Origin of the sequence: Microbacterium azadirachtae, from assembly GCF_000956505.1 — a bacterium.
In the GTDB taxonomy this organism is placed as follows: domain Bacteria; phylum Actinomycetota; class Actinomycetes; order Actinomycetales; family Microbacteriaceae; genus Microbacterium; species Microbacterium azadirachtae_A.
In genome coordinates, this window is sequence record NZ_JYIX01000033.1 from 1 (window position 1) to 57,671 (window position 57,671).

46 protein-coding genes and 1 pseudogene (1 of these 47 running past the window's edge) are annotated in these 57,671 nt (G+C 69.8%); 24 read left to right on the forward strand and 23 right to left on the reverse strand.

Going from position 1 to position 57,671, the window contains the following annotated elements; all coding sequences use genetic code 11:
* Nucleotides 1–252, forward strand: a pseudogene (locus RS86_RS08030) (hypothetical protein); the annotation flags it as partial.
* A 68-nt stretch (nucleotides 253–320) separates the two neighbouring features.
* Here the strand turns inward: RS86_RS08030 and RS86_RS08035 are convergent.
* The 5 genes from RS86_RS08035 to RS86_RS08055 form a co-directional block, all read right to left on the reverse strand.
* On the reverse strand, nucleotides 321–677 hold the full coding sequence (locus tag RS86_RS08035) for a protealysin inhibitor emfourin (protein ID WP_045271725.1): 357 nt from the start codon (nucleotides 675–677) through the stop codon (nucleotides 321–323).
* Nucleotides 658–1,701 (reverse strand): M4 family metallopeptidase, encoded by a 1,044-nt coding sequence (locus RS86_RS08040; RefSeq protein WP_045271865.1) that lies wholly within the window; start codon nucleotides 1,699–1,701, stop codon nucleotides 658–660. The genes RS86_RS08035 and RS86_RS08040 overlap by 20 nt, the downstream gene beginning before the upstream one ends.
* A 170-nt stretch (nucleotides 1,702–1,871) precedes the next feature.
* Entirely contained in the window at nucleotides 1,872–4,400 is a 2,529-nt protein-coding gene (locus RS86_RS08045) for a DEAD/DEAH box helicase (RefSeq protein WP_045271726.1), read from the reverse strand.
* Nucleotides 4,401–4,536: 136 nt separating this feature from the next.
* A complete protein-coding gene (gene deoD, locus RS86_RS08050) occupies nucleotides 4,537–5,250 on the reverse strand; it encodes a purine-nucleoside phosphorylase (protein ID WP_045271727.1) in 714 nt (237 codons plus the stop codon).
* A gap of 122 nt (nucleotides 5,251–5,372) precedes the next feature.
* Entirely contained in the window at nucleotides 5,373–6,035 is a 663-nt protein-coding gene (locus tag RS86_RS08055) for a DNA alkylation repair protein (protein ID WP_045271728.1), read from the reverse strand.
* A gap of 85 nt (nucleotides 6,036–6,120) precedes the next feature.
* Here RS86_RS08055 and RS86_RS08060 point away from each other — a divergent pair, with 85 nt between their 5' ends.
* Nucleotides 6,121–7,887 carry a glycoside hydrolase family 35 protein gene (locus RS86_RS08060; RefSeq protein WP_045271729.1) on the forward strand — a complete coding sequence of 589 codons (1,767 nt, stop codon included), beginning with the start codon at nucleotides 6,121–6,123 and terminating at the stop codon, nucleotides 7,885–7,887.
* Nucleotides 7,888–8,045: 158 nt separating this feature from the next.
* Here RS86_RS08060 and RS86_RS08065 read toward each other — a convergent pair whose 3' ends face one another.
* Complete coding sequence (locus tag RS86_RS08065) at nucleotides 8,046–9,083, reverse strand: FUSC family protein (RefSeq protein ID WP_045271730.1); 1,038 nt, start codon at nucleotides 9,081–9,083, stop codon at nucleotides 8,046–8,048.
* Nucleotides 9,084–9,324: 241 nt separating this feature from the next.
* On the opposite strand from RS86_RS08065, the gene RS86_RS08070 reads away from it, so the two are divergent.
* From RS86_RS08070 to RS86_RS08085, 4 genes are all read left to right on the forward strand, one after another.
* A complete protein-coding gene (locus RS86_RS08070) occupies nucleotides 9,325–9,687 on the forward strand; it encodes a hypothetical protein (RefSeq protein WP_045271731.1) in 363 nt (120 codons plus the stop codon).
* 221 nt (nucleotides 9,688–9,908) lie between these two features.
* Nucleotides 9,909–10,775, forward strand: coding sequence for an ATP-binding protein (locus RS86_RS08075; RefSeq protein WP_045271732.1), 867 nt, complete (start codon nucleotides 9,909–9,911; stop codon nucleotides 10,773–10,775).
* A gap of 1,663 nt (nucleotides 10,776–12,438) precedes the next feature.
* Nucleotides 12,439–12,750, forward strand: coding sequence for a response regulator transcription factor (locus RS86_RS21145; RefSeq protein WP_327037096.1), 312 nt, complete (start codon nucleotides 12,439–12,441; stop codon nucleotides 12,748–12,750).
* 32 nt (nucleotides 12,751–12,782) lie between these two features.
* A complete protein-coding gene (locus tag RS86_RS08085; RefSeq protein WP_045271734.1) occupies nucleotides 12,783–13,619 on the forward strand; it encodes an oxidoreductase in 837 nt (278 codons plus the stop codon).
* Nucleotides 13,620–13,652: 33 nt separating this feature from the next.
* On the opposite strand, the gene RS86_RS08090 is transcribed toward RS86_RS08085, so the two are convergent.
* Both RS86_RS08090 and RS86_RS08095 read right to left on the reverse strand, forming a co-directional pair.
* Nucleotides 13,653–14,612 carry a DMT family transporter gene (locus RS86_RS08090; protein ID WP_045271735.1) on the reverse strand — a complete coding sequence of 320 codons (960 nt, stop codon included), beginning with the start codon at nucleotides 14,610–14,612 and terminating at the stop codon, nucleotides 13,653–13,655.
* A 316-nt stretch (nucleotides 14,613–14,928) separates the two neighbouring features.
* Nucleotides 14,929–15,852 (reverse strand): siderophore-interacting protein, encoded by a 924-nt coding sequence (locus tag RS86_RS08095; protein WP_045271736.1) that lies wholly within the window; start codon nucleotides 15,850–15,852, stop codon nucleotides 14,929–14,931.
* 24 nt (nucleotides 15,853–15,876) lie between these two features.
* On the opposite strand from RS86_RS08095, the gene RS86_RS08100 reads away from it, so the two are divergent.
* From RS86_RS08100 to RS86_RS08110, 3 genes are all read left to right on the forward strand, one after another.
* Nucleotides 15,877–16,734 carry an ABC transporter ATP-binding protein gene (locus RS86_RS08100; protein ID WP_045271737.1) on the forward strand — a complete coding sequence of 286 codons (858 nt, stop codon included), beginning with the start codon at nucleotides 15,877–15,879 and terminating at the stop codon, nucleotides 16,732–16,734.
* Between the two features lie 126 nt (nucleotides 16,735–16,860).
* Nucleotides 16,861–17,886 carry an iron-siderophore ABC transporter substrate-binding protein gene (locus RS86_RS20955; protein ID WP_045271738.1) on the forward strand — a complete coding sequence of 342 codons (1,026 nt, stop codon included), beginning with the start codon at nucleotides 16,861–16,863 and terminating at the stop codon, nucleotides 17,884–17,886.
* Complete coding sequence (locus RS86_RS08110) at nucleotides 17,883–19,907, forward strand: iron ABC transporter permease (protein WP_045271739.1); 2,025 nt, start codon at nucleotides 17,883–17,885, stop codon at nucleotides 19,905–19,907. The genes RS86_RS20955 and RS86_RS08110 overlap by 4 nt, the downstream gene beginning before the upstream one ends.
* Nucleotides 19,908–19,987: 80 nt before the next feature.
* Here the strand turns inward: RS86_RS08110 and RS86_RS08115 are convergent, their stop codons facing one another.
* From RS86_RS08115 to RS86_RS08140, 7 genes are all read right to left on the reverse strand, one after another.
* Nucleotides 19,988–20,668: a response regulator gene (locus RS86_RS08115; protein WP_045271740.1), complete on the reverse strand. Its 681-nt coding sequence runs from the start codon at nucleotides 20,666–20,668 to the stop codon at nucleotides 19,988–19,990.
* Nucleotides 20,665–23,292, reverse strand: a complete 2,628-nt coding sequence (locus RS86_RS08120; RefSeq protein WP_045271741.1) for an ATP-binding protein — start codon at nucleotides 23,290–23,292, stop codon at nucleotides 20,665–20,667. The genes RS86_RS08115 and RS86_RS08120 overlap by 4 nt, the downstream gene beginning before the upstream one ends.
* 41 nt (nucleotides 23,293–23,333) lie before the next feature.
* Nucleotides 23,334–23,975 carry a potassium-transporting ATPase subunit KdpC gene (gene kdpC, locus RS86_RS08125; protein WP_045271742.1) on the reverse strand — a complete coding sequence of 214 codons (642 nt, stop codon included), beginning with the start codon at nucleotides 23,973–23,975 and terminating at the stop codon, nucleotides 23,334–23,336.
* Nucleotides 23,976–24,002: 27 nt separating this feature from the next.
* Nucleotides 24,003–26,183 (reverse strand): potassium-transporting ATPase subunit KdpB, encoded by a 2,181-nt coding sequence (gene kdpB / locus RS86_RS08130; protein WP_082076672.1) that lies wholly within the window; start codon nucleotides 26,181–26,183, stop codon nucleotides 24,003–24,005.
* A complete protein-coding gene (gene kdpA, locus RS86_RS08135) occupies nucleotides 26,180–27,865 on the reverse strand; it encodes a potassium-transporting ATPase subunit KdpA (protein WP_045271743.1) in 1,686 nt (561 codons plus the stop codon). The genes kdpB and kdpA overlap by 4 nt, the downstream gene beginning before the upstream one ends.
* Nucleotides 27,865–27,954 carry a potassium-transporting ATPase subunit F gene (locus RS86_RS20145; protein WP_082076673.1) on the reverse strand — a complete coding sequence of 30 codons (90 nt, stop codon included), beginning with the start codon at nucleotides 27,952–27,954 and terminating at the stop codon, nucleotides 27,865–27,867. Before RS86_RS20145 ends, kdpA begins: the two co-directional genes overlap by 1 nt.
* Before the next feature lie 198 nt (nucleotides 27,955–28,152).
* The gene (locus tag RS86_RS08140; protein WP_045271744.1) at nucleotides 28,153–28,788 is read right to left on the reverse strand and encodes a hypothetical protein; all 636 of its coding nucleotides are present in this window, start codon (nucleotides 28,786–28,788) and stop codon (nucleotides 28,153–28,155) included.
* A gap of 244 nt (nucleotides 28,789–29,032) precedes the next feature.
* Between RS86_RS08140 and RS86_RS08145 the strand changes: the two genes are divergently transcribed.
* From RS86_RS08145 to RS86_RS08155, 3 genes are read left to right on the forward strand one after another with little or no spacing between them, the layout of a single operon-like run.
* A complete protein-coding gene (locus RS86_RS08145; protein ID WP_045271745.1) occupies nucleotides 29,033–30,565 on the forward strand; it encodes an HNH endonuclease signature motif containing protein in 1,533 nt (510 codons plus the stop codon).
* A 50-nt stretch (nucleotides 30,566–30,615) separates the two neighbouring features.
* The gene (locus RS86_RS08150) at nucleotides 30,616–31,602 is read left to right on the forward strand and encodes a sensor histidine kinase (RefSeq protein ID WP_045271746.1); all 987 of its coding nucleotides are present in this window, start codon (nucleotides 30,616–30,618) and stop codon (nucleotides 31,600–31,602) included.
* The gene (locus RS86_RS08155; RefSeq protein ID WP_045271747.1) at nucleotides 31,599–32,258 is read left to right on the forward strand and encodes a response regulator transcription factor; all 660 of its coding nucleotides are present in this window, start codon (nucleotides 31,599–31,601) and stop codon (nucleotides 32,256–32,258) included. Before RS86_RS08150 ends, RS86_RS08155 begins: the two co-directional genes overlap by 4 nt.
* Here RS86_RS08155 and RS86_RS08160 read toward each other — a convergent pair.
* The 3 genes from RS86_RS08160 to RS86_RS08170 all read right to left on the reverse strand — a co-directional run bounded on the left by RS86_RS08160 (nucleotide 32,234) and on the right by RS86_RS08170 (nucleotide 36,420).
* Nucleotides 32,234–32,896 (reverse strand): DedA family protein, encoded by a 663-nt coding sequence (locus tag RS86_RS08160; RefSeq protein WP_045271867.1) that lies wholly within the window; start codon nucleotides 32,894–32,896, stop codon nucleotides 32,234–32,236. The genes RS86_RS08155 and RS86_RS08160 overlap by 25 nt on opposite strands.
* A gap of 73 nt (nucleotides 32,897–32,969) precedes the next feature.
* Nucleotides 32,970–34,268, reverse strand: a complete 1,299-nt coding sequence (locus RS86_RS08165) for a hypothetical protein (RefSeq protein ID WP_045271748.1) — start codon at nucleotides 34,266–34,268, stop codon at nucleotides 32,970–32,972.
* 70 nt (nucleotides 34,269–34,338) lie between these two features.
* Complete coding sequence (locus RS86_RS08170; RefSeq protein ID WP_052680157.1) at nucleotides 34,339–36,420, reverse strand: APC family permease; 2,082 nt, start codon at nucleotides 36,418–36,420, stop codon at nucleotides 34,339–34,341.
* Between the two features lie 211 nt (nucleotides 36,421–36,631).
* Between RS86_RS08170 and RS86_RS08175 the strand changes: the two genes are divergently transcribed.
* Nucleotides 36,632–37,324, forward strand: a complete 693-nt coding sequence (locus RS86_RS08175) for a GTP pyrophosphokinase (RefSeq protein ID WP_045271749.1) — start codon at nucleotides 36,632–36,634, stop codon at nucleotides 37,322–37,324.
* 25 nt (nucleotides 37,325–37,349) lie between these two features.
* Here RS86_RS08175 and RS86_RS20375 read toward each other — a convergent pair whose 3' ends face one another.
* The 4 genes from RS86_RS20375 to RS86_RS08190 all read right to left on the reverse strand — a co-directional run bounded on the left by RS86_RS20375 (nucleotide 37,350) and on the right by RS86_RS08190 (nucleotide 41,268).
* Nucleotides 37,350–37,946: a hypothetical protein gene (locus RS86_RS20375; RefSeq protein ID WP_152642120.1), complete on the reverse strand. Its 597-nt coding sequence runs from the start codon at nucleotides 37,944–37,946 to the stop codon at nucleotides 37,350–37,352.
* A complete protein-coding gene (locus RS86_RS08180) occupies nucleotides 37,943–39,094 on the reverse strand; it encodes an AAA family ATPase (RefSeq protein ID WP_235281697.1) in 1,152 nt (383 codons plus the stop codon). Before RS86_RS08180 ends, RS86_RS20375 begins: the two co-directional genes overlap by 4 nt.
* A 225-nt stretch (nucleotides 39,095–39,319) precedes the next feature.
* On the reverse strand, nucleotides 39,320–40,534 hold the full coding sequence (locus RS86_RS08185; RefSeq protein WP_045271751.1) for an amidohydrolase: 1,215 nt from the start codon (nucleotides 40,532–40,534) through the stop codon (nucleotides 39,320–39,322).
* 74 nt (nucleotides 40,535–40,608) lie between these two features.
* The gene (locus RS86_RS08190; RefSeq protein WP_045271752.1) at nucleotides 40,609–41,268 is read right to left on the reverse strand and encodes a TetR/AcrR family transcriptional regulator; all 660 of its coding nucleotides are present in this window, start codon (nucleotides 41,266–41,268) and stop codon (nucleotides 40,609–40,611) included.
* Nucleotides 41,269–41,417: 149 nt separating this feature from the next.
* On the opposite strand from RS86_RS08190, the gene RS86_RS08195 reads away from it, so the two are divergent.
* From RS86_RS08195 to RS86_RS08235, 9 genes are all read left to right on the forward strand, one after another.
* Nucleotides 41,418–43,094 (forward strand): ABC transporter substrate-binding protein, encoded by a 1,677-nt coding sequence (locus RS86_RS08195; protein WP_045271753.1) that lies wholly within the window; start codon nucleotides 41,418–41,420, stop codon nucleotides 43,092–43,094.
* Between the two features lie 81 nt (nucleotides 43,095–43,175).
* Complete coding sequence (locus RS86_RS08200; protein WP_045271754.1) at nucleotides 43,176–44,000, forward strand: ABC transporter ATP-binding protein; 825 nt, start codon at nucleotides 43,176–43,178, stop codon at nucleotides 43,998–44,000.
* Nucleotides 43,997–44,809, forward strand: a complete 813-nt coding sequence (locus RS86_RS08205; protein WP_045271755.1) for an ABC transporter ATP-binding protein — start codon at nucleotides 43,997–43,999, stop codon at nucleotides 44,807–44,809. The genes RS86_RS08200 and RS86_RS08205 overlap by 4 nt, the downstream gene beginning before the upstream one ends.
* The gene (locus tag RS86_RS08210; protein ID WP_082076675.1) at nucleotides 44,806–45,882 is read left to right on the forward strand and encodes an ABC transporter permease; all 1,077 of its coding nucleotides are present in this window, start codon (nucleotides 44,806–44,808) and stop codon (nucleotides 45,880–45,882) included. Before RS86_RS08205 ends, RS86_RS08210 begins: the two co-directional genes overlap by 4 nt.
* Before the next feature lie 2 nt (nucleotides 45,883–45,884).
* On the forward strand, nucleotides 45,885–46,979 hold the full coding sequence (locus RS86_RS08215; protein ID WP_082076676.1) for an ABC transporter permease: 1,095 nt from the start codon (nucleotides 45,885–45,887) through the stop codon (nucleotides 46,977–46,979).
* The gene (locus tag RS86_RS08220) at nucleotides 46,976–49,228 is read left to right on the forward strand and encodes a glycoside hydrolase family 3 N-terminal domain-containing protein (protein ID WP_045271756.1); all 2,253 of its coding nucleotides are present in this window, start codon (nucleotides 46,976–46,978) and stop codon (nucleotides 49,226–49,228) included. Before RS86_RS08215 ends, RS86_RS08220 begins: the two co-directional genes overlap by 4 nt.
* 120 nt (nucleotides 49,229–49,348) lie before the next feature.
* The gene (locus RS86_RS21170; protein WP_160299682.1) at nucleotides 49,349–49,879 is read left to right on the forward strand and encodes an SOS response-associated peptidase family protein; all 531 of its coding nucleotides are present in this window, start codon (nucleotides 49,349–49,351) and stop codon (nucleotides 49,877–49,879) included.
* 257 nt (nucleotides 49,880–50,136) lie between these two features.
* Complete coding sequence (locus RS86_RS08230) at nucleotides 50,137–51,057, forward strand: hypothetical protein (RefSeq protein ID WP_045271757.1); 921 nt, start codon at nucleotides 50,137–50,139, stop codon at nucleotides 51,055–51,057.
* Between the two features lie 638 nt (nucleotides 51,058–51,695).
* Entirely contained in the window at nucleotides 51,696–52,949 is a 1,254-nt protein-coding gene (locus RS86_RS08235; RefSeq protein ID WP_235281698.1) for an MFS transporter, read from the forward strand.
* A 102-nt stretch (nucleotides 52,950–53,051) separates the two neighbouring features.
* On the opposite strand, the gene RS86_RS08240 is transcribed toward RS86_RS08235, so the two are convergent.
* Nucleotides 53,052–54,065: a LacI family DNA-binding transcriptional regulator gene (locus RS86_RS08240; RefSeq protein ID WP_045271759.1), complete on the reverse strand. Its 1,014-nt coding sequence runs from the start codon at nucleotides 54,063–54,065 to the stop codon at nucleotides 53,052–53,054.
* Nucleotides 54,066–54,228: 163 nt separating this feature from the next.
* Between RS86_RS08240 and RS86_RS08245 the strand changes: the two genes are divergently transcribed.
* On the forward strand, nucleotides 54,229–56,721 hold the full coding sequence (locus RS86_RS08245) for an alpha-L-rhamnosidase (RefSeq protein ID WP_045271760.1): 2,493 nt from the start codon (nucleotides 54,229–54,231) through the stop codon (nucleotides 56,719–56,721).
* 56 nt (nucleotides 56,722–56,777) lie between these two features.
* A protein-coding gene (locus RS86_RS08250) for a glycoside hydrolase family 3 N-terminal domain-containing protein (protein WP_045271761.1) crosses the window boundary here: on the forward strand, nucleotides 56,778–57,671 show its beginning. The gene runs 1,380 nt beyond the window's last position; 894 of the gene's 2,274 nt are visible here — the first part of the coding sequence; the start codon lies at nucleotides 56,778–56,780; the stop codon falls past the right edge of the window.

Consider the following 57,671-nt stretch of genomic DNA (forward strand, 5'->3'; position numbering starts at 1 on the left):
GCCCCGCCCACGCCCGCCGCCCCTGCAGCCCCGCGGCCGCCGAGTCAGCACACGCTCGCCCTGATGATCTGGATCGCCGTGACCCCGACCCTCCTGGCGATCAACCTGCTGCTGGGTCCGCTGATGGCGGGAATCCCTGTGGCCCCCCGCACGGTCATCACGGTGACGATCGCCGTGCCCATCGTGATCTACGGGATCATGCCGTTGCTGCACAAGCTCCGCCGCCGCTGGGCGATGTCCCACCGATCCTAGGCTGCGACCGCCCGGGCGGTGCGCTCGATGCGCGCGCGCCCTCCTCGGGCGGGCTCACGGGCAGACGATCAGATGCGGGTCGTGCCCGCGTCCGCCTCCTGCACGGCGTCCACGAGGGCGCGCCAGGGCCCGAGCAGGTGCTCCTCCGGGATCACCTGCTCGTGGCGCTCCCGGCGGATCCGCACCTCGATCCGCCACGAGTAGCGATCCGCCCCGGTGTCGCGGGGGACCTTCTCGTCCCAGGGGCACTGCTCGACGAGGACGATCCAGTGCGCGGCCTCGCCCCCGGACGGCTGCACGCTCCATCGCCGGGTCATCCCGGCGATGCCGCCGCTGCGCGCGACGCGGATCGCGACGCCGTCGTCCCCGCCGGCGCCGGAGTCGACGGGGATCCCGACGGGCGGATCAGCCGACGGCTCGCTCATCGCCCGTCGCCTTGATCACGCCGACCGACGCCCACGCGGTGCGCGCGGCGTCGCCCGTGGACGGGCTCACCGCATCCGCCTCGGCGATCGTCGCCTTCGCGAACTGCGCGAACGTCGCCGACGCCGTCAGCCCGCCGGTCAGCGCGCGGTACCAGACGGATCCGGCCGTCTCCCACGCGTAGCCGCCGAGCTCGACCGCGAACAGCGCGAACGCGCGGTTCGGGATGCCCGAGTTGAGGTGCACGCCGCCATTGTCGTCGGTGGTCTGCACGTAGCCGCTCATGTCGGCCGGCTGTGGATCCTTGCCTAGTTCGGGGTCGTCGTAGGCGGTGCCGGGATGCAGCATCGACCGCAGCGCCTTGCCGTGGACGGCGGGGGTGAAGATACCCGCGCCGATGAGCCACGTCGCCTGGTCGGCGGTCTGGCCGAGCAGGTGCTGCTCGGTGAGGGCGCCGAAGACGTCGGCGAGGGACTCGTTCAGCGCGCCGGGCTGCCCCTCGTACTCCAGACCCGCGGTGTGCTGGATGACGCCGTGCCCCAGCTCGTGGCCGATCACCGTGGTCGAACCGGTGAAGCCCTGGAAGACCTGGCCGTCGCCATCCCCGAACACCATGCGCTCGCCGTTCCAGAACGCGTTGTCGTATCCGGATCCGTAGTGCACCGTCGCGTCCAGCGACAGGCCCTTCCCGTCGATCGAGTTGCGCTGGAAGGCGTCGAGCAGCATCTGGAACGTCGCGCCGAGCCCGTCGAACGCCTGGTTCACGGCGACGTCGGCGACGGTCGGCTCGTCCTCGGTGCGCACCACCGTGCCGGGGAGCGTCTCGGTGCCGTGCGCGTCGCTGATCGTGCGGTTCGGCGCCGCCTCGACCGTGGCCACGAGCGAGCCGTTCTCGTCGATCGACAGTCGCAGCTGCGCGCGGTGCTCCGCCGGCGCCGGAGCGATCAGGGTCTGCCGGGCCGCCTCGGCGGCCTGGGTGTAGCGCTCGGACTCGGCCAGCTTCGCCAGCAGATACGAGGGCACGATGCCCTGATGGATCTGTGCCCGCCGCGCCGGCGTCCGCGGCCCCCCACGGCCTTCGTGAATCGTCAAGATGCCCCTCCGTTCCGCTCGCGTGTCTTCGACGATACGCCGGGTGCCGGACATCGTCACGGGAGCGGCGAAGCGGCGGGAGGGTGATGCGGGGCGCCGTCCGGCTACAGCCGAGCCACCCCGGTCACGGCGATGACGGCTTCTCCTGCGTCGTCTGAGGCATCCAGGTCGACCATCGCGGAGATCCGCCAGTCGTGGTCTCCTGCCGGGTCGTCGAGGATCTGCTGCACGGCCCATGCGCGAGCGGGACGCTCGTGATCCGGGCCGCCGGTCTCATCGAGGATGAGCAGCGCCGCGCTGCGCGCGTCGGGTCCGATGCGGATCTCGTCGTGCTCGGCGAAGTAGGCGTCGAGAGCCGCATCCCAGCCGTCGGCGCCGAACTCCGGATCCAGCTGGGCAAGGGCGTCCAGATCCTCCCGCGCGGCGAGCTGCACGCGGCGGAACAGCTCGTTGCGCACCAGGATCCGGAAAGCGCGGACATTCGTCGTGAGCCGCTTCGGCGCGGGCGGCACCACCGGCTCGTCGGTGTGCGAGACGGGATGGCCCGAGATGAGCTCCTCCCACTCGTCCAGCAGCGAGGAGTCGACCTGACGGACGAGCTCGCCCAGCCATTCGATGAGGTCCCGCAGCTCTTCGCTCTTCAGGTGCTCCGGGATCGTCTGGGAGGCCGCCCGGTAGGCGTCCGAGAGGTAGCGCAGCACGACGCCCTCGGAGCGCGCGACCTTGTAGAGCGCGACATATTCCCCGAACGACATGGCCCGTTCGTACATGTCGCGCACGACCGATTTGGGGTGCAGTTCGAAGTCGCGGATCCATGGCTGCGCGGCGCTGAACGTCTCGAACGCGGCGGAGAGCAGCTCCTCGAGCGGCTTCGGGTACGTGATCTCCTCGAGCGCTTCCATGCGCTCCTCGTACTCCATGCCCTCGCGCTTCATCACCGCGACGGCCTCACCGCGGGTGACGAACTCCTGCTGGCTGAGGATGGCCCTTGGGTCGTCGAGGGTGGCCTCGACGATCGAGAGCATGTCGAGCGCGAACGTCGGATCCGCAGGGTCCAGAAGCTCGAACGCCGCAAGGGCGAAGGGGGAGAGCGGCTGGTTCAGCGCGAAGTTCGGCTGCAGATCGACCGTCAGGCGGACCGTGCCGTCGGGGCCGCGCTCGACGATCCCCGACTCCCGCAGCGTCCGGTAGATCCCGAGCGCCCGGATGGCGAGGATCCGCTGCGTGGCGCGGGACTCATGATTGTCGTATACCAGGGAGCGCATATTCGCGAAGACGTCGCCGCCGCGCCCGATCACGTTGAGCATCATCGCGCTCGTGATCTGCATGTGCGAGGTCAGGGTCTCGGGCTCCGCGGCGATGAGCTTCTGGAACGACGGCTCCCCCCACGACACGAAGCCGTCCGGCGCCTTCTTGCGGATGATCTTGCGCTTCTTCTTCGGGTCGTCGCCCGCCTTGCGGATCGCGGCGATGTTCTCGCTCTCGTGCTCCGGCGCCTGCGCCACGACCGTGCCGGCCGTGTCGAAGCCGGCCCGGCCCGCGCGCCCGGCGATCTGGTGGAACTCGCGGGCGTTGAGCTGGCGCATCCTGGTGCCGTCGAACTTCGTGAGCGCCGCGAGCAGCACCGTCCTGATGGGCACGTTGATGCCGACGCCGAGGGTGTCGGTGCCGCAGATCACCCGCAGGAGCCCTCGCTGCGCGAGTTGCTCGACGAGGCGGCGGTACTTCGGCAGCATGCCGGCGTGGTGCACGCCGATGCCGAGCCGCAGCAGGCGGGCGAGGGTCTTGCCGAACGAGGTGGTGAAGCGGAAGCCGCCGATGAGCTCGGCGATCTCGTCGCGCTGTTCGCGGGTGGCGACCTTCGCGCTCGCCAGGGCCTGGGCGCGCTCCATGGCGGCGGCCTGGGAGAAGTGCACGATGTAGACCGGCGCCTGGCCGGTGTGCAGCAGGTCCTCGATCGTCTCGTGGATCGGGGTGGTCTCGTAGAAGAAGTGCAGCGGCACGGGCCGCTCAACGCCGGTGACGACGGCGGTCTCGCGGCCGGTGCGGCGGGTGAGGTCCGCGGCGAGCTCGGTCACGTCGCCGAGTGTGGCCGACATGAGGATGAACTGCGCCTGCGGCAGGGTGAGCAGCGGCACCTGCCAGGCCCAGCCGCGATCCGGGTCGCCGTAGAAGTGGAACTCGTCCATGACGACCTGGCCGACCTCGGCATCCGGGCCCTCGCGCAGGGCCAGGTTCGCGAGGATCTCGGCCGTGCAGCACACGATCGGGGCGTCGGCGTTGACGGCGGAGTCGCCGGTGACCATGCCGACGTTCTCGGCGCCGAAGACCTCGACCAGGCTGAAGAACTTCTCGCTGACGAGGGCTTTGATCGGGGCGGTGTAGTACGTGCGGCGCCCGTCCGCGAGGGCCGCGAAGTGGGCGGCGACCGCGACGAGCGACTTGCCGGTGCCGGTCGGGGTGCTGAGGATCAGATTCTGCCCCGAAACGATCTCGATGACGGCCTCGTCCTGCGCCGGGTAGAGCGAGATCCCCGTCGATTCGGCCCATTCCACGAAGGCCAGGTAGACGGCATCCGGATCCGGATCCCCCTCGGCGGGGCGGACGACGGACGGATCGAGGCGCAGAGACATGATGCATCGATCATCCCACCCCGTGCACCCCCGCACCGGGCGTCCCTCTTCACCCGCGAGACTGCAACTCCGCGACGAGACTGCGCTCTATAGGCGCAGTCTCGTCGCCCAAATGGAGTCTCGCGGTCAGAAGGGGTCAGGCCGTCGTCGCGGCCTCGAGAGCGATGCGGACCATGTCGCCGAAGCTCTGCTCGCGCTCGAGGGCCGTGGTCTCCTCGTGCGTGACCAGGTGGTCGGACACGGTGCAGATGCTCAGGGCGCGGCGGTCGTAGTACGCGGCGAGCGTGTAGAGACCGCTGGTCTCCATCTCGACGGCGAGCGCGCCGTGCCGCACCAGCGGTTCGGTCAGCTCGGGGCGGGTGCTGTAGAACTGGTCGCTCGAGAAGAGCAGGCCGACGTGCACGGCATGGTCGAGATCCATCCGCTCGCTCGCCTCGACGGCGCGGCGGAGGAGTCCGAAGTCTGCCACGGGCGCGTAGTCCTGGCCGTGGAAGCGGACCCGGTTGATCCCGGAGTCGGTGCATGCGCCGTTCGCGATGATGATGTCGCGCATGCCGACCTTCTCCGTGAGCGCGCCGCAGGAGCCGACCCGCACGATCGTCTGCACGTCGTACTCCTGGAACAGCTCGTTCGCATAGATCGACATCGAGGGCTGTCCCATTCCTGATCCCTGCACCGAGACCCGGTGGCCCTGCCAGGTGCCGGTGAAGCCGAGCATGCCACGCACCTCGGAATAGCACTCGGCGTCGTCGAGGAAGGTCTCCGCGATCCACCTCGCACGCAGCGGATCCCCGGGGAACAGGACGACGGGGGCGATCTGACCGGGCGCGGCGGCGATGTGCGTGCTCATGCGATCAGGGTATTCGGGCGGATCCCTCGGGGGCGAGGCGCGCGCAGATGCGCGCGGTCGGAAGCACGGAGCGCGAGGATGCTGTCGCGAAGGACGCCGTCCCTCCGCACGCGACGGGGCACTCAGCCCTGGCGGCTCACCATCTCCGCGATCCACAGCGGCGCGAAGGGCGAGGTGCAGTTCGGCGGCGTGGGGTAGTCGGCGAGCACCTGCAGCCGCTCGCCGATCGCGATCGCGCGGTCGCGCTCCGCGGGATGGTGGATGCCGATCGTGGCGAGCGTCTCGTTCATCGCCCACTGCTCGCGCGCCGGGGCGCCGGCGAGCTCGCGTTCGATCCGGTCCAGGAGCGCATCGAGGTCGAGCCCCTCCGGACTCTTCGCGACCCGGGCGGAGGTGAGCGACCAGGCCGCGGCGCGCGCGTCGGCGCCGGCATCGTCCAGCCAGCGCACGCGGAGCTCTTCCGCGAGTGGCGACTTCTTCACGATGTACGCGACGAGCCAGTCGTGCGCCTTGGCGCTCAGGGTCTCCCGCACCATGCGGTCGAGGGCGCTCGCGTCGAGGGCGCGAGGCTTCATCACCAGGATCCCGAGGAGCTGTCCCGCCACGTCGCCGGATGCCCACAGTTCTCCGGCGAGCTCCGGATCCGTGCCGATCCGCTTCGCGAGCGCACGCATCCGGGACAGGTTCACCCCGTGGGCATCGCCGTGCCGCTCGTTGACGGCGCGCGCCTTCGGATCCTCCAGGGCGGCCAGATCGGCGAGGGCTTCGGCGAGGGGCGTGGACATGGGGACAGCCTAGATCGCGGGTGCGCGGGGCGCCCGGGATGCGACAATGGTGACGCAAACATCGTGCCGCGCCCCGAGGAGAGCCATGACCGAGTCCCCGCGCGCCGCGCTCACCTACGAGGACGGGGCGCTGCGGCGCCACGGCCGTCCGTTCCGGATGCTCTCCGGCGCGGTGCACTACTTCCGCATCCACCCCGATCAGTGGGAGGACCGGCTGCGCCGCCTTGCCGCGATGGGGGCGAACACGGTTGACACCTACATCCCGTGGAACTTCCACGAGCGGGTCGAGGGCGAGAGCGACTTCGACGGCTGGCGCGACGCCGAGCGGTTCATCCGGCTCGCGGGCGAGATCGGGCTCGACGTGTTCGTGCGTCCCAGCCCCTACATCTGCGCGGAGTGGTCGAACGGCGGCATCCCGTTCTGGCTGAGTGGCCGCACCCGTTCCCTCCGCACGAGCGACCCCGCCTTCCTCGCCGCGGTCGACGCCTGGTACGACGAGCTGATCCCCCGGCTCGCCGCGCTGCAGGCGGCCCACGGCGGCCCGATCACGGCACTGCAGATCGAGAACGAATACGGATCCTTCGGCAGCGACCAGGACTACCTCGTGCACTTGCGCGACGGGTTGCGCGCGCGGGGGATCGTGGAGCTGCTCACGACGGCCGACGGGACCACCGCCGACATGGTGCGCAATGGCAGCGTCGAGGGCGCGATGGGGTCGTTCACGTTCGGCACCGGCGTCGCCGAGGCGCAGCGCCTGCACGTACCGGACCAGGCGTTGCTGTGCGCGGAGCTGTGGGGCGGCTGGTTCGACCACTGGGGCGAGCACCACCACGTGCGCTCGGCCGCGAGCATGATCGGCACGGTCGAGGAGCTGCTGGACGCGGGCGGATCCGTGAGCCTCTACATGGCGCACGGCGGCACGAACTTCGGGCTCTGGGCGGGGGCGAACCACGACGGCGTGCTGCAGCCGACCGTCACGAGCTACGACTCGGATGCGCCGATCGGGGAGGACGGATCCCTGAACGACAAGTTCCACGCGCTGCGCGCGGCCTTCGCCCCATTCCACGACGGCGACCTCCCGCCGGTGCCGGACGCCCCGCGTCGGCAGGCGGCCGCGTCCGCACCACTGGTGCCCGTGGCGTCGCTGTTCGACGTCGCGCGCGCGGAGCCCGCGGGCGCCACGGCCCCGATGCCGCTCACGTTCGAGGAGCTCGGCGCCGAGGACGGGCTGGTCGCGTACGAGTCCGAGATCACCTACGAACCCGGGGCGGCGCTGACGGTCGACGTGCTGCACGACCGCGCGATCGCCTATCTCGACGGCGTGCGCCTCGGCGTGCTCGAGCGCGACGGGGTGCGGTCGCTCGACCTTCCCGCCACGGGTGGATCCGGACTGCTCACGCTCGTCGTGGAGAGCCAGGGGCGCGTCAACTACGGGCCGCACACCGGCGAGGGCAAGGGCATCATGGCGGGCGTGCGGATCGGGCGTCGGTTCGCGCACGGCTGGACCCACCGGGTCCTCCCGCAGGACGTTCCGGCTCCGGCTGCGGCTGCGGCTGATCCGGCCGGCGCTGGGCCGGTCGACGGCCTCGCCCTGGCGGTGTTCGACGTCGCGGATCCCGCCGATGCCTGGCTCGCGTTCCCCGGCGGCGCGAACGGCATGGTGTGGCTGAACGGATTCCTGCTCGGCCGCTATCGCGCGGTCGGCCCGCAGGTCACGCTGTACGCCCCGGCGCCGCTCTGGCGCAACGGTCGCAACGAGATCCGCGTGCTCGAGACGGACGTGCTCGGATCCGTCGTCGAGATCCGCGGGGAACCCGACTTCGGCCCTGTGGAGGAGTTCATCGGGGCCTGAGGCGCGCTCATCGCACTCGTGGTCGTTGAGCGAGCCGCCGGCGAGACGCCCTTCGTCTCGTCGCTGCGCTCCTCGCTCAGGGACCGGTCTGTGGTCGGCCCCTGAGCGAGCGCAGCGAGACGAAGGGCGCTCAACGACCCCGGTGCGGGACTCTCGCTTCAGTCCTCGTCGCGCAGCCCGGCGCGGATGCGACGCAGATCCTCCGTGAGGGATCCGATCAGCACCCAATGGCGTGACGAGGGCGGGCGGATGTCCAGCGGCGACGTCAGCGCCGGGATCGCGGAGGTCAGCGCCTCGGGCTCCGGATCCACCTCGGCCAGCTGGACGGCGAGGCGGACGTCGTGGCCCGCGCGGTGCAGCTGCTCGGCGATCGGCGCGACGGACGGCTCGGCGGGGAGCGCGTCGTCGTACTGATCGACGTAGGCGCGGGTCATGCCGATCACCTGCGTCACGATCGGTCCGAGGCGCTCCAGCAGCGCACGCGACGCGGCGAGCTCGGAACGGTGACGCGAGCCGCGCGGGTTCAGCGTGAGCGACTCTTCCCCGGCGGTCACCGAGGCGTCGGCGGCGTCCTTCATCGGGCGCAGCAGCCGTGCTTCGAGCATGAGCTCCTGCAGGCGTGCGGGGCTCTGCTCCACCGCGATCGCGTCGCCCAGGCGGTCGAGGGTCGCGGCGAGCTCCCCGCCGAGGAGCGTCAGGTCGCGCCGTGCCGGGGCGACCAGCACGGGCGGCACGACGGCGACGTTCACCACGAAGCCGATCGCCGCGCCGATCAGGGTCTCCAGGATCCGGTCCACCGCGTAGTCGGGGCTCGCGGAGCCGAGTGCGAGCACGAGCATCGCCGAGATCGCGACCTGGTTCGCGGTGCCAGGAGTGGCCTTGAACGACCAGGCGACGACCATCGCCACCACGACCGCGAGCAGCACGACCCAGCTGAGCCCGCCGAGCGCGAGGCTCAGGAGTACGGCGATCACGACGCCGGCGATCACTCCGAAGCTGCGCTCCACGGCCTTCGCGAACGACTGGTTCACGCTCGGCTGCACCACGAGCAGCGCGGCGATCGCCGCGAACACGGGCAGGTGCCCCGGGACGAGCCAGCCCGCGACCAGCCAGGCCGCGATCGTGGCCGCCGCCGACTTCGCGACCTGCAGCAGCGGTGCGCGTCGGGCGGCACGGAGGGCGGCGAGCGGGCGCATGCTCCCACGGTAGTCCGGCCGCCTGTGCGCAGCGGAGCCGCGGCAAGTCCGGGCTCCCGCCCCTCCTTGACCGCGAGACTCCATCTCCGCGACGAGACTGCGCTTCTGCGGCGCTGTCTCGTCGCCCAGTTGCAGTCTCGCTGATCGGATCTGAGGTGCCTGGGGCGGAAGTTAAGGCATCTGACGGATGGGGGGAGGGGGCCTTAGCGACGAGCGTATGAGTACCGGAGAAGGAGACATCATGGAACTGAACTACGCGATGAGCTACCGCATCACCACGCTGGAGATCGAGCAGGCCGCGATCCGTGCCGAGCGCGCCAGGATGGCCGCAGAGCACGCCGACATGATCGTGCGCCGCGACGGATTCCTGCGTCGGATGCTGGGTCGACTGCAGGCCCGCCGCGCCGAGGTCGTGCCGGCCCCCGCGCCTGCGCAGGCCGCAACGGCGCTCGCCGCGCCCGCCCCGGCGAGCCGTGCGACCGCGGTGCCCGCGGCAGCCACGACCCCCGCGCCGATCGCCGGGCTCGTGTCCGCCGCATCCGTGCAGACCGAGGACGACGCCCGCGCGAGCGAGCTGGTCGGCTGCGGCTCGCACGCCGCATGAGCGCCCCGGCGTCCGCCTCGGCGCCCGACACCGCGACGTCCGCGCCCCCTGCGACACAGGACGCGCCCGACCCCGAGAGCCTCCCGACGACGGATCCGACCCAGGATCCGCTGCCGTCGGGAGGTTCTTCCGCGTCTCGCGGGGCAACCTCCGGTTCTGCCGAGAGCGGCGCCTCGCCCGTGGCGGCGCCCGATGTCCGTGGCTGGTGGCACGATGAAGACATGTCCCTCGCCACCACGTCGGCCGCCATGGTCGGGCGCGATGCCGAACTCGCGCTCCTCGACGACGCCCTGCGCCGTTCCGGTGCCGGCGAGTCCGCCTCCGTGCTCGTGGGCGGCGAGGCAGGTATCGGCAAGTCCCGGCTGACGGCGGAGTTCCGTCGCCGCGTGGCGGACGAGGCCACCGTGCTGACGGGCTGGTGCCTCGACTACGGATCCACACCGGCTCCGTTCGGCCCGCTCCCGGCGATCCTGCGCGGACTGCTCGACGAGCTCGGCGACCGCGCAGACGAGGCCGCGGGCCCGGGCCGCGACGCCCTGCAGCTGCTGCTGCCCGAGCGTGCGACCGCTCCGGTCGACCGGTCCGCGATCCGTCCGGAGGGGCTGCGCGAGACGATCGCGAACCTCCTCGAGGCGGCCTCCGCGACCCGGCCCGTGGTGGTCGTGATAGAAGACCTGCACTGGGCCGACGCCGCGACGCTGTCGATGCTCTCCTTCCTGCTCCGCGCCCTTGCGGGCCGCCCCGTGCTGTTCCTGCTGACCTGCCGCATCGACGAGGTGCGCCGCGGGGGAGAGGTGCGCACCTTCTTCGCCGAGGCGGAGCGCCCGGCTGCTCGACCGGGTCACCCTGAAGCGGCTCGACGCGATCGAGGTGCGCGACCTGGTGCAGCGCCTGCGCGGCACGGTCGACGATGCGGGTCTCGCGCGTCTCATGGATCGCAGCGAGGGCGTGCCGTTCTTCATCGAGGAACTGCTCTGCAACGTGCAGGGGCCCATGCCCGACACCCTGCGCGACGTGCTGCTCGCGCGCTTCGACGCCCTCGAGGACGACGCGAAGCGCATCGTCCGGCTGGCGTCGGGATCCGATGATCCGATCTCGCACGACCTGCTCACCACGCTTGCGGGCTTCGACGGCGAGCGTCTCGACGACGCCCTCCGCGAGGCGATGGCGACGGGCGTGCTCGCGGTGCGCGGCGACTCCGCATACGGCTTCCGGCACGCGCTGCTGCGCGAGGCCGTGCACGACGACCTGCTGCCGGGCGAGCGCGCCCGCCTGCACTGGGCCTACGCCGACGCGCTCGAGGCCTCGGGAGGATCCGCGTCCGCCCTCGCCTTCCACTGGCATCAGTCGCACGATTCGCCGCGGGCGCTCGCCGCCGCGGTCACCGCCATGCTGCAGGCCAAGAACAGCTACGCCTTCTCCACTTCCGCGCGCTTCGGCGAGCTCGCCCTGGAGCTGTGGGACCAGGTGCCGGATGCGCAGGAGGTCGCCGGCATCGGGCGGATCCCGCTGCTCGCGCAGTTCGGGTCGATCCTGCGCAACGGCGGCGACGGCGAGCGGGCGCTCACCGTCGTCTCGCTCGCGCTCGCCGAGATCGACCGCACCGAGGTCGAGCCGGCCGTGCACGCCCGGCTGCTGCGAGACAAGGCCCTCTACCTGCAGAACCTCGGCCGGCATGGATCCGTGGAGCTGCTGACAGAAGCGCTCTCGGTCATCGAGGGGCGCGAGGGCGAGGAGCGGCTGCGCACGACGCTGCTCGGCTACCTGGCCGGGCGTTACCTCGTGGGCGGGCAGCTGGAGCAGGCCGTGAGCACCGCGGATGAGGCGTACCGCGCCGCTGAGGCGATCGGCTTCGACGGCGCGATGTCGGTCGCGGGGAACCTCCGCGGCTGCGCGCGTGTGCACCTGGGGCAGGTCGCCGCGGGGCTCGATGATTTCCGGCTGTCCTGGCAGCACGCGACCGACCACGATGCGCAGCTGCGCTACCGGGTCAACTACGCGGACACGCTCAACATGATCGGCCGCTTCCGCGAGGCGGTCGAGGTCGCCGAGGCCGGGGTCGCGCACTCCCGCCGACTGGGCGTCGAGCGGGCGACCGGCTCGATCCTGTCCCACAACATGGTCGAGCCGCTCATCGAGCTCGGCGAGATCGCGCGCGCCGAGGAGGCGACCGCGCACGACATGACGATGCGCACCCTGCAGGTGTTCCGGATGTACTCGACGATGTCGCGGATCCGCACGCTGGTCTGGCGCGGCGGCATGGACGAGGCGGAGCAGCTGCTGCGCGAGTGGCGCACGACCGCCGAGGCCGTCGCCGACGTCGAGCGACAGGTCTGGTACTCGCTGCACGACGTCGAGATCCTCATCGCGCTCGGTCTCGGGGATCCGGTCCGTGCCGCGGCGGGGCTGCGCGAGGTGATCGAGGATCCAGGGCAGCGGCTCGCACTGCTCGGGCGAATACTGCTCGAGGGCGGTCGGGCGGTCGCGGATCTGCGCGCGGACGGCCACGGCGCGCTCGCCGAGGAGACCGCCGGGATCGTGCGCGCCGCGTGGTCGTCGCTGCCGGTCGAGCTGCAGCATCCGCACTGGGCGGCCGTGCTGATGGCTGTGCTGGACGCGGACGGGGCGCAGCTCGATACGGCGATCACGGCCGCCGACGGCGACGATGTTCCAGCGGTGTTCCGCCCGCTCGTCCGGCTGGAGCGGGCACGGGTATTCGTGGCGGACGGCGACAGGGCATCGGCGGTCGACATGGCCGCGGAGGCCGCCGCCTCCGCGGAAGCGCTCGGCCACGACCGGCTGCGCCGCCGTACCGCGGAGTTCATCGAGGCGGCAGGGCTCCACCGCGCGGGATCGCGTGCGGCGCACGCCGCGGAGAGCGTGGAGCTCACCGCGCGCGAGCAGCAGGTGCTCGACCTCATCGCAGAGGGGCTCAGCAACCGGCAGATCGGTGAGCGCCTGTTCATCAGCGGGAAGACCGCGAGCGTGCACGTCTCCGCGATCCTGCGCAAGCTCGGCGTCTCCTCCCGCACGGAGGCCGCCGTCGCCCAGCGCGCTCGCTGAGCCGGTTGCTCTGGAGAAGCGGAGAAATCGTCATGGACACGAAGGTCGTACTCGTCACAGGGGCCTCCTCCGGCATCGGAGAGTCCGCCGCTCGTCACTTGAAGGATGCAGGCTTCACGGTCTACGCCGCCGCGCGCCGCCTGGACCGGATGGCGGGGCTGCGGGAGGCCGGGGTGCACACGATCGCCCTGGACGTGACGGACGATGCCTCGGCGAAGGCCGCGGTCGCGCAGATCCTCGCGGAGCAGGGGCGGATCGACGTCCTGGTGAACAACGCAGGGTACGGATCGTATGGCGCGCTCGAGGATGTGCCGCTCTCCGAGGCGCAGGCGCAGCTCGACGTGAACGTGATCGGACTCGCGAGGATGGCGCAGCTGGTGCTGCCGCAGCTGCGCGCGCAGCGCAGCGGGACGATCATCAACATCTCCTCGATGGGCGGCAACTTCACGACCCCGCTGGGCGCGTGGTACCACGCGAGCAAGTACGCGGTCGAGGCGATCAGCGACGCCCTGCGCATGGAGTTGGCGCCGTTAGGCATCGAGGTGGTCGTCGTCCAGCCAGGATCCATCCGCACCGAGTGGGGCGCGATCGCTGCGGCCAATGTTCGGGAGACTTCCGGCAACGGCCCGTATCGGGTTCAGGCGGAGGCGGTCGCGAACACCCTCGGCGGCAGCTCATCGCCGGGAGCCAGGATGACCTCCTCGCCCGACGTCGTGGCCCGGGCGATCACGAAGGCGGCGACCGCCCGCCGGCCCCGCGCCCGCTATCGCATCGGCTTCGGTGCGAAGCCCCTGGTCTTCGCGCACCGGATCTTGCCCGCCCGTGTGTTCGACCGTCTCATCCAGCGAGGCATGGGCATCGGCGGCTGAGCAGGGGCCGACCGCGCCGACGGGACGGCGCCGTCACACGGCGGCGGCTTCACTCGGCCGGCGCCTGAGGGCGAGCAGCAGCCCGTCGAACCGGCGCTGCACGAGAAGCACGCTGAGGATGATCACCAGCGCCCCCACGGGCTCGTACCAGGTGAGGGGTTCCGCGAGCAGGATCACGCCCAGCGCGATGCCGACGAGCGGGGTGAGGTAGGTGACGCTCGCGGCGGCGATGGCGCCCCAGGCTGAGAGCACCCGAGTGTTCCAGATGTAGGCCAACCCGGTGCCCAGCATCCCGAGCGTCGTGAGCGCGAGCACCGGAGCAGGCGCGAAACCGCCGCGGATCGGGTCGAGCGCGAGGAACGGCGCGAGGAGGAGCCCGATCGCCGCGGCCGCGGTCAGCTGTACGGCGGCGATCGACAGTGCGTCGTGATGGTGCCGTCCCGCCACGAAGCGCTGCATCCAGGTGAAGGCGATCCCGTACGAGGCGGTCGCTCCGAGGCACGCGAGCTGCGCGGGGAAGGAGGCGAGGAAGGCCGGATCGCTCACCACCTGCCACGCGCCCATGGCCAGGGCGACGCCGCAGAGGCCGAGCAGGACGCCGACGACCTGGCCGGGATGCAGACGGGCGCCGCGCACGGTGAGCGCCGTCGCGATCGCGGTCCAGATCGGGGTGGTCGCGTTGATGACGGCGGCGATCCCGGAGGGCAGCAGAGTCTCCGCCCAGGCGAAGAGCAGGAACGGCAGGACGCACAGGAACACCGCGACGACCGTCATGTGACCCCAGATCCGCCGTTCCCGCGGCCACCGGCGTCGTGTGAGCGCCATGAGGGCGCCGAGGGTGAGTGCGCCGATGAGGATGCGGCCGATCGCGATCTGCGCAGGGCTGAAGGAGTCGAGCGAGACCTTCATCAGCAGGAAGCTCGATCCCCACGTGAGCGCGAGTGCGAGATATGCCGATGCGGTGAGAACTGCGGAGCGCGAAGGAGCGGCCATGACTCCAGCGTCGTCCTGTCGCGGCCTCGGGTCTGGCGGGAATCGGACGTGGCGATCCGGGTGAAATACGGGGTGAGATGATGCGGATTCCGGCCCCGGTCAACCCGGCGGCTGATTGACTGTTATCTGGGCGTGCCCGGACACGCCCGCATGCGCCTCACTCCGGTTCGCCGGGGCGGGCGATCGCCGCGTCGCGAGGTGTTGCCCCCCGCAGGCTCGCGGTGCGGATGGAATCGCTCGACGAGGCGTTCTGGGGTCCGGTGGGTGCTCCGCGCACGGGACAGCGCGGGGCACCGACCCGGACGCGCACCCGCCTTCAGGCGGCCTCGGCCCTGCCTCGGCGCCAGTACCCCATGAATGCCACCGAGCGACGGTCGATGCCGAGGCCGCGCACGAGGTGGCGGCGCAGCGCGGTGATCGTGCTCGCCTCGCCCGCGAGCCACGCGTAGCAGGATCCGACCGACGCCTCCGGCACCTCCCAGAGCACCTCGTCCTCGTTCGGATCCGCGAGCTCCGTCCCTGTGGGTGCGTCGGCGGCCGAGGTGGTCGTCTCGGCGACCCTCGTCTCGCCCCAGGCGTGCACGGCGGCGCTCAGCCGCAGCCCGTGCGCCGCGCTTCTGCGGGCCAGCCACCGGACCGCGACGCCCTCCGGCGCCGCGAGCGGCAGTGCATCGGCCTCGGTGGGCACCTCGATGTAGACGGATCCGGTCACGTGCGCGGGCAGCGACTCGACGATTGCGCAGATCGCCGGCACCGCGGTCTCGTCCCCGGCGATGAGCACCGAGCCGGCATCGCCAGGGTTCCACTCCAGCCCGCCGGTCTCGTCGGCGCGCGCATCGGGGCCGATCACGACCAGCGGCGCTCCGGGGCCCGCGGCGGAGGCCCAGGCGGATGCGGGGCCCTCCGTGCCGTGCAGCACGAAGTCGACGTCGATCTCGCGGGTCTCGGGCCGGACAGCGCGGATCGTGTACGTGCGAATCGGATTGCGCGCCTCATCGGGGAGTTCTCGCCACCGGCGATACCACTCCATCATGCCGACCGATTCGTCGAACTGGCCGACGTCGGTGAAGGATCCGTCGGGCAGCGGCAGCACGAGCTTGATCCGCTGATCGAGGCCCGCCGTGCCGAAATGCACGAGATCGGGGCCGGTCAGCGTCATGCGCAGGAAGCTCGGCGACAGCTGCTCGCGACGCGCGACGGTGGTGCGATAGGTGCGGTAGGGGTGATGTGACACGTTCATCAGGATAGGTTAGGCTCCCCTAACATGACGAATCGGGATTCCTCCGGCTCCTTCTTGGCGGCCGGACTCGTGGCCGAGGGCTTGGCGCTGCACTACGGCCGCACGCCCGTCGTGCACGACGTCGCCCTCACGCTCCGACCCGGATCCGTCACGGCGCTCATCGGACCGAACGGCAGCGGGAAATCCACCGCGCTGCGGGCCATCGCGCGGCTGCACCGCATCCACGCCGGATCCGTGCGCATCGACGCCGCCGGCACCGACCGCGACGCCGCGGCGCTGGACGCGAAGGAGTTCGCGCGCACCGTGGCGATGCTGTCGCAGTCGCGTCCGCATCCGTCGGGCCTCGAGGTGCGCGATGTCGTCGCCTTCGGTCGGCACCCGCATCGCGGCCGCTTCTCCGGCCTGCGCGACGAGGACCGCGCGGCCATCGACAGGGCGCTCGACCTCACCGGCCTTGGCGCCATGGGCGCACGTCCCGTGGACGAGCTCTCCGGAGGGGAGCTGCAGCGCGTCTGGCTGGCGACCGCGCTCGCGCAGACCACGCCGATCCTCCTGCTCGACGAGCCGACCAACCACCTCGACCTGCGCTACCAGATCGAGACGCTCGACCTCATCCGCGACCTCGCCGACGCGGGCACGGCCCTGGGCGTCGTGCTGCACGACCTCGACCACGCCGCCGCGGTCGCCGACCGCGTCGTGCTCCTCCACGACGGCCGCGTGCGCGCCGACGGCACCCCGGCCGAAGTGCTCACCGGCGAGAACCTGTCCGCGGCCTACGGGCTGCGCATCGACACCGCGCTCGACGACGACGGCCGGGTGCGCGTGATCCCGCGCGGCCGGCACGCCGCACGTCGCCCCGCCCGCGAACCGCAGCCGGCCTGACGGCCGGCGGACGCGTCCGCACCGGGTGCGCCGCATGACGGCATCCCCGCGCTGACGCGTCTCGGCGCGGCCGGATCCCCGATCTCGATCTTCCTCACACTCCCCGACCACCGACCCTGGAGAACCATGCGCAAGCCCCTCGCCGTCCTCTCGCTGCTCGCGGCGACCACCCTCGCCCTCGCCGGATGCGGGACGACCTCCGTCGCGTCACCCACCGACAGCGCCGCACCCGCCGCGAGCGCCGAGTGCGCCAAGGACAGCACGACCACCGCCACGGGGCCGGTCAGCGTGACCGACGCCCTCGGCCGCACCGTGAAGCTCGACAAGCCCGCCGAGCGCGTCGCCGTGCTGGAGTGGCAGCAGGTCGAGGACGCGCTCTCGCTGTGCGTGACGCCCGTCGCGGTGGCGGACGCCGCCGGCTACCGCCAGTGGGACAAGGCGGAGACGCTGCCCGAAGGCGTCAAGGACGTCGGCACCCGCCAGGAGCCGAACCTCGATGCGCTGTTCCAGACCAAGCCCGACCTCGTGGTCGTGGAGGCGAAGACCCGCGACGATGCCATCATCGGCCAGCTCGAGAAGTACGGCGTGCCCGTGCTCGTGACCATCGGCGCCGACGCGAAAGACCCGGTGAAGCAGCTGCTCGCCACCTTCGACCTGATCGCGCAGGCCTCGGGGCGCACCGAGCGCGCCGAGGTCGTCACGACGGAGATGAAGAGCCACCTCGCGGAGGCGAAGAAGACCCTCGCCGCCGCGAAGCCGGAGAGCACGGACTTCGTCTACTTCGACGGCTGGGTCGACGGCGGCACCGTCTCGCTGCGGCCGTTCGGCACCGGTTCGCTCATCGGCGCGATCGGCGGCGAGCTGGGCCTCACGAACGTGTGGAAGGGCGAGACCGACCCGGCGTACGGGCTCGGCAGCACCGACATCGAGGGCATGACGACTGTCGGATCCGCGACGCTGCTGTACACCGGCACCGACGACCCCGACAGCGGCAGCTTCATCACGGCGGCCGAGAAGAACCCGGCCTGGGCCTCGATCCCGGCGGTCAAGGAGAAGCGGACCCACGCGTTCCCGACCGGCATCTGGACGTTCGGCGGACCCCGCTCGGCCGAGAAGATCGCCGACGCGTACGTCGCCGCGTTCACCCGGTGAGCCGGGTCCTGCACGAGAGCACCGGCGTCCGCGCGCGCCTCGGCGCCGTCGGGGCGCTGATCCTCCTCCTGCTCGCGCTCGTCGTCGCCGCGGGCTGGCATCTGACACAGGGGACGAGCGGGGCGGTCTGGGCCGATCCGGAGATCCTGCTCGGTGCGCGCCTGCCCCGCCTCGCGGCGGGTGTGGCGGTCGGTGTCGCCCTCGGCATGGCCGGCCTGCTCATGCAATCGCTGGCGCGCAACTCGCTCGCCTCCCCGGACACCCTCGGTGTGACGGCGGGCTCGTATCTCGCGATCACCGGGGTCGCCGCCTTCGGGATCTCGATCCCGTTCTGGGCATCGGGCATCGTCGCGTTCGCCGGCGGGCTCCTGGCCGCCGTGATCGTGCTCGGACTCGCGGGAGGGGCCGGATCCTCGACGACCCGGCTCGTGCTGGCCGGATCCGCCCTGGCCCTCGCGTTCCAGGCGGCGACCTCTGCCCTGCTGATCCTGTTCAGCGAGCAGACCAAGGGCCTGCTCGCCTGGGGGAGCGGCAGTCTGTCGCAGCTCGGTCTCGAGGCGTTCCTGCGCGCGGCGCCGGTCGTCGTCGTCGCCGGGCTGCTGGCGCTGCTCCTCGCCCGCCGCCTCGACGTGCTCGCCCTCGGCGACGACCTGGCGGCGTCCCTCGGCGTGCGGATCCGCTCCACGCGCATCCTCGGGATCCTGCTGTCGGTGGTGCTGACCGCGACCGCCGTCACCCTCGCCGGCCCGCTCGGCTTCGTCGGACTGTGCGCGCCGGTGCTCGCGCGCCTGCTCGTGCGGATCGTGCCCGGCCTCGGCCGGCACGCGCTGCTGCTGCCCGCGTCCGGTCTCATCGGCGCGCTCGTGGTGATCGTCGCCGATGCCCTGCTGCGGCTCGTCATCGGGGCCGAGGGCGCGATCGCCGTGCCCACGGGGGTGGCGACGACCGTGCTCGGATCCGTCGTGCTCGTGGTGATGGCGCGGCGGCTGCGCGATTCCGGACCCACGCGGCGCCCGCCGTCGATCCGGTTCGGCGTGCGGGGGCCGCTGCGCTTCCGGCTCGTCCTCGTGATCTCGGCCGTGCTCGTGATCGCCGTCGTGATCGCCGGCCTGCTGCTGGGCGCGACGCCGCTGCTCACCGGGGACGTGCTGCTCTGGCTGCAGGGGCAGGCGCCCCCGCAGATCGCGTTCGCACTGGACGAGCGGGCGCCTCGGGTGATCGCCGCCGTCACCGCGGGCGCGGCCCTCGCGCTCGCCGGATGCCTCACGCAGGCCGTGAGCCGCAACCCGCTCGCGGATCCGGGCCTCCTCGGCATCACCGGCGGGGCGGGGCTCGGGGCCGTGCTCGTGGTGACGAGCGCCGCGGCCTCGATGTTCGGCATGCTCGTGGCGGCGGTGGTCGGTGCGATCGCGGCCTTCGCGCTCGTGTACCTGCTGGCCTGGCGCGGCGGACTCAGCGCGGACCGGTTCATCCTGATCGGGATCGGCGTCTCCTCGGCGGCGGTCGCGCTCACGTCGTTCGTGCTGCTGCGGTCGAGCCCGTTCGACACCCCGAAGATCTACACGTGGCTGAGTGGCACGACCTACGGCCGGATCTGGGACCAGGTGGTGCCGCTGGCCGTGGTGCTGCTGATCACGCTGCCCGTGGTGCTGCTGCGCCGCCGCGAGCTCGACCTGCTCGCACTCGACGAGGACACCCCGCGCGTGCTCGGCGTGAAGCTCGAGCGCTCGCGCCTGCTGATCCTCGCGGTCGCCGCGCTGCTCGCCGCGTTCAGTGTGGTGGCGGTCGGGGTCATCGGCTTCGTCGGCCTGGTCGCCCCGCACGCGGCGCGCGCCCTGGTCGGCGCCCGGCACGCGCGTGTGGTCCCGGTCGCGGTGCTGCTGGGAGCAGTGCTGGTGGGCCTCGCGGATGCGGTGGGCCGCACGGTCATCGCCCCCGCGCAGCTGCCCGCGGGGCTCGTGGTCGCGGTGCTCGGCGCCCCGTACTTCGTCTGGCTGCTCTGGCGCTCCCGAGACGTGTGAGCCCGGGCTGCCCTCGGTCCGGTCCCTGAGCGAGGAGCGCAGCGACGAGACGAAGGGCGCTCAACGACCCCGAAGGGAGGTCAGGCCGGGTCCAGCACCAGGCGGTAGCCCATGCCCTGCTCGGTGAGCAGGTGCTCGGGGGCGCTGGGGGTGCGCTCGAGCTTCTTGCGCAGCTGCGACAGGTACAGCCGCAGGTAGCCGGTGTCCGTGATCTGCTCGGTGCCCCAGATCTCGCGCAGCAGCTCCTGCCGCGTCACGAGCGCGCCGGGATGCCGGGCCAGGTGCTCGAGGATCTGCCACTCCGTCGGCGTGAGGTGCACGCGGGATCCGCCGCGCGTCACGGCCTTGGCTGCCAGATCCACCTCCACCTCGCCGAACGCGACGGACGATTCGGCGGGCGCTCCGCCGCGACGGCGGGCGAGGGCGCGCAGCCGTGCGAGCAGCTCGTCGACCTGGAACGGCTTCGTGACGTAGTCGTCGGCGCCCGCGTCGAGCGCCTCGACCTTGTCCGCGGATCCGGTCCGTCCCGACACGACCAGGATCGGCACGTCGCTCCAGCCGCGCAGCGCCTCGATCACGGCGATCCCGTCGAGCTTCGGCATTCCGAGGTCGAGCAGCACGAGGTCGGGGTGCGACTGCGCGGCCATCGCGATCGCGGCGGCGCCGTCCGGAGCCGCGATCACGTCGTAGCCGTGCGCGGCGAGCGTGATCCGCAGGGCGCGCACGAGCTGCGGGTCGTCGTCGGCGACGAGCAGTTTCATCGCGGGTCCTCCTCGGCGGGGGTCGTCTCGAGCGGCAGCGACACCACCATCGTGAGGCCGCCGCCGGGGGTGTCCTCGGCCGTCAGCGTACCGCCCATGCCCTCGGCGAAACCGCGGGACAGGGCGAGGCCCAGGCCGAGACCGGTCGTGTTGTCGGTGTCGCCGTGCCGCTGGAACGGCAGGAACGCGCTCTCGCGCTGATCCTCGGGGATGCCCTCGCCGCGGTCGGCGACGCGGATCTCCGCGCGCTCGCCGAGCCGGCTCGTCGACACGATCACCCGGACGCCTGCGGGCGAGTGCCGCACGGCGTTGGTGAGCAGGTTCACGAGCACGCGCTGCAGCAGCACCGGATCCGCGCGCAGACCCGGCAGGGCCGGATCCAGGGCGAGCTCGACGTCGGCGGGACCGAGCGACAGCTCATCGAGCGCCGAGACCACGCCTCCGCCCGCGTCCACCCGGGCGAGCGACACCGCCAGGACCCCTGCCTGCACGCGGCTGACGTCGAGCAGGTCCGTCACGAGGCGGGACAGCGTGGCGAGGCTCTCGTCGGCGGTCTCGACGAGCTCGGCACGGTCCTCCGCCGACAGGCGGTGGGCGCTGCGAAGCCCGCCGACCGCGGCGACGGCGGCCGCGAGCGGACGGCGCAGATCATGGCTGAGCGCGGAGAGCAGGGCGCTGCGCACCTGGTCCGTCTCTGCGAGCACCGCCGCCTGGCTCGCGGTCTCGCGCAGATCGGTGTGCTCGATCGCCGCGGCCAATTGGGCGACGATCGCGTCGAGCAGCCGGCGGCCTGCGGCGTCGAGATCGGCCCCGTGCAGCTCGAGGATCGCGCGCGGGTGGCCGTCCGTACCGACCCCGACCGGAACCGTCTCGACCTGCGGCCCGGCCATCGCGGCAGGCCCGGATCGTGCCGCCACGGATCCGCCGGACGTGGAGTCGGCCGGATCCGTCCCGTCGATGTGCCCCGCGAGCGGCTCGCCGTCGGCCGCGATCACCGTGCCGTCGGGGGCGAGCAGCCGGATGCCGCTCAGCCCGAACGCCTCGCGCGCCCGCGCGACGAGGGCCGTGGGGGCGCTGTCGCCGCGCAGCACGTTGCCCGCCACGGCGGCGAGCAGCTCGGCCTCTCCGGCGGCGCGCTGGGCGGCGCGGGCGCGTCGGGCGGCCTGGTCCACGACGATGCTCACGAGCACCGCGATCACGACGTACAGCACGAGCGCGAGGGCGTGCAGCGGATCCGCGATCGTCACCGTGAAGAGCGGTTCGACGAAGAGGAAGTCGAGCGTGATGCCGCTCAGAATCGCGGCGAACAGGGCGGGGCGGAGCCCGCCGATGAGGGCGACCACGACGACGAGCAGCTGGTAGCTCAGCACGTCGCTCGTGATGGATCCTGGCGCCTTGAGCGCGAACAGCAGCCACGAGAGCAGCGGCCCTCCGACCAGGGCCACGGCGAAGCCGATGAGCTGGCGCCGCCACCCGAGGGCTCCACCGCTGATCGACGGGAGCGGTCCGCGGCGGCCGGCTGCGGCATGCGTGACGATGTGCACGTCGATGTCGCCGGAGCGGCGGATGATCTCCGCGCCGATGCCCGGCCCGGTGAGCGCCGCGGAGAGGCGGGAGCGCCGGCTCACGCCGATCACGAGCTGGCTCGCGTCGACGGACTGCGCGAACTCCACCAGCGTTCCGGGCACGTCGTCGCCGACGAGCTGGTGGTAGCTGCCGCCGAGCGATTCCACGAGGCCGCGCTGGGCGCTGAGCGCCCCTGGGCGGTCGCCGCGAAGTCCGTCCTGCGTGGTGACGTGCACGGCCAGCAGCTCGCCGCCGGCCGAGCGTGCGGCGATCCTCGCGCCGCGGCGCAGCAGGGTCTCGCCCTCAGGGCCGCCGGTGAGGGCGACGACCACGCGCTCGCGGGCCTGCCAGGCGCTGTCGATGCCGTGCTGGGTGCGGTAGCTGCGCAGCGCGCTGTCCACCTCGTCGGCCAGCCACAGCAGAGCCAGTTCGCGGAGGGCGGTGAGGTTGCCGAGGCGGAAGTAGTTCGACAGGGCGGCGTCGATCCGCTCGGCCGGATACACCTGTCCCGCCGAGAGGCGGTCGCGCAGGGTCTGCGGGGCGAGATCCACGACCTCCACCTCGTCGGCCCCGCGGATCACCGCATCCGGCACGGTCTCCTGCTGCACGACCCCGGTGATCTTCTCGACCACGGCATTGAGCGACTCGATGTGCTGCACGTTCACGGTCGTGATGACGTCGATGCCCGCGTCCAGCAGCTCCTGCACGTCCTGCCAGCGCTTGGCGTTGCGGGATCCTGGCGCGTTCGTGTGCGCCATCTCGTCGATGAGGGCGAGCGCGGGCCGGCGCGCGAGCACCGCGTCGACATCGAGTTCGTCGAGTTGCACTCCGCGGTGCGACACGGTCCGGCGCGCCACCTGCTCGATGCCCCTGGTCTGCGCGAGCGTCGCATCGCGGCCGTGCGTCTCGACGATCCCGATGACCACGTCGCGCCCGGCCTCGGACAGGCGGCGCCCTTCTCCGAGCATCTCGTAGGTCTTGCCGACGCCCGGCGCCGCGCCGAGCAGTACGCGCAGTCGGCCGCGGGCTCCGGATCCGCCCTCGCGCCTCGCGCCCATCATCGCCTCGCTCACTGCACGTGCCCCGTCGTCCGCGCGTCTCACCGCTGCAGGGCGTCGAGGGCCTGGTTCAGCGCGAGCACGTTCACCCGCTCTTCGCCGAGGAATCCCGCATCGCGCGTTTGAATCCTAGACTCCACCAGCGTGCGCACGGCGGACGCATCCAGGCCGCGCGCCTCGGCGACCCGGTTCACCTGGAGCAGCGCGTAAGCCGTGCTGATGTGCGGGTCGAGCCCCGAGGCCGAGGCCGTGACGGCGTCGGCGGGCACCGCGGACTCGGCGACGCCCTCACGGGCCGCGATCGCGGCGCGGCGCTCGGCGATCGCCTTCACGAGGTCGGGATTGTTCGGACCGAGGTTGCTGCCGCCCGAGGCCGTGGGGTCGTAACCCTTCTCGCCCGCCGCGGACGGACGGGGCTGGAAGTACTGCGGCAGGGCGTCGCCCTTCGCGTCGGTGAAGGACTGGCCGATGAGGGCGCTGCCGACCGGGGCCTCGCCGCCGGTCCAGCCGCCCGTGGCGTTCCCCTTCGCGTCGACGAGGGATCCGTTCGACTGCCAGGGCAGCGCGAGCTGGCCGATGCCGGTGAGGGCGAGCGTGTAGCCGACGCCGAGGAGGAGGGTGAGTACGAGCATCGCGCGGACGGCGACGCCGGTGAGACGGACGGTGCCGCGGAGGTTCGACATGGTGTGCCTTTCGGGGAAGGGCGTGGATCAGAAGCCGGGGATGAGGGCGACGACGAGGTCGATGAGCTTGATGCCGACGAACGGGGCGATGACGCCGCCCACGCCGTAGATCAGCAGGTTCCGCTGCAGGATCTGCGAGGCGCTCGCCGGCCTGTACTTGACGCCGCGCAGGGCCAGCGGGATCAGGAAGACGATGACGATCGCGTTGAAGATGATCGCGCTCGTGACCGCGGACGCCGGCGAGTGCAGCTGCATGATGTTGAGCGCTGCGAGTCCCGGGAACGCGCCCATGAACATCGCCGGGATGATCGCGAAGTACTTCGCGATGTCGTTCGCGAGCGAGAACGTGGTGAGCGCGCCGCGCGTGATGAGCAACTGCTTGCCGATGCGCACGATGTCGATGAGCTTGGTCGGATCCGAGTCGAGGTCGACCATGTTCCCGGCCTCCTTGGCCGCCGAGGTGCCGGTGTTCATCGCGACGCCGACATCGGCCTGCGCGAGCGCGGGGGCGTCGTTGGTGCCGTCTCCGGTCATCGCGACGAGGCGCCCGCCCTCCTGTTCACGGCGGATGAGGGCGAGTTTGTCCTCCGGGGTGGCCTCGGCGAGGTAGTCGTCCACGCCGGCCTCGGCCGCGATCGCCTTCGCCGTGAGCGGGTTGTCGCCCGTGATCATCACGGTGCGGATCCCCATGCTGCGCAGTTCCTGGAACCGCTCCGACAACCCCTCCTTGACGACGTCCTTGAGGTGCACGACGCCGAGGATCCGTGAGGTCCCGGCCGCAGCGCCCGTCGAGGGGCCTGCCACGGCCACCACGAGCGGGGTGCCGCCCGAGGCGGCGATCTCGTCGGCGACGCGGGCCGCCTCGTCGGCGTCGGATCCGGACGTCTCGATCCAGGCGCGGATCGCGGATCCTGCGCCCTTGCGGATCTGCGATCCGTCGGCCAGATCCACCCCGCTCATGCGCGTCTGCGCCGTGAAGGGCACGGTCTCCGCGCCCTGGGGGGCGGTGGCCGTGATGCCGCGAGCGGCGGCGAGCTCGACGATCGAGGCGCCCTCCGGCGTGGGGTCGGCGAGCGAGGAGAGCGCCGCCGCATGCAGCAGCTCCTCCGCGAAGACCCCGGCGACCGGCAGCACATCGGTGGCGCGACGGTTGCCGTAGGTGATCGTGCCGGTCTTGTCGAGCAGCAGCGTGGTGACATCTCCTGCGGCCTCGACCGCGCGGCCCGACATCGCGAGCACGTTGCGCTGCACGAGCCGGTCCATGCCGGCGATGCCGATCGCCGAGAGCAGCGCGCCGATCGTGGTCGGGATGAGGCACACGAGCAGGGCGATCAGCACCGGGATGCTCACCGGGGACGCGGAGTACGACGCGATCGGGTTGAGCGCGAGCACGACCACGAGGAAGACGATCGACAGGCTCGCGAGCAGGATGTTGAGCGCGATCTCGTTGGGCGTGCGCTGCCTGTCGGCACCCTCGACGAGCGCGATCATGCGGTCGACGAAGGTCTCGCCTGGCTTCGAGGTGATCCGCACCACGATCCGGTCCGACAGCACGCGGGTGCCGCCGGTCACGGCGCTGCGGTCGCCGCCCGACTCGCGCACCACGGGGGCGCTCTCTCCGGTGATCGCCGACTCATCGACGGTCGCGATGCCGGCGATGATGTCGCCGTCGCCGGGGATCGGCTCGCCCGCGACCACGATCACGACGTCGTCGCGGCGCAGGTCGGAGGACGAGACCTCCTCGGTCGCCGCGCGCTCCGCCGACGGATCGGAGGAGGCGTCGTAGCCCATGACGCGGCGGGCCATGGTGCTCGTGCGCGTCTTGCGCAGCGTGGCGGCCTGCGCCTTGCCGCGGCCCTCGGCGACCGACTCCGCGACGTTCGCGAACAGCACGGTGAGCCACAGCCAGACCGCGATCGACCAGGTGAAGCCGTTCGGCACCGGCGTGCCGCCGGACTCCGCGGCGCCGGATCCGAGGAATGGCTCGGCGATCGCCAGGACCGTGGTGAGCGCGGCCCCGGCCCAGACCAGCAGGATCACGGGGTTGCGCAGCAGCGTCGCGGGGTTGAGCCGGCGCAGAGCGCCAGGGAGTGCCCGCACGAGCTGCGACCAGCCGAACGCGCGCTGCGGGCGCTTCGGGGATCCGGATCCGGACCCGGGGTGCGGCTCCGGAGCCGGGTGGGTGAGCGGGGTGTCGACGATGGTCATCGGACGAGTCCTTCTGCGAGCGGCCCGAGCGTGAGCACGGGGAAGTAGGTGAGGGCGGTGACCACGACGGAGACCGCGATGAGGAGCCCGACGAACTGCGGGCGGTGCGTGGGCAGCGTTCCCGCCGTCTCCGGCACGCGCTGCTGCTGGGCGAGGGATCCGGCCAGCGCCAGGACGAACACGATCGGGACGAACCTGCCGAGCAGCATCGCGACGCCGAGGGCGGTGTTCAGCCAGGGGGTGTTCGCGGTGAGGCCCGCGAAGGCGGATCCGTTGTTGTTCGCCGCCGACGTGAAGGCGTACAGCACCTCGCTGAGCCCGTGCGGGCCGGGATTGAGGATCGAGGTGTTCTCGACGTCGGCGCGGATCGGCGGGATCGCGAAGCTCAGTGCGGTGCCGGCGAGCACGAGGGTCGGCGTCACCAGGATGTAGAGGCTCGCGAGCTTGATCTCGCGCGGGCCGAGGCGCTTGCCGAGGTACTCGGGGGTGCGGCCGACCAGCAGCCCGCCCACGAACACCGCGATCACGGCGAGGATGAGCATGCCGTAGAGGCCCGACCCGACGCCGCCCGGGGCGACCTCGCCGAGCATCATGTTGATCATCGGCATCATGCCGCCGAGGGCCGTGTAGGAGTCGTGCATCGAGTTCACGGCACCGGTGGAGGTGAGCGTGGACGCGGTGCCGAAGAGGGTGGATCCGAGGATCCCGAAGCGCTGCTCCTTGCCCTCCATCGCGGCTCCCGCCAGCTGCGGTGCGGCGCCCTGACCGTTCACCTCGAAGGCGCTCAGCGCGATCAGGGAGGCCAGGAAGATCGTGCCCATCACGGCGGCGATCGCGTACCCCTGGCGGTGGTCGCCGACGATCCGCCCGAACGTGCGGGGCAGCGCGAAGGGGATCGCCAGGATCAGCAGGATCTCGAGAAGGTTGGTCCACGCGGTCGGGTTCTCGAACGGGTGCGCGGAGTTGGCGTTGTAGAAGCCGCCGCCATTCGTGCCGAGGAGCTTGATGGCCTCCTGCGAGGCGACGGGCCCGCCGGGGACCGACTGCGCGGCGCCCGCGACGGTGTGCAGGTCGGTGAAGCCGGAGAGGTTCTGCGCCACGCCTCCCGCGATGAGGGCGAGCGCCGAGAGGATCGCGAGGGGCAGCAGCAGCCGGATCAGGCCGCGGATGAGGTCGACCCAGAAGTTGCCGATCGTCGCGCTGCCGCGGCGGGCGAAGCCCCGCACGAGGGCGATCGCGACGGCGATCCCGACTGCGGCCGAGGTGAAGTTCTGCACGGCGAGGCCGGCGAGCTGCACGAGGTGGCCCATGGTCTGCTCTGGCGAGTACGACTGCCAGTTGGTGTTGGCGACGAACGACGCGGCCGTGTTGAACGCCAGCCCCTCCGGCACCGCGGGCAGCCCGAGCGAGAGCGGCAGGATCTGCTGCGCGCGCTGCAGCAGATAGAGCAGCAGCAGGCCGACCACGGAGAAGGCGAGCACGCTGCGGGCGTAGGCCCGCCAGGTCTGCTCGGAGGAGGCGTCCACGCCGATCAGGCGATAGATGCCGCGCTCCACGCGCAGATCCTTCGCTCCGGTGTAGACGCGTGCCATGTAGTCGCCGAGCGGGCGGTACAGCAGCACGAGGACGGCGATGAGGGTGGCGGCCTGCAGCACGCCGAGCCAGATGTCCGCGGCGCCCATCAGAACTTCTCCGGGGCGACGAGGGCGATCACCAGGTAGCCGATCGCGGCGATGGCGAGGACGGCGGCCACGATCTCGACGACGATCACAGCTTCTCCACCCCCTTCGCGATCAGCGCGACGAGGGCGAACACGGCGAGCATGAGGGCTGCGTAGATGATGTCGAGCACGGATCCGATCGAACCGGTTCCGTCACCGCGAGCGGGGGTTCCTCACGCTTTGCTCACGCCCTGCGCCGGGAACCCATGCGGGTCCCACACGCGGCGGGCAGGATCCGCGTCGGACGCGTCAGAAGTGCATCTGCTTCATCGTGCCGTACTTGATGAGGATCTCCTCCAGCTCGAGCTCGTCCGCCAGGGGCTCGAACCGGATCGTCTTCGCCGCACCGTCCGAGAGCACGATGTCGGTTCCGTTCGAGACGAGCAGCCTCTCCCACGGCGTCGACCACACGAGATTCCCGGCGGCGTCGACGGCACGCACGCCGGTCGCGTCGAGCTCGACGCTCGCCACCTTGTCGCGCCCCTTCACCGTGAAGCGCGCGGGGAATTCGCTGCCCTCCCATTCCCGGAAGTAGACCGAGAGGCCGAGCTTCGCCTGCGGCCATCCGGCGCGGAGGCTCCGCGAGATCCGCGAGACATGGACCTCCTGCTCGATCCGGTCGCCGTCTGCCCCGGCCCACGCCAGCACGAGACTGCCGCCGACGAGATAGGTGGCCCGGAACAGCTCCTCCTGGCGCTTGTCCGAGGCGTCGAGGTCGGAGCTCTCGAGGAACGGTTGGCCGCCGATCGACGCCTGGCGCACGGTGAAGGTGCGCCGTGTGGCGGCGCGCTTCCGTCGTGTGCTCAGCACGCCGAACACGATGATGCCGATGAGCACCAGCACGCCTACGCCGAGGAAGATCAGGATCCCAGTGTCATCGTCCACGAACGCAGGATACCGTGAACTGAATACTCATTCAGCCATCGCTTCGCCCCGGCTGGGGAACGGTCTGGCCGACCGGCCGAGACGGGTCAGCCCTTGGGTGGGCCGTGCGCGGGGCCGGTGTGAGGGGTGTGCTGTGGTGGTTGTTTCGTCCTCCACAATTGCGTTTCGGGGGAGTTCTGCACAGTTCGGAAATATGGACTGATCTGGGGGTTCGAATGTCGGTGGTCCCGGGTTGGATGGGGGTATGAGATCGAGTCCGGCGGAGGTTCTGCGGCAGGTGGATGACCTGCTGGCGGGGTTGTGCGCGTCGGTGGAGATGGGTGCGGGGTTCGACGGGGTGGACGCGGCGGGGTTGGTGTCGGCGTTGGTGGTGGCCGGGTCTGTGCGGCGGCGGGTGGATGCGGTGCTGACGGGGTTGGTGGGGCAGGTCGCGGATCGGGATCGGCGGGTCGTGGAGGAGCGGGTGTCGGCGGTGGCGGGGTGCCGGGATGTGACGGAGTTGTTGCGGCGGGCGCTGCGGACGGATGTTCCGACGGCGCGGGGGTTCGTGCGCGCGGCCGGTTTCACGCACCGGGAGGTGTTCCTGTCCAGTGGCGGGTTGGGTCCGGCGGTGTTCCCGGCGATGGCGGAGGTGTTGCGGGACGGGGTGGTGTCGGTGGCGGGGTTGCTTTCGGCGATCGGTCCGGTGGAGCGGGCGGGGAACCGGATCAGCGCCGAGGAGCGGGAGGTCGTGGACGGGTTGCTCGCCGCGACCGCGCGGGGGGAGGATCTGCCGGATGAGCAGGGACGTCCCGGGCCCTGTCCGTCGACGGATGAGTTGGCGGACTTCTCGCGGGTGCTGATGCTGCGGTTGGATCCGGACGGGGCGAAGCCGGAGGATCAGGCGGGGGAGCGGAACAGGGGCGTTACGTTCGGGTCGCTCCGCGACGGAGTCGTCCCGATCCGTGGTGGGTTGCTGCCCGAGGTCGCCGCGCAGTTGCAGCGCCTGAACGATGCGCTCAACAATCCGGCGGCGACCGGATCGCCGTCGCTGGCGGCACCATCGTCGGGATCGGGGCATGGGCCGGTCGGCTTCCGTGCCGACGACACCGTGCCAGACGGGCCTGGTGACGGTGTGGATGCGGGTCCCGACACAGTAGACGGGCTGCCCGTTCCGGACGAGGCCCGCACTCCCGCGCAGCGGAACCACGACAACCTCGCGATGATCCTGCACGCGGCCGCCGCGTCCGCAGGCATGCCCCAGCTCGGTGGCGCCGCACCGACCCTGGTCGTCTCCGTCACCGCGGAGGACTACGTCAATGGGACCGGGCGGGCACGCCTGGAGGGCACCGGCTGGGACGTCCCGGTCTCGGTCGCCCGGCACACGGCGTGTGCGGGTGGGATCCAGCGGGTGCTGTTCGACGAGCGGGGGCAGATCGTCTCGATCGGCACGACCGCGCGCATCTTCACCGCGGTGCAGCGCCGTGCGATCGTCCTCCGCGACCGGGAGTGCGTGATCCCCGGCTGCCACGTGCCCGCGACCTGGTGCGAGATCCACCACGTCCAGGAACACGCCACCGGGGGTCCCACGCACACGAGCAACGGTGTCGCGCTGTGCTGGCATCATCACCGCACCCTGGAGACTTCGGGCTGGCAGGTCCGCATGCGCCACGGGGTCCCTGAGATCCGAGGCCCGCACTGGTGGGACCCCTACCGTGGCTGGCACCGGCCCCGCACCCGCCACGGCACGCCCCGAAACATCCGCACCCCCACCCACGCCCTCGCACCACCCGGATGACGACCAGCGCGGAAGGCCGATTCTCACGTCCCAGGCGCGAGGATGGGAGCGTGGAGACGCAGGCGGAGTATCGACGCTCGAGCAGGGCGATCGGCTGGCAGGTCGCGGCGGTGTGCGCCGCGCTGGTGCTGCTGGGTGCAGGCCTCGCCCTCGCGTACATGTTCTGGCAGACCCGTCCGGCCGAGGTGAACGGCCCGCCGGAGCCGGGTTCCGTGCGCGTGTTCCTGGATCCGGCGGATCTGGTGCTCGGCGGGGTCGTGGTCGGACTCGGGGCGATCGTGTGCGCCGGCGCCGCCGCGTGGCTCATCGCCCGGCGGGCGGTGCGTCCCCTCGAAGAGGCCGCACGGATCCAGCAGCGCTTCGTCGCCGATGCGAGTCACGAGCTGCGCACGCCCCTCGCTGTGCTCAACGCGCGCCTGCAGCAGCTCGCGCTGCTCACTCCCGCGGACGACCCGCGGCGCGAGGTCGTCGGCGCGCTGCGCGAGGACGCCGGGATCATGTCCGGGATCGTCGACGACATGCTCGCCGCGGCGACCGGCGCGGCGCCGCAGCGCGGACGGTGCGCGCTCGCCGAGGTCATGACCGCGGCGGCCGCGGACATGACGTTGCTCGCGGAGGGCCGCGGGGTGCGGATCGCCACGTCGCCTGTGCCTCGGGAGGTCGCGCTCCCCGCCGCCGACCTGCGACGCTGCCTGGTCGCGCTGATCGACAACGCCATCGACCATGCGCCGGCCGGAAGCACCGTGTCCGTCACGGCCGTCGCCGAGCGCGCCGTCGCCCGCATCGCCGTCGCCGACAGCGGATCCGGGATCACCGGGATCGATCCGGCCAGGGTGTTCGACCGCTTCGCGCACGGAGTGCCCGCAGGAGGCATCCCTGGAGCGGGCGGATCCCGCACCCGGTTCGGCATCGGCCTCGCCCTCGTCGCCGAGCTCACCGAGCGCCACGGCGGCGCGGTGCGCGTGGCGCGGACCGGCCCCGCGGGCACGGTGTTCGAGCTCGTGATCCCGTTCGCCGATGAGGGAGCGGATCGATGAGCGGCCGGCTGCTGATCGTCGAGGACGACCCCCGCCTTGGCCCGATCATGCGCGACGTGCTGTCGACCGGATGGTCGGTGCGGCTGTGCGAGTCGGCGGAGCAGGGTCTGGAGGCCGTGCTGGCGCACGGCTTCGACGCGATCGTCGTGGACCGGCGGCTGCCCGGCATGAGCGGCGAGGAGCTGGTGCGCGAGCTGCGCCGGCGCCGGGTGGGCACTCCGATCCTCATGCTCACGGCGCTCGGCGAACTGCGCGACCGGGTCGAGGGGCTCGACGCCGGCGCCAACGACTATCTGGTGAAGCCGTTCGAGTTCGAAGAGCTGAGCGCCCGCCTGCGCGCCCTCACGCGCGACTACGCGGTGCCCGTCGCGGGCATCGTGATCGGCAGCTGGACGTTCCACCCCGACGACCACAGCATCGATTCGCCGTACGCCGGCCGGATCCTGCTCACCGAGGCCGAATCGGCGTTCCTGGCCGTGCTCGCCGCCGAGCCGGAGCGCACCTTCTCCCGCGAGTACCTGCTCGAGGCGGTGTTCGCGCGCGGGGAGAGCCCGATCACGGTCGAGACCTACGTGCACTACCTCCGCCGCAAGACGGATCGGGACCTCATCCAGACGGTCCGCGGATCCGGCTATCGGCTGGGCACTCCGGCCTGATCCGGATCCGCCGCCGTCTGCGCGCGGTCCGGATCCGACGCGAGCGCCGCGTCCTCGCGCTGACGGCGGGCGCGGATCATTCCGCGCACCCCGCCGATCGCTACGGGGGCCACGGAGACGACGATGATCGCGATCATGAGCAGGTCGATGTTGTCGACGATGCCGGGGATCCCGCCGAGCAGCAGTCCGATCGCCGTCATCCCGCACACCCACGCCACCGCGCCGATCGCGTTCCAGGGCAGGAACCGGCGATACGGCAGGCGCGCGGTTCCGGCGACGAGCGGCACGTAGGTCCGCACGATCGGGACGAACCGGCCGAGCACGAGGGACAGCGTGCCGTAGCGCTCGAAGAAGCGCTCGGTCTCCACCAGACGGGAAGTGCGCAGCACGCGGGCGTCGTCGCGGAACAGCCGTCGGCCGTAGCGTTTGCCGAGGACGTACCCGACCTGGTCGCCGAGCACGGCCGCCGGGACGCCGACCAGGATCACCTGCCACGGCTGGATTCCGAGGGGGCCCGCCAGGATCGCCGCCGTGACGAGCAGGGAGTCGCCGGGGAGGAACGGGAACAGCACCCCGGATTCGATGAAGATCAGCAGCGCGACCCCCGCGAGGACCCACGGGCCGAAGGCGTGCAGCATCGAGGAGGCATCGGGGAGGAGGTCTGCCGGGGCCAGGACGGAGGCGAGAAGGTGCACGGTGTCGTCCTCCGGCTCAGGCGCCGAGATCCTTCAGCAGCACGGCGAGCTCGGTCTCCTGGGCGGCGGGGGCGGCCGCCTTCACACCGGGGTGGTCGATCGCATACGCCTGCAGCACGGCATCCATCTCGTGGTCGAGGAAGGTCCACGCCGTGGAATCGGCGGCCTGCAGCGTGCTCTGGTCGGCGTCCCAGGCGTCGCGCATCTTCTGCACGGTCGCGTGGGATCCGGTCGTGTCGCCGCTCTTGTCCTGCTGCACGGCGGTCTGCGCGAGGGTGACGTACTTCGCGACGGCGTCCTTCGGCAGGTGCGCGGTGACCTGCTGCGGGGTGAGCTGCGCGACCGGTCCGTTGGACGCGCCGTCGTCCTGTGCGGCCGCGGTCTGGTGCGGCAGGAGGGCGGCGACGGTCAGGATCGTCGCCGTCACGACGCCGAGGACGATGAACCCGATGAGACCTGCCCGCTCGCGGCCGGGGCTCGTGATGACCCTGGACGCATGCGTGGCGTCGTAGGTCTCCACGACGTCGCGGCGGCTGATGGCGAGATAGATCACCGTGGCCAGGATCAGGCCGAGGAAGATCATGCTGGTCGCGAAGGTGCCGAGACCCAGGCCGGCGGGGTCGCCCGGATTCGCGGGCTGTGCCGGGGATCCGAGGAAGTCGCCGATGTTGGCGCCGAGCGGCCGGGTGAGGATGTAGGCCAGCCAGAACGAGAGCACCGGATTCGCACCGCCGCGCCACAGGGCGGTGATCGCGAGGATCAGTCCGAGCGGCAGCAGCACGGCGACGCCGGGGCTCCAGCCGGTCAGCTCCAGCGTCAAGTCCCCGGTCGCGGTGCCGAGGGCGAACGTGACGAGCACGGTGAGCCAGTAGAAGCCCTCGCGCGGGCGGCTGTCGATCGCGTGGATCGACAGCGTACGCTCGCGCGCCCACCAGATCCAGAACACCACCGCGAGCAGCCCGGCGAACACCGCCGACGAGATCCACAGCGGCACATTGAGCTGGTCGGTGAGGATGTCCGTGTAGAGCGTGCCGGTGATCGACACGACCACGACGGTCAGCCAGTACGGGAACGGCGAGTAGCGCCGGAGGCTCACCTGCACGGCCAGCACGACGGCGAGCACCCCGGTGAAGATCCAGGCCGTGTTCGTGAGCCCGACGCCGAGCGTGAGGTTGATCCAGTCCGCGAAGCTCTCGCCGACCGTGGTGCAGAGGATCTTGATGATCCAGAACCAGATCGTGACCTCGGGGACCTTGTTCAGCAGCCGGCCCGCGGTCGCCGCGCGGGCCGCGGTCGCCGTACTCGTCGTCGTCATGCTTCGACGCTAGGTACGCGTCACCAAGGACCCGCCAAGTATCCCGGTGAAACGGGACGGACGAGTGGGTTCAGCCCTTCTCGGGCGGGCCGGCGGGGCGCTGCACCCGGCGGCCGGGCTGGGCGTTCGCGTCGCCGTAGAGCGGGCGGCCGGCGCGCTGCTGACCGGGCACGGGGCGGGAGCGGCGTCCGTAGATGAGCTCGGAGGAGTCGAGCAGCCACGGCACGAGCGTGATCGTGACGCCGTGCACCATCATCAGCTGGTTGGCCACGCGGCGCGCGCGGCGGTTGTGCAGGATCGATTCCCACCAGTGCCCGACGATGTACTGCGGCAGGTACACGGTGACCACCGCGGGGCCGTGCTTCTGCCGGTACTTGCTGATGTAGGCCTCGACCGGCGCCGCGTAGTGGCGGAAGGGCGACTCCACGATCACGAGGGGGATCGGGATCCGGTGCTGCTGCCAGTCCTTCTGCAGCTGCACGCCGTCCTCCGGGTTGGCGGCGACGTGCAGGGCGATCGTCTTCTGGTGCTTGGCGGCGATCGCGTAGTCGATCGCCTTGATCACCGGCTTCTGCAGCCTGTTGACGAGGATGATCGCGACGTCGCCCTCGGATCCGAAGTGGGTCGTGTCGTCGATCGAGATCTCGTGCTCGACATCGCGGTAGTAGCGCTTCACGCCCATCATGAGCAGCGCGAGGATGGGGATCGCGATGAAGACCATCCATGCGCCGTGCGTGAACTTGGTGACCGTGACGATCACGAGCACCGCGATCGTCATGGATGCGCCGAGGGAGTTGATCGCCAGGCCCGTGTAGGCCGTGCGGCGCACGGGTTGCGCCTCCTTCACGCTCAGGGCCTTGGTCCCGGCCAGCAGGCGCCGCCAATGCCGCACCATGCCGACCTGGCCGAGCGAGAACGACACGAAGACGCCGATGATGTAGAGCTGGATCAGGTTCGTGAGGTTCGCCTGGAACAGCACCAGCACGCCGATCGCGGCGATGCCGAGCAGGATCATGCCGTTCGAGAACACGAGGCGGTCGCCGCGGGTGTTCAGCGCCTTGGGCGCGTAGCCGTCGCGCGCGAGCACGGCGCCGAGCAGCGGGAAGCCGTTGAAGGCGGTGTTGGCGGCGAGGAGCAGCACGCAGGCGGTCGCGGCCTGGATGATGAAGAACGGCAGGGATCCGCCGCCGAACACCGCGGAGGCGATCTGCGCCATGAGCGACTGCTGGGGGAGCGCGCAGTTGAAGCCGACCAGGTCGCGGCACGGGTTCTCCGCGTAGTGCACCTGGGTGATCAGCCCGAGCGCGGTGAGGCCGGTGAACAGCAGGATCGCGATCCCGCCCATCATCGCGAGCGTCGCCTGCGCGTTGCGGATCTTCGGGATCCGGAACGCCTGCACGCCGTTCGAGACGGCCTCGACGCCGGTCAGGGCGGAACAGCCGCTGGAGAACGCGCGCAGCACGAGCAGGATGACCGCCGCGTTCGCGAGCTGGTCGCCGTGCATCGTGTACTGCGCGCTCTCGGCGATCGGGGCGTCGCCGAGGAAGGTGCGCACCAGGCCCGTGACGATCATGACCGCGACGGATCCGACGAAGACGTACGTCGGGATCGCGAAGAAGGTGGACGCCTCGCGCACGCCGCGCAGGTTCACGACCACGATGAGGATCACGAAGCCGACCGCGAGCTCGACACGCCAGGGGTCGAGCTGCGGGACCGCGGAGATGATGTTGTCCACGCCGGAGGCGATCGACACGGACACCGTGAGGATGTAGTCGACGAGGAGGGCAGCAGCCACGACGACGCCGGGGATCTCGCCGAGGTTCTTCGAGGCGACCTCGTAATCGCCGCCGCCCGAGGGGTACGCCTGGATGAGCTTGCGGTAGCTCAGCACGATCACGATCAGCAGCAGGACGACGGCCGCGGCGACCCATGGCGCGAAGGCGAGGAACGCCAGACCGCCGAGCCCGAGGGTCATCAGCATCTCCTGCGGGCCGTAGGCCACGGAGGAAAGTGCGTCGGATGCGAAGATCGGCAGCGCCATCCGTTTCGGGAGGAGCTGTTCGTTCGCCTTCTCTGTGCTGAGCGGCTCCCCGAGCAGGATGCGTTTGGCTACCTGCGGGGCGTCGGCGCTCTCACGGCTGTCATTGGCCACGAGCGGCTAAATTACGCCTGGAACGGGGCGGATGCAATTTCGCGCGCGGGTTGTTGCATCACTGTTCCATCACTCTTTGCCGTCGGCGGGCCCCGGGTGTGTCCGGAGCGGGTACATGCGAGGGGTCGGAGAGCGCTCTCTCGGCGACTCGTTGGTCCGCTCAGAACGAACACACAGGAGATCCGAACTCCTTTTGCGTAGCGTCGCAGACATGAGCATGGCCCCCCTGGACGACGATGCGCTGAACCAGACCCTGTCCGAGGCGCGCGAGCTGCGCGACGAGTTCCAGCGGTTCCTGCACGAGTACGAGTTCGGGATGCGCGAGATCGAGACGAAGATCTCGATCCTGCGCGACGAGTTCACGCACCACCACTCCTACAACCCGATCGAGCACGTGAAGAGCCGGGTCAAGACGCCCGACAGCATCGTGGAGAAGGTGGCCCGCCGGGGGATCGAGCCCGACTTCGACACGATCCGCGCGAACATCACCGACATCGCCGGCGTGCGCGTGACGTGCAGCTTCGTCGCCGACGTGTACCGGCTGTTCGATCTGCTCGCCGCACAGGACGACATCACCGTGCGCATCGTGAAGGACTACATCGCGACGCCGAAGGCCAACGGCTACCGCAGCCTGCACGCGATCCTCGAGGTGCCGGTGTTCCTCTCCTCGGGTCCGATCATGGTTCCCGTCGAGGTGCAGTTCCGCACGATCGCGATGGACTTCTGGGCGAGCCTCGAGCACAAGATCCACTACAAGTTCCAGGGCCAGGTGCCCGCGCACCTCGTGGACGACCTCACCGCCGCGGCCGACGCCGCGAGCGAGCTCGACGAGCGCATGGAGCGCCTGCACCACGAGGCGCACGCTCCGCTCGCCGCACTGCCGCCCGTGCGCGTCGACGTCTGAGCGCGGATTGAGCTGGAGGAAGTGTCTATGACGCCAACTCCGAGGCTGGATCGGGAAGTTCACGGATGCGATCGATGGTGCGCCGAAGACTGTTGCTGAGATCCGACGCCACAATAGGTCGCCAGGTGGAGGAAGCGAATTCGTTGATCCGAGCCACGTATAGCGGACCGGTTGCGTTGCCGGGCGCGGTCATGTCTCGTTGGACAGCTCGCGATCGCGACCGAACGCACAAATCGAGCACAGTGCGCTTTGCGTGCAGCAAGGATTCGGGGTCCGAGGGGATGCGGTTCTGCGGCACGCTGAAGAACTCAGAGAACGCTGCGGGATCCGCGAGCAACCATGCCTCCGACATGGAATGAGCGATGCGCAGGCTGAAGTTCGGGTGCCATTTCGTGATGCCTGCTGTCAGCGAGGCTCGAAGACTCACTGGGCACTGCGCATCCGAATCACGGAAGACGACCCAGGGTTGCTGGGTCGCCGCCCGGTTGTAGTTCGGGATTCGCGGGTCGAGTCTGGTTTTGCCGCCAGCGACCACGATCTTGTTGACGACGTGCCCAGCCGCCCGTACGACGGCCTTTGCGACTTCTCGATCCGACTCCCCTTCGACAGCGATGTTGATCACCGACGTCTTCTCCCCTGGCTGGCCGCGATGAGGCCTCCCAAATCCCCTGGTGCGATGAGTCCATCGACGATGTCGGACAACGGGAGTTCGGCTTCGAGCTCTCCGCGTACCTCGTCGATATCAGAGAGCACTTGCGCAACGGTGCCGTCACCAGTTACCCGAAGGACGAGCACCTCTGCCGCCCTGACGCCTTCATCGTCGAGGATCTCGGGCGCGTGGGTGGAGAGGAGTACCTGCATTGCGCGATCTCGCTGTGCGGCGGCGAGAACCGTGGGCAGGGTGCGAACTATCGCAGAGTTGAGCGAGAGTTCTGGCTCTTCAAGAAGGAGGACACCGCCGTTTGCAGGCGCACTAATGAGAGTCCACAGCAGGCCAATCAGCCTCAGCGTTCCGTCGGAGAAGTCGGCCTCGCTCTGTCGTGCAGGCTTTTCTCTCCAGTTCTGGTAGCCCGCGATGAGGTGCGGTCTTCCCGCAGGGTCCACCTCAAGCCTGAGGGACTGGAACTCCGGAACCGCGGCCTGCAATGCTGTTTCCATCCGTCGCAACCATGCATTGCGCGTGCCGCCTGAGACCGCGTTCATCTGCGCGATGAAGTCGGATCCGTAAGGGTCTCCCGACGAGAGGTTGACGCGGGCCGGGTCGCGAATGATCTGGGGGACCAGATGGAAGTACTGCACCTTAGCGAAGTAGTCGGCCAGCGGGCGGAACTTTTGATTTGCCGCGATCTGCTCGAGGTGAGTCTGCGTGAGCAAAGCTGCGTCAACTTTGTCCTGCTGGTTTGGACGCTCCAGCAACACCGTGCCGTTGAGTTCGACCCGCTCCTCGTCAACGATCGGACGGTTACGACCGCCCTTTTCCCCGCGGATCGCGAGTCGGTAGCGCCACTGAGCGTCTCCGTCAGTCAAGGCGAGATCGAGAATGAGTCGACCGCCTTGATGGTTCCGCGCAAAGAGGCTGCGCGCCTTGCTTAGTCCTCCGCGTCGCTCGATAGCAGAGGCAAGGCCTCCGCCCGACGCGGCTATGTCGCCAAGGAAGCGGAACAGATCGAGCAGGTTCGATTTGCCCGACGCGTTTGGCCCCACGATGAAGAGTCTGTTCTGGATCTCGAAGTCGAGCGACTTGAAATTTCGCCAGTTGCTGGCCGTCACATGTGTGATTCGCATCGCAGCTCCGTCCTCGAGGGTCCTTCACAGCGTATGCCTTGTGAGCACGGACGTTGTAAGTAGCGGGTGCGCACGAGAACGGTGGGAAGACACATGCGCTCCGCGGACAGACAAGCTTTTGACTTGCCTTCACATGCACGAATGTCGGCGGATCTCGAATAGCCCGGACGCTCTCGATGGTGAGTCGTCTCTCCGGATCCGGGGTCGCCGTCAGTCCAGGAACTCGCGGGCGGCGACCGTCAGGGCCTGCACGCCGACCTCGATCGTCGGGTGGATCTCGACGGCGAAGAACGGCGAGTGGTTCGTGGCGATCTCGCTGTCGACCGTGTCGTTCGCCACGGCTGTCGCGTAGCGGACCGGGTCGACGCCGCCCCAGAACCAGAACACGAGCGGGACGCCGGCGTCGCGCGCGAACCAGGACACGTCCTCGCTGCCGGTGAACAGGCCCGGGTCGATCACGTTCGCGTCGCCGAACGCGGCCCGGAAGGCTGCCGTCGCGCGCTCTGTCGCGGCGGCGTCGTTGATGGTCGCGGGCAGCGTGTGCAGCGTCTCGATCGTCGGATCCTCGAGGGCGCCGGATGCCATCGCCTCGGCCTTGATGACGCGCTCGACCTTCTCCAGCACCTTCTCGCGCAGAGCCTCGTCGGGGTAGCGCAGGCTGAGATCGAGCGTGGCCTCGGCCGGGATGATGTTGTTCTTGGTGCCGGCGTGGATCGCGCCGACGGTGACGACGGCGAGGTCGTGCGGATCCACCTCGCGCGAGACCACGGTCTGCAGGCGCATCACGGTCGCGGCGGCCATGACCACGGGGTCGATCGTGGAGTGCGGGCGCGAGCCGTGCCCGCCGCGGCCGTGCAGCACGACGTGCAGGCCGTCGGATGCCGACATCTGCGGGCCGGGACGGACGCCGATCATGCCGGCCGGGAAGGGGGTGACGTGCTGTCCGATGACGACATCGGGGCGGGGGAAGCGGTCGAGGGCGCCGTCGTCGAGCATCGCGCGGGCGCCGGCGCCGTACTCCTCGGCGGGCTGGATGACGACGACGAGCGTGCCGGACCACTCGTTCCTGGTGCGGACGAGCTCCTCGACGGCGCCGATCATCGCGGTCACGTGCATGTCGTGGCCGCAGGCGTGCATGATGCCGACCTCGTGGCCCTCGGGATCGATGCCGGTCGCGGTGCTCGCGTAGGCGAGGCCCGTCTGCTCGGTCACGGGCAGCGCGTCCATGTCGGCGCGCGCCCACACGACGGGGCCCTCGCCGTTCGCGAGCACCCCGATCACGCCGGTGCGCCCGACGGCCTCGGTGACCTCCAGCCCGAGGTCGCGCAGGTGCCCGGCGGCGATCGCGGCGGTGCGCGTCTCCTGGAACGAGAGCTCGGGGTTGCGGTGGAGGTCGATGAAGAGTGCCTCGAGGTCGATCGTCATAGCGCCGAGCCTACGGGAGCGGGCGAGAGCGCGGATCCGCCGCCCGGACGGATCCTCGGAGGTCGCCGAGTCGGTCAGCGATCGGACGCGTCGGGCACGTAGGTCTCGAGCGGGGGACCGGGGCGGAGCACGCCGTTCACGATCGCCTCGATCGCGAACGAGCTGGCCCCGGCGAGGTCGACGGCCGACGGGTCCAGCAGCCACTGCAGCTGCAGGCCGTCCATGACCGCGAGGATCGATGCGGAGGCCGTGGCGATGCGCGCGGTGTCGGTCACGCCCTGCTGGGCGCACAACTCGTCGAATGCGGCGGACAGCTCCTCCCTGAGTTTCGCGTACCGGTGCTCGAAGAACCCGCGCGCGGGGTGGTCATCGGTCACGGACTCGCTGGAGAGCACGGTGTAGACCTGCACGATGCCCGGCCGCAGCTCGTTCACGAGCGCCGTCTTGACCAGATGCAGGAAGAGGGCCGGGCCGTCGGGGATGTGCTTCTCGGCGAGTCCGGCGACGTCGCTCTCGTCGCGGTAGGCGAGCACCTCGAGCAGCAGCTTCTGCTTGGAGCCGAAGTGGTGAAGCACGCCGGCGTGCGTCATGCCGACCTGCTCCGCGATGTCGGCGAGGGTGCCGTTCGTGGATCCCTTGGCGCCGAAGATCTCCATGGCGGCCTTCAGGATCTCGGTCCGCTTGCGCTCGGTCTCGGGGCGCGACTTCACGCGGCTCGATGTGGTCGTGACCATTTCGTTTCCCCTCCCCTGCTTGTCATCCAGCTTACTGATCGGTAACCTCACCTTTACTTACTTTCCCGCTAGTAAGTAAATTCCCTCAGGGAAGCGGGACCCCGCACCAGATGGCGCACGACGGCCGTGCCCCACCAGAAGGAGAAGCAATGACGCTCAGGAAGACCTTGATCGCGGTGACGGCGTTCGCGGCGATCGGCGCGGTGGCGCTGACCGGCTGTTCGTCGGGTGGCGGCAGCACGTCCGGCTCGGCCGGCGGTTCGCTCACGATCGCGAAGCCCGATGGGGCCGCCGTGCTGGCCACCCAGATCAACAACCCGTTCATCAGCACCGGATCCGGCATGTCGCTCGGCTACGACCGCATGATCTACGAACCGCTCGCGATGGTGAACCCGGTCGGCAAGAACGAGACCACGCCCTGGCTGGCCTCGAAGGTCGAGTGGAACGCCGACTACACGCAGTTGACCGTCACGCCGCGCACCGGCGTGAAGTGGAGCGACGGCACGCCGTTCACCGCAGACGACATCGTCTTCACCTACACGCTGATCAAGAACACCCCGGCGCTCGACCTCGGCGGGCTCAAGCTGGCCGACATCAAGAAGGACGGCGACAACGTCGTCCTGAGCTTCAGCGAGTCGAAGTTCGTCAAGCAGGGCGACGTGCTGCAGGTCGGCATCGTGCCGGAGCACCAGTGGAAGGCCATCGCCGACCCGACCAAGGATCCGGTCAAGGAGGCCGTCGGCACCGGGCCGTACACGATCAAGAGCTTCTCCTCGCAGGGCGTCGTGCTCTCCTCGCGCAAGGACTACTGGGGCGGCGACGTGCCCGTCCCGCAGCTCAAGTACCTCGAGTACAACGACAACACCGGTCTGCTCCGCGGCCTGCAGAACGGCGAGACGGACTGGGCGCAGATCTTCATCACCGACTTCCAGAAGAACTACGTCGACAAGGACGCGAAGCACAACGTGTTCTGGGCCGCCAACGTGCTGAGCCCCGACATGATCGTGGTGAACACGACGAAGGCGCCGTTCAACGACCCCGCGTTCCGCAAGGCCGTGAACATGGTGATCGATCGCAAGGCGCACGCCGAGAAGGCGCGTAGCAACGCCGGTCCGGAGCTGACGAGCGTGACCGGCATCCCGCAGCCGACGGGCGACCAGTACATCGCCCCCGAGTACAAGGACAAGACGTTCTCGATCGACGTGGACGGCGCCAAGAAGGTGCTCACCGATGCGGGATACACCTGGAACAAGGACGCGCTGATCGATCCGGCCGGCGCTCCGGTGTCGTTCACGCTGCAGGATCCGCAGGGCTGGAACGACTACGTCACCGGGATCCAGCTCGTCGCCACCCAGGTCAAGAGCACGTTGGGCGCCGACGCCAAGGTCGCCACCCCCGACGCGGACACCTGGACCAGCAACGTCGCGACCGGCAACTTCGACGCCGCGCTGCACTGGACGGGATCGGGTACGAACCCCTGGCACATCTACGACGACGTGATGAACGGCGCCTACCTGGAGCAGGCAGCCGGCGGCAAGGTCTCCGACAACTTCGGCCGCTACAACAACCCCGAGGCGACCGCGCTGCTGGCGCAGTACGCGCAGGCCTCGGACGACGCCACCCGCACGGATGCGCTGAACAAGCTGCAGAAGATCTTCGTGGAGGACGTGCCGGCGATCCCGATCGGCACCCACCCGCAGCTGGGCGAGTACAACACCCGGAAGTACACCGGGTGGCCGAGCGAGGACGACCAGTACGCGACAGCCGACCCGACGCAGCCCTCCGCCGTCCAGGTCGTGCTGAAGCTGAAGCCGGCCGGTAAGTAGCAGTCCGATCCCTCTCGGTCGTCGAGCGGGCGCAGCGCGACGCGCGGCCTCGCTCGACGACCGCTACAGGAGCATGCCCTCATGACAGACCCCCTTCTCTCCGTGCGCGACTTCTCAGTCGTGTACGACGTGGATCCGCCCGTCGCGGCGGTCAAGAACGTCACCCTCGAGATCGGCCGCGGCGAGATCGTCGGCCTGGCCGGCGAGAGCGGCTGCGGCAAGACGACCCTCGCGTACGGCGTGCAGCGGCTGCTCAAGCCGCCGGCCGTGATCACCAGCGGCAGCGTCACGTTCCACGACGCGTCCGGTGAGGACGTCGACGTGAACGCGCTCGACGTCGAGCAGATGCGCCGCTTCCGCTGGGATCGGATTTCGATGGTGTTCCAGGGCGCGATGAACGCGCTCAACCCTGTGGCCACGATCGGCGCCCAGCTGGACGACGTGTTCCGGGTGCACCGCCCGGGGATGACCCGCACCGAACGCCGGGACGCGGTCGTCGAACTCCTGGAGATCGTGAAGGTGGGCGGGCAGCGGCGACGCTCCTACCCGCACGAGCTCTCCGGCGGGATGCGGCAGCGCGTGATGATCGCGATGGCCCTCGCGCTGCGGCCGCAGCTCATGGTCATGGATGAGCCGACCACGGCGCTGGACGTGCTGGTGCAGCGCGAGATCCTCAGCCAGATCTCACAGCTGCGCCGCGAGTTCGGCTTCTCCGTCGTCTTCATCACGCACGACCTGCCGCTGCTGCTGGAGATCAGCGACCGCATCGCGATCATGCGTGCCGGGGAGATCGTGGAGCTGGCCACCGCCGAGCAGATCTGGACCGACCCGCAGCACGAGTACACCCGGACGCTGCTGAGCTCGTTCCCGCGGCTCACGGGCGAGAGAGGGATGGTGCGGCGATGACGACGCTCGAGATCAAGAACGTCACGAAGGTCTACAACGTCCGCGGAGCCGGCCGGATCAAGGCGCTCGACGACGTGAGCTTCACGCTGGGAGCACGCCAGACGATCGGCCTGGTCGGGCAGTCGGGCAGCGGCAAGTCCACGATCGCGAAGATCCTCACCCAGCTGGAATCGCCGACGCACGGCGAGGTGCTGCTGGACGGCGAGGCGATCCCGCGCAGGGGCGCTGGTCTGCGCCGCTACCGGCAGCGCCTGCGGATGGTGTTCCAGGATCCGTTCGCGTCGCTGAATCCGTCCCACTCGATCCGGCACCACATCGAGCGTCCGCTGCAGCTGGACAGGGTCGTCCCGCGGAAGGACGTCGACGCCGAGGTGCGGCGCCTCCTCGACCGCGTCCGGCTGGAACCCGGCGCTGTGATCGACCGTCGTCCGCACGAGCTCTCCGGCGGACAGCGCCAGCGCGTCGCGATCGCCCGGGCTCTGGCTTCCCGTCCCGACCTGCTGATCGCCGACGAGCCGGTCTCGATGCTCGACGTCTCGATCCGGCTCGGTGTGCTGAACCTGCTCGCCGAGCTGCAGCGGGAGGAGGGGCTCGGCGTGCTGTACATCACCCACGACCTCGCGACCGCCCGACACTTCAGCGACGAGATCATGGTGCTCAACCAGGGCCGGGTCGTCGAACGCGGCCCCGCCGACGACGTGATCCTGAACCCGCAGGATCCGTACACCCGCGAGCTGCGCGCCGCGTCGCCCGATCCCGAGAAGCACTTCGGCAGGCCCGCGGTGCCCGTGGCAGGAGGTGCGCTGTGAGCGCCGAACCGACGACCGCCCCCACCGTCGACCCGACGCTCGTGGGCACCACCGCGACTCGCGCCGAGCGGGGAGGGATCCGCGTGCCGTGGCGCTTCATCCTGAACCGCGCCGCGTTCTACCTGTTCACCGCTTGGGCGGCCATCACGATCAACTTCTTCATCCCGCGGATGATGAAGGGCGACGCGGTCGACTCGTTCATGGCCCGCAGCCAGGGGCAGCTCACGCCCGCCGCGGAGAAGGCGCTGCGCCTGATGTTCGGCCTCGACTCCTCGGTGCCGCTCTGGCAGCAGTATTTCGACTACTGGGGCATGCTGCTGCGCGGCGACCTCGGCGTCTCGATCTCGACCGGCATGGCGCCGGTGGGCGAGGCGATCGCCTCCGCCCTGCCGTGGACCCTCGGGCTGGTCGGCGTCGCCACCGTGATCTCCTTCGCGATCGGCACGAGCGTCGGCGCCGTGATCGGCTGGCGGCGCGGCAGCGCGCTGGACGTCTTCGTGCCGGTGACGACCTTCCTCGGCACGGTGCCCTACTTCTGGTTCGGCCTCATCTTCATCGCGTTCTTCTCCTCGACGCTGGGCTGGTTCCCGGCGGGGCACGCCTACGAGGTCGGCGTCGAACCGGGGTGGAACTCCGAGTTCATCGGCCAGGTGCTCTCGCACGCTGCCCTGCCCGTGCTGACGATCGTGATCGCGTCGCTCGGCGGCTGGGTGCTCGGCATGCGCAACATGATGCTCACGGTGCTCGACGAGGACTACATCACTGTCGCCCAGGCGAAGGGCCTGCCGAACCGGCGGGTGCTCTGGAAGTACGCCGCGCGCAACGCGGTGCTGCCGCAGATCCAGAGCTTCGCGCTCTCGCTCGGCTTCATCGTCGGCGGCACGATCGTGATGGAGATGGTCTTCTCCTACCCCGGGATCGGCCTGCTCCTGCTGAATGCGACCAATGCCAAGGACTACGCGCTGATGCAGGGAATCTTCCTGGTCCTGGTGATGGCGGTGCTCGTGGCGAACATCATCGCCGACATCGTCTACGCCGTCCTCGATCCGCGCACCCGTCAGACGGAGGGCTGAGCATGAACGTTCCCACCACGAAGCAGGAGCTCCTGGCGCCGGCCCCCGGCGCGGGCGCACCCGAGACCGTCGCGGTGCTGACCGAGGACCGCGGCCGCGGATCCCGGCGCACGTTCTGGTCGCAGCTGCTCGCCTCGCTCGCCATGTTCGGCAACCCGAAGTCGGCGACCGGGCTGATCATCCTGGGCGCTTTCGTGCTCGTCGCGGTCTTCGCCCCGTGGATCGCGCCGTATCCGCCGACCGCGCAGCACCTGGATCAGACGCTGGAGGCGCCGTCGCTCCAGCACCTCCTTGGCACGACGCACATCGGCGAGGACGTGTTCAGTCAGCTCGTCTACGGCACCCGCGGCGTGCTGCTCGTCGGCTTCCTCGCGACGATCATGGCGACCGTCGTCGCCATCGTCGTCGGGGTGACGGCCGGTTATCTGCGCGGCTGGAAGAGCGAGGCCCTCTCGGCCCTCGCGAACGTCTTCCTCGTGCTCCCGGCCCTGCCGCTCATCATCATCGTCGCCTCGCAGTTCCAGGATCCGCCGCTGTGGATCATCGCCGCAGTGCTGGGGCTGACCGGCTGGGCGTGGGGTGCGAGGGTGCTGCGGGCGCAGACCATGTCGCTGCGCAATCGCGACTTCATCCAGGCTGCGCGCGCCAACGGCGAACCGCTGCACCGGATCATCCTGGTCGAGATGCTCCCGAACCTGATGGCGATCATCGCGTCGAGCTTCGTGGGCACCATGACCGCCGCCGTGCTGGGGCTCACGACGCTCGCGTTCATCGGGGTCATCCCCGTGTCGAACCTGAACTGGGGCACGATCCTGTTCTGGGCGCAGCAGAACAACGCCTTCCCGGATTACTGGTGGTGGTACGTGCCGGCCGGGCTCTGCATCGCCCTGCTCGGCGTCGCGCTGTCGCTGATCAACTTCGGGATCGACGAGTACGTCAACCCCCGCCTGCGCTCCGCCGGAGAGCGTGCCCGCGCGCTCAAGAAGCGCGGCATCGACCAGAACGCCGCCGTGACCGCGGTGCGTCCCGCCGCGCTGCCGGTGTCGTCCCCCGCGGCCGGAGCGGCCGCCGAACCAGAGAGCACCACCACCGCATGAGCGACGTCCTGCCCTTCCGCGATCCGAGCCTCGGCACGGCCGAACGCGTCGCCGACCTCCTCGGTCGCATGACGGTCGAGGAGAAGGTCGGTCAGATGCTGCAGCTCGACGCGCGCGACGACCTGCGCGACCACGTGCTGCGGCGTCACGTCGGCTCGATCCTGCACACCTCGCCGGAGCGCATCCTCGAGGCCAACCGGCTCACCGCCGAGACGCGTCTGCGCATTCCGCTGCTGGTGGGCGAGGACTGCATCCACGGGCACTCGTTCTGGCCGGGCGCGACGATCTACCCGACGCAGCTCGGCATGGCCGCGACCTGGGATCCGGCCCTCATCGAGCAGGTCGCCCGCGCCACGGCTGAGGAGGTCGCGGCGACCGGGATCCACTGGACGTTCTCGCCGGTGCTGTGCATCGCGCGCGATCTGCGCTGGGGGAGGATCAGCGAGACGTTCGGTGAGGATCCGTTCCTCATCGGCGAGCTCGCGAGCGCGATGGTGCGCGGCTATCAGGGGGAGGGGCTCGAGGATCCGACCGCGATCCTCGCCACGGCGAAGCACTTCGCCGGATACTCCGAGACCCAGGGCGGCCGCGATGCGAGCGAGGCAGACATCTCCCGGCGGAAGCTCCGCAGCTGGTTCCTGCCGCCGTTCGAGCGGGTCGCACGCGAGGGGTGCCGGACGTTCATGCTCGGCTATCAGACCACGGACGGAGTGCCGATCACGGTCAACGACTGGCTGCTCAGCGACGTGCTGCGCGGCGAGTGGGGATACACCGGCACGCTCATCACGGACTGGGACAACGTCGGCAGGATGGTCTGGGAGCAGCGCGTGCAGCCCGACTACGCGCACGCCGCCGCCGCCGCGGTGATCGCCGGCAACGACATGGTGATGACCACCCCGCACTTCTACGAGGGCGCGCTCGAGGCCGTGCAGCAGGGCCTGCTCGGGCCGGAGGTGTTCGATGCCGCGGTGGCCCGCATCCTCACGCTGAAGTTCGACCTCGGGCTCTTCGAGGATCCGCGCCTGCCCTCGTCCGATCTGGACGCCGTGGTGGGCAGCGCGGCGCACTCCGACGTCAACCTCGAAGTGGCGCGGCGGTCGATCGTGCTGCTGGAGAACGACGGGGTGCTGCCGCTCGGGGCGACGGCTCCGCTCACGGCCGCGGATCCGATCCGCGTCGCCGTGGTTGGCCCTCTCGCCGACGACGCGCAGACCCAGCTCGGCGACTGGGCCGGAGGATCCGGCCAGGCGGGCTGGCTCGACGGCCAGCCCCGCGAGATGATCACGACGGTGCTCGACGGCCTGCGCGCGGTCGAGGGCCTCGCCGTGCGGCATGCGCAGGGCGCGGACATCCTCACCCTCGAGGACGACCCGCTCGGCGCAACCTTCCCGGACGGGCAGCCCAGGCCGCCGGTCGTGGTGCCCGCCGCGTCCGATCCGCTCCTGCTCGCGGAGGCGGTCCGCGCCGCCGAGGCCGCGGACGTCGTCGTCGCCGTGGTCGGAGACAGGATCGAGCTCGTCGGCGAGGGCCGCTCCACCGCGACCCTCGAGCTCATCGGCGGCCAGAACGCGCTGCTCGATGCGATGATCGCGTCCGGCACGCCCGTGATCGTGGTGCTCCTGGCCTCCAAGCCGCTCGTGCTCCCGGCTTCGGCGGCGGGGGCGGCCGCCGTGATCTGGGCCGCCAACCCCGGCATGCAGGGAGGGCGCGCGATCGCCGAGCTCATCACCGGTGCGATCGAACCCTCTGGGCGGCTGCCGATCTCGTTCGCGCGGCACGTCGGCCAGCAGCCCACGTACTACAACCAGATCCGCGGGCAGCACGGCACCCGCTACGCCGACCTCACCCAGGCGCCGGCCTGGGCGTTCGGCGAGGGGCTGTCGTTCACGACCGTGGAGTACTCCGCGCTGGGGATCGTGTCGGCGACTCTCGCCGCGGGCGACACGATCGTCGCCGAGGTGACGGTGACCAACACCGGATCCCGTCCCGTGCGCGAAACGGTGCAGGTGTACGTGCGCGACGTCGTCACGAGCGCGAGCTGGACCGACAAGGAGCTCAAGGCCTACCGCCAGGTCGACCTCGCTCCGGGGGAGTCCGCCCTGGTGCGGCTGGAGCTGCCGGTGGCCGACTGCACGATCGTGGACGCCGAGGGGATCCGCCGCGTCGAGCCCGGCGCGTTCGAGCTTCTGGTCGGGCCGTCGTCACGGGACGAGACCCTGCTGTCCGCCGCGTTCGAGGTGTTCGGCTGAGGCGGTGAGGTCGTCCAGCCGACCGGGCATCTCAAGAGGAACCTGAACCCGATCATCCGCGACTCGAGCACGCTCGAGCTCGCGTGGTGGGGTTACCTCGTCGACGGGCGCCCGAGCAAGTTGCCGTCGATCAACTCCAGGTCTGAGACGCTGGAGACGCGGTTCAAGGCGCGCCCGTTGCCGGCGAGGGCGATCGTGCCCGCGTCGTACTGGCGTGAGATGCAGAAGCCGTCGAAGCGGTGGGTCCACCTGGCGTTGCCGGGGGAGGAGCTGATCGGCATGGCGGCGGTCCTGCAGCGTGGACGGGCTGAGGACGGTACGGAGTACACGTGCTACTCGCTCGTGATGCAGGAGGCCGCGGCGCACATCGCGGATGTGCACGACAGGATGCCCGTGCTGGTCCCGCAGGATTTCGCGGGGGAGTGGCTGACGAGTGAGGCGCCGGCCGTCGAGTTGATCGACGCCGCGCGCGCGGCCGCGTTCCCGCTTGCGGAGCGGGTGATCGCGCGCCCACAGGGGTCGCATCGACCTCTGCGCCGTCGCTCTTCCAAACGGCGCCACCGGGTGGCAGAGAGACTGGCTCCCAGGATGAACCAGGAGGTTCAGGGCCCGGGAGCCAGCCAAGGGTTTAGCTGGGCAGCGACTCGATGATGAGCTTCACTGCGGCGTAGGCCACGAGCTTCAACACCCACCAATACGACTGCTGCTGGGGCTTCTCAAGATCCTTGTTCGGACGCATGATCTGCTCCTCTCTCAGCTTCGGCGTGGCCGATACGAGAGTGACAGCTGGCTACGCGTTGTCTTCGCCGGCAGCGGGTATCCAGAGCGATGGCGGCCAACGCCGTGGGGCGCTGGTGACGAAACCGTGCATGCGGTGGTCGCGCTGGCAGAGGCGCTAGAGTCCGACGATGGGTCTGGATCAGCGGGCGGCGGCCGAGAGGATCCGGTATCAGTTGCGTCTGATTGAGTCGATCGCGCAGCAGGCTGAAAGCGGGCATTTTGATCTGGCTGCTCCCGGGTCTGAGCTCGCCACCGATGACGCTCTGCTTGGCGGCCACCAGACTAGCCATCTGGTCGGCCACTGCTTGTCCGTCTCGCAGGATGCACTTTCGACGGCGAAACTCATCCTTCTCGACCCAATTACCGACGGGCTCCGCATCCCAGTGGTTGGTCAGTTCCCGGTCTTGCGCACATCTATCGAGTCCGCGTCGCTGGCGATCTGGCTCCTCGCGCCCGACGAGCAGAGGGAGCGCCTCTGCCGATCGTTACGCGCTCGCATGGACGAGATCCACCATGAGGACCATCTCGTGACCGTCCTGACTGAGGCAGAAGAGGGCGATACGAAAGCGAAGACCGCCGAAAAGCAGAAGCATCGGCGAGAGAACACCAAACGGTCGCGCGCACAGAAGAAGCGACTACGGGATCATGCGACCGACTCTGGGATCGGACTCGAGGACATCAACCGAGGCCTTCCGGGATTCGGGCCAATCGTTCGTGCTTCCAGCGAGCTCGTCGGCATCAGCGGGAATCACACACAAGGAATGTGGGCCTTCATCAGTGGGCTCACGCACCCGTCGGTGAAACGAAGTATCGCCGCGTCAGACATCGAACGTCTCGCCGACGGCGAAGTGTTCGCAGCCAAGTTCACGGCGAACCTCGCATCCGTCGTCATGGCGCTTGACGCCGCTATCGCAGCGCACCTCACTGCCTTACGCCTCCTTGCGCGGCGGGGAGGGCGGCCAGAGCTGGCGTGGTCTCCGGGCGCGGAGTTTCCGCTCCCTCCAGGAGTTGCACTCTCGCCGCACAAGGGCGGAACACTCTCAGACTGACATAATCGTCATTATCGGCGATACTCACACCTGCTTAAACAAAGCATAGTCTCGTCTGTATCTTCTAATCAAGATCCAAGTATGGTGGCTCTCGATAAGCACGATGAGCGCACCAAGCCCCCGGAAAGGCTACGCCGCATGCGCAAGCATTCGGTCACCCGCGCGTGCCGCCATTCCGTTGCCGCGTCAGCAGACGAGGTTGTGCGTGTAGGTCGCGGTCAGGTTGCTGCAGCCGCCCACGGAGTAGGAGCCGTTGATGAACTTCAAGGTCGGAGAGCCCACCGATGCTGCTGCGCCGCTCGCCAAGCCCACAAAACAAAAAGCTTGCGCGCGCTAGCAAACACGGTTACAGTTGGCGGGCATAGCGCGCGCTAGTGGATCGCGAATCACGACGCCCTTGGGATGCCCCTGGATTCGACGACCACTGCCACGAACCTCGCCTTGACCGGCCAGGACGTGAGGAGCTTCACGAGAGTCTCTGAGCGCGACGTTCACCCGAGCTGTACCTCGACAACGGAGTCACCATGACCAACCCGCCCCCATCGGACTCGAACGCTGACCTGGCAGCCTCCGAGTTGGCACCACTTCCCTCTACGCTCCCCGTGACACCGGTCGCGGTTGAGGAGGGCATACGAACGGTGACCGGGCTCATTCGCCCAGCTCGCGCGTCCAGCTCTTACATCTGGCTGCTGATACTTGCTCAGTTTGGTATCTTCGTCGCGTTCATCACGCCGCTAGCGATCTCTCTCGCAGTCCGGCTGGCGGTTCTTGCGCCGGCGAACGAGGAGTATCTGGGCTACATAACCGGATCGGGTTCCGTTGTGGTGATGATCATCACGCCAATCATCGGTATCCTGAGCGATCGAACCCGCTCCCGCTTTGGACGCCGGCGGCCGTGGGTTCTCGGAGGCATGCTGGTAGGAGTCGTTTCCCTGTTCGTGATGGGGGCTGCGCCGAGCGTGTTCCTGCTCGGCGCGGGCTGGGTGCTCGCACAGATCGGCTGGGGCACGTCGCTGGCCCAGGTCACCACGTCGATGGCGGACACCCTGCCGGAGCACCAGCGCGGGAAGGTCGCCGGTTTCGTTGGGTTCGCCACGCAGGTCGCTCCGGTCGCCGGCGTGATCATCGCGGGATATCTCGTCGGAGACGCGCTACTGATGTTCCTCATCCCGGGCGTGGTGGGCGTGGTCTTCGTGCTGCTGTTCGTCCTGTTCTCCCGCGAGCAGGACAGCCGCATGATGACCTTCGCCGAGAAGCTCACCTTCGGCAGCGCTCTGGGGAAGTACATCTTCAACCCGGCGAAGTACCCGGACTACTCCCTGGTGTGGGTGGGACGGTTCCTGTTCTACTTCGGCCTCACCCTGAACACAACGTTCACCGCGTTCTTCTTCGCCAGCCGCCTGGACGTCGGCGTCGACAAGGTCGCAGGCGTGCTGGCGACGCTGAGCTTCGTGGGTATCGCCGCCACCACGATCGGCGCGCTCGGAGGCGGGTGGCTGTCCGACAAGCTCCGCCGTCGACGCCTGTTTGTGCTCGTGGCGTCCTTGATCTTCGCGGCGGGTGTGATCATGGAGGCCGTCGCCACCGACGTTCCGATGCTCTTCGCGGGGTCGCTGGTGGCCTCGGTCGGAATCGGCGCGTTCTCAGCCGTCGACCAGGCGCTTCTACTGGACGTGCTCCCCGAGCGCGACACTGACGCCGGCCGGTTCATGGGAATCGCCGGGTTCGCGACAGCCATCCCGCAAGCTGTGGCACCGTTCCTGGCGCCTCTCATCCTCGTCATCGGCGCCACGGCCGCGGGAGAGAAGAACTACACCCTGCTCTACTGGGTGGCCGGGGCCATCACCGTCATCGGCGGCTTCGTGGTGATGCGCATCCGATCGGTTCGCTGACAAGTGAGAGAGGCGCTCCGGGAGACCATCCCGGAGCGCCTCGTCCTGGCCGGCGCACGTTGACGCTGCTCTGCAGACGGATCCTCAGCTTTGCACCAACCCTTAGATGCGGGTAGCCTTCGGCGCCACGGCGGAGGATGCGCGTTCCACCAGGCTGACGGCAGAGCCTTCCTGGAGCGGAGAGGCACTCACGCCGTCCATAGCGGTGATCGCCAAGGATGCGAGGTACTGGCCCAGGCCGGTGGCATCGAGTCGCACTGAGGTGATCCTCGGCTCGATCATTGCGGCGATCGGCGTGTCATCGTGCCCGACGACCGACAGCTCCGCTGGCACCGCCAGACCTGCTCGCTGCGCCGCGCCGATGACCGCGGCGGCGACGTCATCGTTGAACGCTGCGATTCCAGTGATACCTCGTCCCACCCAGTCGCGCACCGGTGGGTCTTCGGATGACTCAGGCGCCGCGAGAGTGAAGACTTCTGGAGCGGAGAGCCCTGCTTCTGCGGCAGCCTCGAGGGCGGTTGCTTGCCGCATGTCGATGAGCTGCTGCAGCCGCGGATTCCCGGATCGCACGTACCCGATCCGTTCGTGGCCCAGGCTGCGCAGGTGCTCGATCTGCAGACGGGCACCTTCTTCTGAGTGCTGCACTTCCGGGATGATGTCGGGGTCCGGGACGATCCGAGGCACCCCTGCCTCCCGCATAGATCGCACGAGGGCGTCGGAGAAAGGCAACAGACCCACCACGACATCGGGCTGCAGGGTTTCCCAGAGGGGGCGCGAGCGAGAGTCCTCGTGCAGTGTGTGCGTGATGAGGGTGTATCCGTTGCTCTCCAAGGTGTGTGTTGCCTCGTCGATGTGCTGCCCGAGGCTGAACTCGATCGGCCAGTCTGGCAGTACCAGAAGGATGAGGTTGCTGCGGCCGCTGGCCAGCGCGCGAGCCGCCGTGTGAGGCCGATAGCCCAGGCGCCGCGCCTCGGCGACTACGCGCTCGGTGGTGGCAGCAGAGATGGTCTGGCCTGGTGTGCCGTTGAGAACGAACCCCACGGTCGCGCGTGAGATTCCCAGCGAGCGTGCCACGTCGGCAGCTGTGACACGGCGATTCGTCGCCTGCGTTCCCACGGTGGTTCCCCCTTCCGCAGCGCCACACCCGGGTCTCGGGCTTGTGCGCGCTAGTTCATGAGGATAACGTAGACCCGACTACTAGCCCGCGCTAGTAGTTTCGATAAGGGAGTCCCGACGTCGCACTATCGAGGTGCTCCCCCGACCGAGGGGCATCCAGCCGATGAGCGCACGCGCTACCACTCCTTTCATCACCCCCGTCGTCGCCGATGGATCTGTCGGCGACCCTGCGGCGTACTTGCGGCGGTCGTTTCTGGTGTCCGCCGCTCCCTGCCGTGTGATCCTCCGTTCGACAGCAATCGGCCTCATCGAGCCGCACCTCAACGGCGGCGCTGTCGGCGATGAGGTACTCGCCCCCGGGTGGACCTCCTACCGGCACCGGCTTGCTGTCAGCACGTTCGACGTCACTGACCGCGTCCGCATCGGTGAGAACGTCATCGGCGCGGTCCTCGGCGAGGGCTGGGCGGTGGGCCGGCTGGGCTGGGAGAACACGCGACACCACTATTCGGACCGTCCTGCGGCGTGGATGGAGCTCGAGCTGGAGTACCCGGACGGGCGAATCGAACTGATCGGTACGGACACCTCATTCACCGCCGCCCACGGCGGTACTGGAGCCAACAGCCTCTACGACGGAGAGACCTACGACGCGCGGGCAGAACCCGACGGATGGGATGCTCCCGGATTCGACGACGCCGGGTGGGGACCAGTGAGCGTGTTCGAATGGCCCGCCGCTGCACTCACCCCGCAGACGGCGCCCCCCATTCGACGCATCGAAGAGCTGGCACCGGTCGAGATCCTGACGACCGCGTCCGGCAGGACCGTCGTCGACTTCGGGCAGAACATCTCCGGATGGGTCCGGCTCACTGTGCACGGCAAGCGGGGAACGACTATCACCCTCCGCCACGCGGAAGTGATGGTCGACGGGGAGATCGAGGTTGAGACGCTTCGCACTGCAGCCAACACCGACCGCTACATTCTCCGCGGCGGAAACTCTGAGACCTGGGAGCCCCGGTTCACCTTCCATGGGTTCCGCTACGTCGAGGTCAGCGGATGGCCTGGCACCCTCGCCTCCGAATCGTTGCGCGCGATCGTGATCCACTCCGACATGCAGCGCACAGGATGGCTCACCACATCGGATCCGCTGCTCAATCAGCTGCACTCAAACGCCGTGTGGTCCATGCGCGACAACTTCGTCGGCGTTCCCACGGACTGTCCGCAGCGCGACGAACGCCTGGGCTGGACCGGCGACATCAACGCCTTCGCCCCCAGCGCCGCCTTCCTTTACGACGTGCGCGGCGTCCTCGGATCCTGGCTGCGCGACCTCGCGGTGGAGCAGCAGGAGAAGGGCTTCGTGCCGTGGGTGGTCCCCGATGTTCTCTCCACCCCCTCATCCCCCACTGCCCTGTGGAGTGACGTCGCGGTCAGCCTGCCCTGGGCCCTGTACCGCGAGTACGGCGACCCCGCGATCCTGGGGGATTCGTACGACTCGATGAGCACCTTCATCCGTCAGGTCGCAGACCTTTTGGATGAAGACGGGTTGTGGAGCACCGGCTTCCAGTACGGGGACTGGCTCGACCCAGACGCGCCCGAGGACAACCCGGCTGGCGGTAAGACCGACCGGCACCTGGTCGCCAGCGCCTACCTGTGCCGAACCACACGGGAGATGGCGGACACCGCTCGCATCCTTGGACGAGAAGCCGACGCGACCGAGTTCGAGGAGATTGCCCAGCGGGTTCGGCACGCGTTCCGTGAGGAGTTTGTCACGCCCAAGGGCCGCCTCGCTGGTGAGACCGCAACCGCCTACGCCCTGGCGATCGCGTTCGGCATCCTCAACGACCATGAGAACGCTCACGCTGGCGACCGGTTGGCCGCCATCGTCGCACGAGCCGGGTACCGGATTTCCACCGGCTTCGCGGGCACCCCGCTGGTGACCGACGCGCTCTCGATGACCGGCCACCTCGAGGAGGCGTACCTGCTGCTCACCGAGACCCGCTGCCCCTCGTTCCTGTACCCGGTCACCATGGGGGCGACGACGATCTGGGAGCGGTGGGACTCGGTACGGGCCGACGGCAGCATCAACCCGTCCGGGATGACGTCACTGAATCACTACGCCCTCGGAGCTGTCGTCGACTGGATGCATCGCACGATCGGCGGTCTCGCCGCGATCGAGCCCGGGTACCGTCGCATGCGCATCGCGCCCCAGCCGGGCGGCGGTCTCACCCATGCCGACCTGACCCACACCACCGGTCACGGCAACGTGCGGATCGCCTGGCGCATCGAAGACGGCCTGGTCACCGTCGAGGTGACCGTTCCCGAGGGGACCACCGCCGAGGTCACGCTCCCGTTGCACCCCGACCCCGACGCGCAGGTGCTCCACGTCGACGCAGGTACCCATACCTGGACATATGAGATCGATCTGTCGTCGACTCGTCTGCCTCTGAGCCTGGACTCCACCCTGCGGCAGGTGGCTGACGATCCGGCCGGTTGGCAGCGGTTCACCGAAGCATTCGCGCGGCACTACCCGGGGGTGCCGCTGGACGGCTCCGATCCCGAGGCAGCCGGAATGTCCGTGCGAACCATGCTCGATTACGTCCCAGGCGCATCCGACGAGCTCCGCACCGACCTCGCGGCGGCGCTCGAAGGCACCCTCCGATGACACGGGCCACGTCCCGAACCTCCGCCCCTCCTTCCCGTGATGCTTTGGAAACCCCGATGACCCGTTTGCCTTATCAGAATGACTCGCTGCCGATCGAGGATCGTGTCGCCGATCTGCTGTCGCGCCTCACCGTCGAGGAGAAGGCGGGCCAGCTGACCCAGTACTTCTACACCGGAGACGGCGAACCCATCCCGGAAGACTTCGACATCGAGTCACTGCCCCCTGAGTACCGAGTACACGTCGAACTGCCCGCACGCATCGAGGCCGCCATCCGGTCCGGGCGGGCTGGCTCGCTGCTGTTCCTCCGTGATCCGAAGTTGAGCAACCGGCTGCAGACCTACGCCGTCGAGGAAAGCCGACTCGGCATTCCGCTGCTGTTCGGATTCGATGTCGTCCACGGCTGGCGCACCGCGTTCCCGGTGCCTATCGCCATGGCCGCGACCTGGTCGGCGGACATCGTGGAAGCCGCGCAGACTGTCGCGGCGCGCGAAGCACGGGCGGCCGGCGTGCACTGGACATTTGCCCCCATGATCGATGTTGCCCGTGATGCCCGCTGGGGACGCATCATCGAGGGCGCCGGCGAGGACCCAGTCCTCGGGGCAGCGATGGCGGCAGCGCAAGTGCGCGGGTTCCAGGGGGACCTCGGTGTTGATCGCCTCATCGCCGGCCCGAAGCACTTCCTCGGGTACGGAGCGGCGCGAGGTGGCCGCGACTACGACGACGCCGAGGTGTCGGACAACGAACTGTGGAACGTCTATCTCCCACCGTTCCGGGCCGCGATCGACGCCGGCGCCGGGAACATCATGAGCGCCTACATGGACCTCAACGGTGTCCCCGCAGCGGCCAACCGGAACCTGCTGACCCGGATGCTTCGCGAGCAGCTCGGTTTCGAAGGATTCGTCGTCTCCGACGCGAACGCGATCCGCTCGCTCGAGGTGCAGCATTTCGCC

Bases quoted from the DNA above. Each gene is read 5' to 3' on its own strand.
- RS86_RS08075 (WP_045271732.1), top strand. From the start codon at position 9,909: ATGTCCCTCGCCACCACGTCGGCCGCCATGGTCGGGCGCGATGCCGAA.
- RS86_RS08090 (WP_045271735.1), bottom strand. From the start codon at position 14,612: ATGGCCGCTCCTTCGCGCTCCGCAGTTCTCACCGCATCGGCATATCTC.
- RS86_RS08120 (WP_045271741.1), bottom strand. From the start codon at position 23,292: ATGGGCGCGAGGCGCGAGGGCGGATCCGGAGCCCGCGGCCGACTGCGC.
- RS86_RS08220 (WP_045271756.1), top strand. From the start codon at position 46,976: ATGAGCGACGTCCTGCCCTTCCGCGATCCGAGCCTCGGCACGGCCGAA.
- RS86_RS08245 (WP_045271760.1), top strand. From the start codon at position 54,229: ATGAGCGCACGCGCTACCACTCCTTTCATCACCCCCGTCGTCGCCGAT.
- kdpC (WP_045271742.1), bottom strand. From the start codon at position 23,975: ATGTCGAACCTCCGCGGCACCGTCCGTCTCACCGGCGTCGCCGTCCGC.
- RS86_RS08055 (WP_045271728.1), bottom strand. From the start codon at position 6,035: ATGTCCACGCCCCTCGCCGAAGCCCTCGCCGATCTGGCCGCCCTGGAG.
- RS86_RS08195 (WP_045271753.1), top strand. From the start codon at position 41,418: ATGACGCTCAGGAAGACCTTGATCGCGGTGACGGCGTTCGCGGCGATC.
- RS86_RS08070 (WP_045271731.1), top strand. From the start codon at position 9,325: ATGGAACTGAACTACGCGATGAGCTACCGCATCACCACGCTGGAGATC.
- RS86_RS08185 (WP_045271751.1), bottom strand. From the start codon at position 40,534: ATGACGATCGACCTCGAGGCACTCTTCATCGACCTCCACCGCAACCCC.
- RS86_RS08060 (WP_045271729.1), top strand. From the start codon at position 6,121: ATGACCGAGTCCCCGCGCGCCGCGCTCACCTACGAGGACGGGGCGCTG.
- RS86_RS08085 (WP_045271734.1), top strand. From the start codon at position 12,783: ATGGACACGAAGGTCGTACTCGTCACAGGGGCCTCCTCCGGCATCGGA.
- RS86_RS08175 (WP_045271749.1), top strand. From the start codon at position 36,632: ATGAGCATGGCCCCCCTGGACGACGATGCGCTGAACCAGACCCTGTCC.
- RS86_RS08215 (WP_082076676.1), top strand. From the start codon at position 45,885: ATGAACGTTCCCACCACGAAGCAGGAGCTCCTGGCGCCGGCCCCCGGC.
- RS86_RS08065 (WP_045271730.1), bottom strand. From the start codon at position 9,083: ATGCGCCCGCTCGCCGCCCTCCGTGCCGCCCGACGCGCACCGCTGCTG.
- RS86_RS08155 (WP_045271747.1), top strand. From the start codon at position 31,599: ATGAGCGGCCGGCTGCTGATCGTCGAGGACGACCCCCGCCTTGGCCCG.
- RS86_RS08205 (WP_045271755.1), top strand. From the start codon at position 43,997: ATGACGACGCTCGAGATCAAGAACGTCACGAAGGTCTACAACGTCCGC.
- RS86_RS08190 (WP_045271752.1), bottom strand. From the start codon at position 41,268: ATGGTCACGACCACATCGAGCCGCGTGAAGTCGCGCCCCGAGACCGAG.
- RS86_RS08230 (WP_045271757.1), top strand. From the start codon at position 50,137: ATGGGTCTGGATCAGCGGGCGGCGGCCGAGAGGATCCGGTATCAGTTG.
- RS86_RS08165 (WP_045271748.1), bottom strand. From the start codon at position 34,268: ATGACGACGACGAGTACGGCGACCGCGGCCCGCGCGGCGACCGCGGGC.
- RS86_RS08045 (WP_045271726.1), bottom strand. From the start codon at position 4,400: ATGTCTCTGCGCCTCGATCCGTCCGTCGTCCGCCCCGCCGAGGGGGAT.
- RS86_RS08095 (WP_045271736.1), bottom strand. From the start codon at position 15,852: ATGAACGTGTCACATCACCCCTACCGCACCTATCGCACCACCGTCGCG.
- deoD (WP_045271727.1), bottom strand. From the start codon at position 5,250: ATGAGCACGCACATCGCCGCCGCGCCCGGTCAGATCGCCCCCGTCGTC.
- RS86_RS08115 (WP_045271740.1), bottom strand. From the start codon at position 20,668: ATGAAACTGCTCGTCGCCGACGACGACCCGCAGCTCGTGCGCGCCCTG.
- RS86_RS20955 (WP_045271738.1), top strand. From the start codon at position 16,861: ATGCGCAAGCCCCTCGCCGTCCTCTCGCTGCTCGCGGCGACCACCCTC.
- RS86_RS08145 (WP_045271745.1), top strand. From the start codon at position 29,033: ATGAGATCGAGTCCGGCGGAGGTTCTGCGGCAGGTGGATGACCTGCTG.
- RS86_RS21145 (WP_327037096.1), top strand. From the start codon at position 12,439: ATGGCCGCGGAGGCCGCCGCCTCCGCGGAAGCGCTCGGCCACGACCGG.
- RS86_RS08200 (WP_045271754.1), top strand. From the start codon at position 43,176: ATGACAGACCCCCTTCTCTCCGTGCGCGACTTCTCAGTCGTGTACGAC.
- RS86_RS08035 (WP_045271725.1), bottom strand. From the start codon at position 677: ATGAGCGAGCCGTCGGCTGATCCGCCCGTCGGGATCCCCGTCGACTCC.
- kdpA (WP_045271743.1), bottom strand. From the start codon at position 27,865: ATGGGCGCCGCGGACATCTGGCTCGGCGTGCTGCAGGCCGCCACCCTC.
- kdpB (WP_082076672.1), bottom strand. From the start codon at position 26,183: ATGACCATCGTCGACACCCCGCTCACCCACCCGGCTCCGGAGCCGCAC.
- RS86_RS08100 (WP_045271737.1), top strand. From the start codon at position 15,877: ATGACGAATCGGGATTCCTCCGGCTCCTTCTTGGCGGCCGGACTCGTG.
- RS86_RS08160 (WP_045271867.1), bottom strand. From the start codon at position 32,896: ATGCTGCACGCCTTCGGCCCGTGGGTCCTCGCGGGGGTCGCGCTGCTG.